General features: G+C 69.8%; 47 protein-coding genes and 1 pseudogene (1 of these 48 running past the window's edge). 24 read left to right on the top strand and 24 right to left on the bottom strand.

Translation table 11 applies throughout. The annotated features are described in order from the left end of the window. Positions 1–243: the 5' portion of an ATP-binding protein gene (locus FGD71_RS21090; protein WP_240436694.1), read on the bottom strand. Its footprint begins 189 nt before the window's first position; the window shows 243 of its 432 coding nt (coding positions 1–243); the start codon lies at positions 241–243; its stop codon lies off the left edge, out of view. A 112-nt stretch (positions 244–355) separates the two neighbouring features. Between FGD71_RS21090 and FGD71_RS21085 the strand changes: the two genes are divergently transcribed. Both FGD71_RS21085 and FGD71_RS21080 read left to right on the top strand, forming a co-directional pair. Beyond that, positions 356–1,180, top strand: coding sequence for a helix-turn-helix domain-containing protein (locus tag FGD71_RS21085; RefSeq protein WP_119102042.1), 825 nt, complete (start codon positions 356–358; stop codon positions 1,178–1,180). Further along, the gene (locus FGD71_RS21080) at positions 1,177–1,416 is read left to right on the top strand and encodes a DUF397 domain-containing protein (protein WP_119102041.1); all 240 of its coding nucleotides are present in this window, start codon (positions 1,177–1,179) and stop codon (positions 1,414–1,416) included. The genes FGD71_RS21085 and FGD71_RS21080 overlap by 4 nt, the downstream gene beginning before the upstream one ends. Here FGD71_RS21080 and FGD71_RS21075 read toward each other — a convergent pair. Next, the gene (locus tag FGD71_RS21075; protein ID WP_119102040.1) at positions 1,318–2,547 is read right to left on the bottom strand and encodes an MFS transporter; all 1,230 of its coding nucleotides are present in this window, start codon (positions 2,545–2,547) and stop codon (positions 1,318–1,320) included. The two genes, FGD71_RS21080 and FGD71_RS21075, sit on opposite strands and share 99 nt — an antisense overlap. A gap of 105 nt (positions 2,548–2,652) precedes the next feature. Here FGD71_RS21075 and FGD71_RS21070 point away from each other — a divergent pair, with 105 nt between their 5' ends. After that, positions 2,653–3,687, top strand: a complete 1,035-nt coding sequence (locus FGD71_RS21070) for an ArsR/SmtB family transcription factor (RefSeq protein WP_119102039.1) — start codon at positions 2,653–2,655, stop codon at positions 3,685–3,687. Here FGD71_RS21070 and FGD71_RS21065 read toward each other — a convergent pair. Continuing rightward, complete coding sequence (locus FGD71_RS21065; RefSeq protein WP_420878328.1) at positions 3,626–4,537, bottom strand: SMP-30/gluconolactonase/LRE family protein; 912 nt, start codon at positions 4,535–4,537, stop codon at positions 3,626–3,628. The two genes, FGD71_RS21070 and FGD71_RS21065, sit on opposite strands and share 62 nt — an antisense overlap. A 36-nt stretch (positions 4,538–4,573) precedes the next feature. Here FGD71_RS21065 and FGD71_RS21060 point away from each other — a divergent pair, with 36 nt between their 5' ends. Continuing rightward, on the top strand, positions 4,574–5,080 hold the full coding sequence (locus FGD71_RS21060; RefSeq protein WP_119102037.1) for a glutathione peroxidase: 507 nt from the start codon (positions 4,574–4,576) through the stop codon (positions 5,078–5,080). Positions 5,081–5,123: 43 nt separating this feature from the next. Here FGD71_RS21060 and FGD71_RS21055 read toward each other — a convergent pair whose 3' ends face one another. Continuing rightward, on the bottom strand, positions 5,124–7,142 hold the full coding sequence (locus FGD71_RS21055) for an MFS transporter (RefSeq protein ID WP_119102036.1): 2,019 nt from the start codon (positions 7,140–7,142) through the stop codon (positions 5,124–5,126). Between the two features lie 197 nt (positions 7,143–7,339). After that, positions 7,340–10,075 carry a D-alanyl-D-alanine carboxypeptidase gene (locus FGD71_RS21050; protein WP_162931184.1) on the bottom strand — a complete coding sequence of 912 codons (2,736 nt, stop codon included), beginning with the start codon at positions 10,073–10,075 and terminating at the stop codon, positions 7,340–7,342. 239 nt (positions 10,076–10,314) lie between these two features. Here FGD71_RS21050 and FGD71_RS21045 point away from each other — a divergent pair, with 239 nt between their 5' ends. From FGD71_RS21045 to FGD71_RS21035, 3 genes are all read left to right on the top strand, one after another. Beyond that, the gene (locus FGD71_RS21045; protein WP_119102034.1) at positions 10,315–11,070 is read left to right on the top strand and encodes a GOLPH3/VPS74 family protein; all 756 of its coding nucleotides are present in this window, start codon (positions 10,315–10,317) and stop codon (positions 11,068–11,070) included. A gap of 411 nt (positions 11,071–11,481) precedes the next feature. Then, positions 11,482–12,339, top strand: a complete 858-nt coding sequence (locus tag FGD71_RS21040; RefSeq protein WP_119102033.1) for a helix-turn-helix domain-containing protein — start codon at positions 11,482–11,484, stop codon at positions 12,337–12,339. A gap of 201 nt (positions 12,340–12,540) precedes the next feature. Then, a complete protein-coding gene (locus FGD71_RS21035; protein ID WP_119102032.1) occupies positions 12,541–12,741 on the top strand; it encodes a DUF397 domain-containing protein in 201 nt (66 codons plus the stop codon). Between the two features lie 197 nt (positions 12,742–12,938). Here the strand turns inward: FGD71_RS21035 and FGD71_RS21030 are convergent, their stop codons facing one another. Beyond that, the gene (locus FGD71_RS21030; protein ID WP_119102031.1) at positions 12,939–13,790 is read right to left on the bottom strand and encodes a hypothetical protein; all 852 of its coding nucleotides are present in this window, start codon (positions 13,788–13,790) and stop codon (positions 12,939–12,941) included. A gap of 180 nt (positions 13,791–13,970) precedes the next feature. Between FGD71_RS21030 and FGD71_RS21025 the strand changes: the two genes are divergently transcribed. From FGD71_RS21025 to FGD71_RS21015, 3 genes are all read left to right on the top strand, one after another. Then, entirely contained in the window at positions 13,971–15,620 is a 1,650-nt protein-coding gene (locus tag FGD71_RS21025) for a recombinase family protein (RefSeq protein WP_119102030.1), read from the top strand. 89 nt (positions 15,621–15,709) lie between these two features. Continuing rightward, positions 15,710–16,495, top strand: coding sequence for an SDR family oxidoreductase (locus FGD71_RS21020; RefSeq protein ID WP_119102029.1), 786 nt, complete (start codon positions 15,710–15,712; stop codon positions 16,493–16,495). A 252-nt stretch (positions 16,496–16,747) separates the two neighbouring features. Then, positions 16,748–18,319, top strand: coding sequence for a sodium:solute symporter family protein (locus FGD71_RS21015; RefSeq protein WP_119102028.1), 1,572 nt, complete (start codon positions 16,748–16,750; stop codon positions 18,317–18,319). A gap of 29 nt (positions 18,320–18,348) precedes the next feature. On the opposite strand, the gene FGD71_RS21010 is transcribed toward FGD71_RS21015, so the two are convergent. Both FGD71_RS21010 and FGD71_RS21005 read right to left on the bottom strand, forming a co-directional pair. Next, entirely contained in the window at positions 18,349–19,464 is a 1,116-nt protein-coding gene (locus FGD71_RS21010; RefSeq protein ID WP_119102027.1) for an ADP-ribosylglycohydrolase family protein, read from the bottom strand. 165 nt (positions 19,465–19,629) lie between these two features. Then, on the bottom strand, positions 19,630–22,581 hold the full coding sequence (locus FGD71_RS21005) for a tetratricopeptide repeat protein (RefSeq protein ID WP_162931183.1): 2,952 nt from the start codon (positions 22,579–22,581) through the stop codon (positions 19,630–19,632). 105 nt (positions 22,582–22,686) lie between these two features. Here FGD71_RS21005 and FGD71_RS21000 point away from each other — a divergent pair, with 105 nt between their 5' ends. Further along, positions 22,687–23,217: a DUF2165 domain-containing protein gene (locus FGD71_RS21000; RefSeq protein ID WP_119102026.1), complete on the top strand. Its 531-nt coding sequence runs from the start codon at positions 22,687–22,689 to the stop codon at positions 23,215–23,217. A 293-nt stretch (positions 23,218–23,510) separates the two neighbouring features. Here FGD71_RS21000 and FGD71_RS20990 read toward each other — a convergent pair whose 3' ends face one another. Together FGD71_RS20990 and FGD71_RS20985 are read right to left on the bottom strand one after the other, a co-directional pair. Further along, positions 23,511–24,329 carry a helix-turn-helix domain-containing protein gene (locus FGD71_RS20990; RefSeq protein WP_119102025.1) on the bottom strand — a complete coding sequence of 273 codons (819 nt, stop codon included), beginning with the start codon at positions 24,327–24,329 and terminating at the stop codon, positions 23,511–23,513. 242 nt (positions 24,330–24,571) lie between these two features. Next, positions 24,572–25,039 (bottom strand): ATP-binding protein, encoded by a 468-nt coding sequence (locus FGD71_RS20985; RefSeq protein WP_119102024.1) that lies wholly within the window; start codon positions 25,037–25,039, stop codon positions 24,572–24,574. A 21-nt stretch (positions 25,040–25,060) separates the two neighbouring features. Between FGD71_RS20985 and FGD71_RS49710 the strand changes: the two genes are divergently transcribed. After that, a complete protein-coding gene (locus FGD71_RS49710; protein WP_276147151.1) occupies positions 25,061–25,189 on the top strand; it encodes a hypothetical protein in 129 nt (42 codons plus the stop codon). A gap of 158 nt (positions 25,190–25,347) precedes the next feature. On the opposite strand, the gene FGD71_RS47455 is transcribed toward FGD71_RS49710, so the two are convergent. The 4 genes from FGD71_RS47455 to FGD71_RS20965 form a co-directional block, all read right to left on the bottom strand. Continuing rightward, positions 25,348–25,929, bottom strand: coding sequence for a hypothetical protein (locus FGD71_RS47455; RefSeq protein ID WP_162931182.1), 582 nt, complete (start codon positions 25,927–25,929; stop codon positions 25,348–25,350). Positions 25,930–26,039: 110 nt separating this feature from the next. Further along, positions 26,040–26,513 carry a carboxymuconolactone decarboxylase family protein gene (locus FGD71_RS20975; RefSeq protein ID WP_119102022.1) on the bottom strand — a complete coding sequence of 158 codons (474 nt, stop codon included), beginning with the start codon at positions 26,511–26,513 and terminating at the stop codon, positions 26,040–26,042. A 123-nt stretch (positions 26,514–26,636) separates the two neighbouring features. Continuing rightward, on the bottom strand, positions 26,637–29,222 hold the full coding sequence (locus tag FGD71_RS20970) for a bifunctional FO biosynthesis protein CofGH (protein WP_119102021.1): 2,586 nt from the start codon (positions 29,220–29,222) through the stop codon (positions 26,637–26,639). A gap of 45 nt (positions 29,223–29,267) precedes the next feature. Further along, the gene (locus FGD71_RS20965; RefSeq protein WP_119102020.1) at positions 29,268–30,113 is read right to left on the bottom strand and encodes an LLM class F420-dependent oxidoreductase; all 846 of its coding nucleotides are present in this window, start codon (positions 30,111–30,113) and stop codon (positions 29,268–29,270) included. A 231-nt stretch (positions 30,114–30,344) separates the two neighbouring features. Between FGD71_RS20965 and FGD71_RS20960 the strand changes: the two genes are divergently transcribed. The 3 genes from FGD71_RS20960 (at position 30,345) to FGD71_RS20945 (ending at position 33,476) form a co-directional block, all read left to right on the top strand. After that, complete coding sequence (locus tag FGD71_RS20960; protein WP_119102019.1) at positions 30,345–31,889, top strand: CehA/McbA family metallohydrolase; 1,545 nt, start codon at positions 30,345–30,347, stop codon at positions 31,887–31,889. Between the two features lie 497 nt (positions 31,890–32,386). Then, positions 32,387–32,782 (top strand): nitroreductase/quinone reductase family protein, encoded by a 396-nt coding sequence (locus tag FGD71_RS20950; RefSeq protein WP_119102017.1) that lies wholly within the window; start codon positions 32,387–32,389, stop codon positions 32,780–32,782. Positions 32,783–32,837: 55 nt separating this feature from the next. After that, entirely contained in the window at positions 32,838–33,476 is a 639-nt protein-coding gene (locus FGD71_RS20945; RefSeq protein WP_119102049.1) for a LysE family translocator, read from the top strand. On the opposite strand, the gene FGD71_RS20940 is transcribed toward FGD71_RS20945, so the two are convergent. Then, the gene (locus tag FGD71_RS20940; RefSeq protein WP_119102016.1) at positions 33,445–34,758 is read right to left on the bottom strand and encodes an MFS transporter; all 1,314 of its coding nucleotides are present in this window, start codon (positions 34,756–34,758) and stop codon (positions 33,445–33,447) included. The two genes, FGD71_RS20945 and FGD71_RS20940, sit on opposite strands and share 32 nt — an antisense overlap. Before the next feature lie 198 nt (positions 34,759–34,956). On the opposite strand from FGD71_RS20940, the gene FGD71_RS20935 reads away from it, so the two are divergent. Beyond that, complete coding sequence (locus FGD71_RS20935) at positions 34,957–35,901, top strand: GlxA family transcriptional regulator (RefSeq protein WP_420878329.1); 945 nt, start codon at positions 34,957–34,959, stop codon at positions 35,899–35,901. Positions 35,902–35,923: 22 nt separating this feature from the next. On the opposite strand, the gene FGD71_RS20930 is transcribed toward FGD71_RS20935, so the two are convergent. The 4 genes and pseudogenes from FGD71_RS20930 to FGD71_RS20915 form a co-directional block, all read right to left on the bottom strand. Then, positions 35,924–37,381 (bottom strand): aldehyde dehydrogenase family protein, encoded by a 1,458-nt coding sequence (locus tag FGD71_RS20930; RefSeq protein WP_119102048.1) that lies wholly within the window; start codon positions 37,379–37,381, stop codon positions 35,924–35,926. 8 nt (positions 37,382–37,389) lie between these two features. Further along, a pseudogene (locus FGD71_RS20925) lies at positions 37,390–39,123 on the bottom strand (N-acyl-D-amino-acid deacylase family protein); the annotation flags it as partial. 122 nt (positions 39,124–39,245) lie between these two features. Continuing rightward, the gene (locus FGD71_RS20920) at positions 39,246–40,364 is read right to left on the bottom strand and encodes an LLM class flavin-dependent oxidoreductase (RefSeq protein WP_119102013.1); all 1,119 of its coding nucleotides are present in this window, start codon (positions 40,362–40,364) and stop codon (positions 39,246–39,248) included. A gap of 113 nt (positions 40,365–40,477) precedes the next feature. After that, positions 40,478–41,233 carry an SDR family NAD(P)-dependent oxidoreductase gene (locus tag FGD71_RS20915; protein ID WP_119102012.1) on the bottom strand — a complete coding sequence of 252 codons (756 nt, stop codon included), beginning with the start codon at positions 41,231–41,233 and terminating at the stop codon, positions 40,478–40,480. Positions 41,234–41,480: 247 nt separating this feature from the next. Here FGD71_RS20915 and FGD71_RS20910 point away from each other — a divergent pair, with 247 nt between their 5' ends. Both FGD71_RS20910 and FGD71_RS20905 read left to right on the top strand, forming a co-directional pair. After that, positions 41,481–42,218, top strand: a complete 738-nt coding sequence (locus FGD71_RS20910) for a hypothetical protein (protein ID WP_119102011.1) — start codon at positions 41,481–41,483, stop codon at positions 42,216–42,218. A gap of 76 nt (positions 42,219–42,294) precedes the next feature. Further along, positions 42,295–43,086 carry a hypothetical protein gene (locus FGD71_RS20905; protein WP_119102010.1) on the top strand — a complete coding sequence of 264 codons (792 nt, stop codon included), beginning with the start codon at positions 42,295–42,297 and terminating at the stop codon, positions 43,084–43,086. Positions 43,087–43,145: 59 nt separating this feature from the next. Here FGD71_RS20905 and FGD71_RS20900 read toward each other — a convergent pair whose 3' ends face one another. The 3 genes from FGD71_RS20900 to FGD71_RS20890 all read right to left on the bottom strand — a co-directional run bounded on the left by FGD71_RS20900 (position 43,146) and on the right by FGD71_RS20890 (position 46,204). Then, the gene (locus FGD71_RS20900; RefSeq protein WP_119102009.1) at positions 43,146–43,904 is read right to left on the bottom strand and encodes a response regulator transcription factor; all 759 of its coding nucleotides are present in this window, start codon (positions 43,902–43,904) and stop codon (positions 43,146–43,148) included. A 135-nt stretch (positions 43,905–44,039) separates the two neighbouring features. Continuing rightward, positions 44,040–44,942 (bottom strand): TIGR03619 family F420-dependent LLM class oxidoreductase, encoded by a 903-nt coding sequence (locus FGD71_RS20895; RefSeq protein WP_119102047.1) that lies wholly within the window; start codon positions 44,940–44,942, stop codon positions 44,040–44,042. A 29-nt stretch (positions 44,943–44,971) separates the two neighbouring features. Further along, positions 44,972–46,204, bottom strand: coding sequence for an amidohydrolase family protein (locus FGD71_RS20890; protein WP_119102046.1), 1,233 nt, complete (start codon positions 46,202–46,204; stop codon positions 44,972–44,974). A gap of 211 nt (positions 46,205–46,415) precedes the next feature. On the opposite strand from FGD71_RS20890, the gene afsR reads away from it, so the two are divergent. Beyond that, entirely contained in the window at positions 46,416–49,394 is a 2,979-nt protein-coding gene (gene afsR / locus FGD71_RS20885) for an SARP-family global regulator AfsR (protein WP_119102008.1), read from the top strand. Between the two features lie 244 nt (positions 49,395–49,638). Then, on the top strand, positions 49,639–49,857 hold the full coding sequence (locus FGD71_RS20880) for a hypothetical protein (protein WP_119102007.1): 219 nt from the start codon (positions 49,639–49,641) through the stop codon (positions 49,855–49,857). Positions 49,858–49,994: 137 nt separating this feature from the next. Here the strand turns inward: FGD71_RS20880 and FGD71_RS20875 are convergent, their stop codons facing one another. Then, positions 49,995–51,611: a FadD3 family acyl-CoA ligase gene (locus tag FGD71_RS20875; RefSeq protein ID WP_119102006.1), complete on the bottom strand. Its 1,617-nt coding sequence runs from the start codon at positions 51,609–51,611 to the stop codon at positions 49,995–49,997. A 140-nt stretch (positions 51,612–51,751) separates the two neighbouring features. Here FGD71_RS20875 and FGD71_RS20870 point away from each other — a divergent pair, with 140 nt between their 5' ends. The 4 genes from FGD71_RS20870 (at position 51,752) to FGD71_RS20855 (ending at position 54,997) form a co-directional block, all read left to right on the top strand. Next, positions 51,752–52,909 (top strand): lipid-transfer protein, encoded by a 1,158-nt coding sequence (locus FGD71_RS20870; protein ID WP_119102005.1) that lies wholly within the window; start codon positions 51,752–51,754, stop codon positions 52,907–52,909. A gap of 9 nt (positions 52,910–52,918) precedes the next feature. Beyond that, positions 52,919–53,419: a Zn-ribbon domain-containing OB-fold protein gene (locus FGD71_RS20865; RefSeq protein WP_119102004.1), complete on the top strand. Its 501-nt coding sequence runs from the start codon at positions 52,919–52,921 to the stop codon at positions 53,417–53,419. Continuing rightward, positions 53,416–54,192 carry an enoyl-CoA hydratase/isomerase family protein gene (locus FGD71_RS20860; RefSeq protein ID WP_119102003.1) on the top strand — a complete coding sequence of 259 codons (777 nt, stop codon included), beginning with the start codon at positions 53,416–53,418 and terminating at the stop codon, positions 54,190–54,192. The genes FGD71_RS20865 and FGD71_RS20860 overlap by 4 nt, the downstream gene beginning before the upstream one ends. A 94-nt stretch (positions 54,193–54,286) precedes the next feature. Then, positions 54,287–54,997 carry a hypothetical protein gene (locus FGD71_RS20855; protein WP_119102002.1) on the top strand — a complete coding sequence of 237 codons (711 nt, stop codon included), beginning with the start codon at positions 54,287–54,289 and terminating at the stop codon, positions 54,995–54,997. 105 nt (positions 54,998–55,102) lie between these two features. Here FGD71_RS20855 and FGD71_RS20850 read toward each other — a convergent pair. Then, a partial coding sequence (locus FGD71_RS20850) for an outer membrane protein assembly factor BamB family protein (protein ID WP_240436693.1) occupies positions 55,103–56,474 on the bottom strand: 1,372 nt, incomplete at its 5' end.

Below are 56,474 nucleotides of genomic sequence, written 5' to 3'. Positions count from 1 at the left end.
CACGCGGAGCGCTCCGTCGCCGTACGGGAACAGGCGCAGGTGAAAGCCCCGGCCCGGGGGTACGCCGTGCAGAAGGGCGTTCGTGGCGAGTTCGCTGACGCACAGCAGGACGTCGTCGCACGTTTCCTTCCGTACGCCCCAGTCCTCCAGCGCCGCCCTCGTGAACTCCCTTGCCGCCGGGATCGACTGGCGTTCCCGCCGGTAGAAGCGTTCGCGGGGAGCGGGTGAGGTTTCGTTGTTCACGGGACCAGCATCACGCTCTGTGGTCATCATGGAGCAGTGAGTGGATCCGTACGGATTTCTTGTACGGGTTCGCTGGCGTGAACCTACGTGCCGTGGCGGGGAGTTGGAGCGCATGAACTCCAGGAAGCGTTCTCGCAAGAACGCGTCAGCGATGAAGATGGTCGGTGCGCAGCTGGGTGTGCTGAGACGGGCAGCTGGTTTCACCCAGCGCACGCTGGCCGAGCGTGCGCTGGTGGATGAGGAGACCATCGCGTCGATCGAGCAGGGTCGACGGCCGCTGAAGGAGGACTTCGCGGAGCTGCTGGATCGAGTCCTCGACAGCAAGGGGGTGTTGTCGGCCGCACTGGATCACATGCCTGAGGTGGATCTGTTTCCTCGGTGGGCTGAGGAGTTCATCGATCTGGAGCGGGAGTCACTTGCGCTGTCCTCGTACGAGAACCAGGTCCTACCTGGGCTGCTTCAGACTGAGGCATACGCCCGCGCGGTCCTCCGCAACAAAGTCCCAACCCTCTGTGAGGATGACATCGAGCAGCGTGTCGCGGCACGCATCGAGCGCAAGGAGATCCTGCACCGCAAGGATCCGCCGACTGCCAGCTTCATCATTTCCGAGTCGGTCCTGATGGACCGACTCGGCGGAGACGAGGTGTACGTCGATCAATTGCGCCGCATCCTCGTATGGGCCGGTCTGCCGGGTGTCACCCTCCAAGTCATGCCGACGGGGCGCGAATTCCATGCCGGGCTCGATGGGCCGTTCGTCCTCATCGAGACCCACGACCACCAGCGCGTCGCCTACGTCGAAGGCCAGCGCCAAGGCTGGCTGATCGTCGAGCCCGACGAGGTGTCCATCCTGGAGCGCAAGTATGCGATGCTGCGGACACAGGCGCTCAATCCGCAGGAGACCAAGTGCCTGTTGGACCGTTTGCTAGGAGAGCGATGAGCACCGGACTGCAGTGGTTCAAGTCCAGCTACAGCGGCAGCGAGGGCGGCAACTGCATCGAAGTAGCCTGCACCTGGCGCAAGTCCAGCTACAGCAGCGAGCAGGGCGGCGCGTGCATCGAAGTAGCCACCCACCCCTCAGCCATCCACATCCGCGACTCCAAGAACCCCGACGGCCCGACCTTCACCGTCGCCCCCGCCACCTGGACGTCGTTCCTCACGCTGACCCGCGACTGACAGCGACAGCGTCACCGCGATCGACGCGGCGGCCATCACCACCATCGCCGCGCCCGGCGACGTCAGTTGGGCCACCGCCCCGGCGAGCCCCGCACTCACCCCCTGCGTCGTGAGCATCCCGGCGGAGTGCAACCCCAGGGCGTGACCGCTGAGTTCAGCGGGAGTCAGTGAGATCAACCGTTCCTGCTGGACCAGGCTCGCGCCGAAGCCGACGGAGGCTACAGCGACGGCGACCGCCGCCACAGGCGTCCCCGGCCGCAGAGCGAACACCAGGTACGGAGCGGCCAGGAGCAGCAGCAACGGGATGCCGAACCGAGGCCGCGCCCGGGGCGGGAGGACGCGGCCGACCGTCACGTCCCCGACGAACATCCCCAGCGCCGCGCAGGCGAAGAGCAGGCCCGCGTGGTCGGGGGCGTACGGGACGTACAGCGACTCGCAGCCGACGATCAGTCCGTTCGGGATCCAGAGGAGCAGGTAGACGTTCCGGCGGGGCGCGTACGACCACAGGCGCGCGTTCGTACGCCAGGTCTCGGCCACGGAGGGGCGACCGGACGCGCGGGGTGCCCGGCGGGTCAGGCCGAGGCGGGCCGCGAACGCCGCCGCGAGGTACAGCGCGGCGGCCGTGAGCAGCGTGCCGCGCGGGGACAGGACCGTCACGAGGACGCCGCCCGTCGCGTATCCGGTGATCTGCGTGAGCCCGTTCGCCATGTTGAAGACCGAACGGCCCAGCAGATAGCCGTCCTTGGGCAGGATCTCGTTCAGCAGGCCCCAGCGGACTCCCCCGCCCAGGGAGGCCACCAGGCCCAGCAGCAGGATCAGGGCGAAGGTCGCCCACAGGGGCACGGGCGTCGCCAGAATCGCCGTACCCGCCGCGAAGGCCAGGGCGATGCCCGTGATCGTCGCCCGGGGCGGCAGCCGGTCGGCCGCCGACAGGAGCGTGGTCGCGCCCAGGACCTGGGCCAGGGACGGTCCGAACATACTCAGCGCCGAGAGCAGGGGCGAGTCGGTGGCCGCGTACACCAAGGTGCCCAAGGCCAGACCGCTCATCGTCTGAGCCGCCACCTGGACCAGGGAGGCCAGGAACAACGGCGTGAACTCCGGTGTGCGGAACAGTGATCGGTAGGAGCGCATGGGCGGAGTCTCGAAGTGTCCTCGCCCCGGCCGTTAATGTTTCGCACGGGGGCGAAACCATGGGACGGCGAGCGACGGACAAGCCAGGCGGGCAGGCGGGCGGACATGGGCTGGTGGCAGGTCAACGCCGACACCCTCGCCGGGAGCCGCTTCGTGCTGTCCCCGCTCGCCGAGACCTTCGCCGGTCTCAAGATGCTGCACGCGGGGACGGCCGCCCACCCGGGCGAGCGTGCCTGGCTCGACGTCCATCTGGGTGACTACAGACGGCGGTTGGCCGCCGATCCGGTCACCGCCGCCCTCGTGGCGGCCGGACTCGGGAAGGAGTGGATCGCCGACTTCCTCACGCCGACCCCGACCGGCCTGCCGGTCGAACCCGAGGACGGCGGCGCCCAGTTCACGACGGAGGTCGCCCGCGTACGGGAGGCGTCTCCCCAAGCCGCCCGCGCTCACCTCACCGTCGCCGTGCGCGGCTCCCTCCCGACGATCCTCCAGGGCCGCGAGGACCTGCCCGCCCGCGCCGCCGACCTGCTGGAGTACGTGTGGACCGAAGCCGTACGCCCCTACTGGGCCCGGCGGCGACGCGTACTCGAAGCCGATGTCGTCGCCCGCACCGTCCAGTTGAGCCAGGGCGGCTGGGCCGCCGCCCTCGACGCCCTGCGGCCGGGCATGCGCTGGCTCGGCGAGAACCGGCTCCAGGTCAACCTGCACGAGTACCCGCCGCGCGAGATCTCCGGCGCCGAACTCTTCTTCGTGCCGGTCACGCCCCAGCGGCACGGCTGGGTCAGCTGGGAGGAGCCGCACCGGTACGCGGTCGTCTACCCGTGCTCGGGCGTGCTGGCCGGGGCGGAACCGACCGCCGCGCCCGAGAGCCTCAACCGGCTGCTCGGGCCCGCTCGGGCGGGCGTACTCGCGCTGCTCGGCTCCCCCTTGAGCACGAGCCAGTTGGTGGCCGTGACCGGGCAGGGGCTCGGTTCCGTCGGCCGTCACTTGAAGGTCCTGCTCGACGCCGGGCTCGTCCAGCGGCGGCGGGCGGGACGGTCAGTGCTCTACTCCCGGACGCCCGCCGGCGAAGTGCTCGTCAAATCCGCGGCGCCCCCGTCACCGACATCACCAACGAGTACAACGACGTCGTGGCCGTGATGAACATCCGGTTGTTCTTCGGGCCGCCGAACGCGATGTTGGACACCGTCTCCGGGATCAGCAGGCGCCCGATGAGGGTGCCGTCGGGCGCGTAGCAGTGCACGCCGTCGTCGAGGGCGGCCACCCACAGACGGCCCTCGTCGTCGAAGCGGATGTTGTCGTAGTGGACGCCTTCCTTGCCCTCGGCGAACACCTTGCCGGACGACAGCGAGCCGTCGTCGCGTACCTCGTGGACGGAGACACGGGCGGCGCGGGAGTCGGAGACGTACAACCGCCGTTCGTCGGGCGAGAAGACGACACCGTTCGGTCCCTCGAAGCCCCCCGCGGCGATGCGGATCTCCCCCGTCACCGGGTCCAGCCGGTACACGTTGCAGGCCCCGATCTCGCTCTCCGCCCGGTGTCCCTCGTAGTCGCTGACGATCCCGAAGTCGGGGTCGGAGAACCAGATGGTGCCGTCGGAGCGTACGACGGCGTCGTTCGGGCTGTTGAGCCGCTTGCCGTCGTAACGGTCGGCCAGCACCGTCACCCGCCCGTCGTGCTCCGTGCGCGTCACCCGCCGGTTGCCCTGCTCGCAGGAGATCAGGCGCCCCTGACGGTCCACGGTGTTGCCGTTGCTGTTGCCGGCCGGTGCGCGGAAGACGCCCACCGTGCCCGTCGCCTCGTCCCAGCGCATGAGCCGGTCGTTGGGGATGTCGCTCCAGATCACCTGGCGCCAGGCGGGGACGTACAGCGGGCCCTCGGCCCAGCGGCAGCCCTCGTACAGGCGCTCCAGGTGCCGGTCCCCGAGGGTGCAGCGCCCGGTGCGGAACCGGTCGTCGAGTGTCTCGTAGATCCCATTCACCGTGGTCACGCCGGTGACTTTACCCAGCGCGGTTAGCATCCGGGCATGACCACTGACGAATCTTCTGTATCCGTGTTCGACGTCGACATCGATGCCCTCCAGGGCGGCTCCGCCGACCTCGGGCAGTACCAGGGCAAGCCCGTGCTCATTGTGAACGTGGCCTCCAAGTGCGGGCTCACGCCGCAGTACGCGGGCCTGGAGCGGCTGCACGAGCGGTACGCCGCGCAGGGCTTCAGCGTGCTCGGAGTGCCGTGCAACCAGTTCCTGGGCCAGGAGCCCGGCACATCCGAGGAGATCGCGGAGTTCTGCTCGGCGACGTACGGCGTGACCTTCCCGATGACCGAGAAGATCGAGGTCAACGGGGAGGGGCGGCACGCGCTGTACGAGCGGCTCGTGCCGGCCGAGGACGCCGAGGGGCACAGCGGCGACATCCGCTGGAACTTCGAGAAGTTCCTGATCGGCCGGGACGGCAAGGTCGCCGCCCGCTTCTCCCCGCAGACCGAGCCGGAGTCCGCCGAGGTCGTCGCCGCGGTGGAGAAGGCCATCGGCTGACTCCGTACCGGCCGTTGAAGTCACTCGGTGGTGCGTGCGTGCGTCACTCGGTGGTGCGTGCGTCACCCGGCGGTGAGCCGGGTGCCTCGCGTGCCTCGCGGAGTTCCTCGGGGCACCCCGTGCCCCGGGGCAGCTGGTAGCGCGCCGCCAGGCGGTAGGTGCCGGCCTTCGGGGCCAGCAGCTCCGTCCACTGGTCACCCTTGGCGTCCTTCTCCGCCTGCATCAGACAGCCGTTGAGGTTCTCGTACGTCTTCGGCAGGTCGTCGTTCTCCCGCCGCTTGGACTCCTCGGTCTCCTGGGGCGGGGTGACGCTCTTGCCCTCGGCGTCGACGAGGCCGAGCCACGGCGAGTACGGGATGCGGATCAGGACCGTGCCCGCCCGCTTCACCTTGATCGTCAGTTCGTCCTGTTCGGCGCTCTTTACGGTGGCGGGCGGGTCGGCGAGCGGAGTGGGGTCGGTGACCTGGAAGAGCTGCCAGTTGGCGTCGCCCCACACCTGCTTGAGGTAGGGCTGGCCACGCTGCACGAGCTCGCGTTCGCGCTCCCCACCGTCCCCGTCGGGATCGTCCTTGGGCAGGACGACGTAGTGGACGGCCCAGCGCTGGAGCCACTCGTGGTAGTTCGCGGAGTTCAGGGTGTCGTCGTAGAAGATCGGGTTGCGCTCCATGTCCGCCTGCCGGTTCCAGCCGCGGGCGAGGTTCACGTACGGCGCGAGCGCGGACGCCTCGCGGTGGGAGCGAGCCGGTACGACCTCCACACGGCCCTTCTCGGCGCCCTGCACCTGGAGCTGGTTGACCAGCGGGGCAAGCTCGCGCGCCCAGGACGCCGCGGGGGTGCCGTGCACGACGTCGTCCACCGCCTTGTAGCCGATCCACGCGACGAATCCGGTGAACGCGACGACGGCCGCGTACCACTTGCGCGAGCGCGGCTCCGTGAACGGCAGCGCGGCGATCAGCGTGACGCCCGCGAAGAGCATCGCCAGACGGGTGATGTTGGAACCGATCTGCGAGCTGACCAGCCAGACGAGGAGGACGGAGATGCCGTACACGACGGCCGTGATGCGGACCGTCTTCCACTCCTTGGGCACGAGGAAGTAGGTGAAGCCCGAGAACAGCAGGGGCAGCACGGTCGAACCGAAGATCATCGGCTGCGTACCGGAGAACGGGAACAGCCACGCGCAGAGACCCACCACGGCAGCGGGCGCGAGGCCCAGCGCATACGCGCCCGGCCGGCGCTTCTGCAGGAACAGCGCCACGGCGATCAGGCCCACGAAGAGCCCGGCGACCGGGGACGCGGCGGTCGCGAGCCCGGCCAGCGGGGCGGCGCACAGGGCTTTGGCCCAGCGCTTGTAACGCCACCGGTATGGCCAGCAGAACACGACCGCGGTCGCGCCCAGCGCGAAGACCGTGCCCAGTCCGAAGGTCACGCGGCCGGAGACGGCGTTGCACAACAGTGCGAACACCCCGGCGAGCACGGTCCATCGGACGTTCCGCACGGCCCGGCTGCGGAGGAGGATCATCGTGAGCAGGCCCGCGGAGACCGTCCCCGAGATCATCATCGTCGTCCGCACGCCGAGCACCGACATCAGGTACGGGGACACGACGCTGTACGACACCGGGTGCATACCGCCGTACCAGGCGAGGTTGTACGCCGAGTCCGGGTGCCGTCCGACGAACTCCGCCCACGCGTCCTGCGCCGCGAGGTCTCCGCCGCTGCTGGCGAACGTGAAGAACCAGATGACGTGCAGGGCACCGGAGAGCGCGGTGGCCAGGGTGATGGGGTGACGAAGGAAACGGGCGAAACGGGCGCCTGGGGCGTCGGGGGTGCCGGAGGTCTCGGGGCTCTCGAGGGTCCCGGTGCTGTCGGGGGTCTCGGGGCTCTCGGGGGTCTCGGGGCTCTCGAGGGTCTCGGGGGTCTCAGGCGTGGTCGTTTCGCGGCTCCCACCACGAGTCTCGTACGTCTCGCGGTCGTCGACCTGTTGACGCGCATGCGTCCCTATTCGCGAGCCGGCTTGTCGGCTCGGCTCGGCGTCGTCGGCATGCGTCGGCTCCGCTGTCGCCACGTGAAGGCACTCCCGATGTCCCGTTGTTCCACGCTCGGCCGGGTCGCTGCCGACGACCTGCCTCGATCCTCGCGACGCTAGCACGCACCCGGCCGGGGGTCGCCCGTATAAGGCTGCCCCTCGCCGGGTGCGGTCTCAGCTCATCCCGGTCGGTTCACCCGGGGTCAGGTCAGTTGACCCGGGTCAGGCCACCCGCGTCAGGTCACCCGGGTCAGCTTGGAGCCGTAGCCCGGTTCCGTGAGGTCCGACTGGAGCGCGACGGGAACCTCGACGGCGCCGCCCGTGCCGTCACCGACACTGAGCGATCCGACCTTCGTACCCGCCTTCGCCTCGTGCGGGATGGTCGTACCGCCCTCGCTCAGCTTCAGCTCGACCGACTGTCCGGCCCAGCCCACCGCGGAAACGTCCTTCGTGGCGACGACCGGGGTGTGACCGCCGAGCCCGTCGTCCACGTACCCGACGACATCGCCCTTCTTCAGGATCTTCCGCGAGGTCAGCGCCTCCTGGGCGGCGACCATCGCGGTCTTGCTGACCGCGTTGACGGTGTCGATGATCGGCGGCTGGTGCTGGCCGAGGATCGCGCCGACGACGGTGACGACCTCGCCGTCGACATCCTGGGTGGCGGCGAACAGCAGGTTTCCGCCCGCCTTCGTGGTGGAGCCGGTCTTGATGCCGATGGCGTTGTTGTACGGGACGAGGCGGTTGTAGTTCTGCCAGGTCTTGCCCGAGGGGTCCTTCCAGGTGGGCAGCTTGGTGATGTCCACCAGCGCCTTCATCCGGACGAGCTCGTTGCCGAGCTTCACCTGGTCCTCGGCGCTGGAGACGGTCGTCTCCTTCAGACCGGACGGATCGGTGTACGTCGTGTTCTTCATCCCGAGATCCTTGGCGGCGTCGTTCATCTTCTTGACGAACGCCTTCTCGGAACCGGCGTCCCAACGGGCCAGCAGTCGCGCGACGTTGTTCGCGGACGGAATCATGATGGCCGCCAGGGCCTGCTTCTCGGTGAGGGTGTCGCCCTCCTTGAGGGTGTTGAGCGTGGACTCGCCGTCCTTGTCGTACCCGCCCTCCGTCTCGGCCTTCGCGTCGACGGGGATGTTCTTGCCCTCATCGCCGGACTTCAGCGGGTGCTCCTTGAGGATCACGTACGCGGTCATGGCCTTGGCGACCGAGCCGATGGCGACGGGCTTCTGCTCGCCGAAGTTGTCGACCGTGCCGATGCCGTTGACGTCCATCCAGCCCTGGCCCTCGTCGGGCCACGGCAGGGAGACCTTGTCGCCCTCGAAGGCGTACGTCTTGTCGGCGGTCAAGGTGAGGGCGGGCGCCGGCAACGGGCGGACGGCCTGTGCGACTGCAAACACCACGGCCAGCAGCAGCACCAACGGCGTCCAGATCTTGACCCGGCGCACGATCGTCCGCACCGGGGTCTCCGGAGGCGGCGGCGTGTTCGTCAGCTCCGCCAGCAGGTCCAGCGGCGGCTTGGGCGGCAACGGCTGCTGGGCCGTCCGCTCGGGGCCGATCTGGGGGATGGCGGTGGTCTTCTCGGCGGACGGCGGGTCGGTGGGCCGCTCGGGGGGCAGAGCGGCCGGCTTCGACTTCGGCGGCGCCGGTTCGTCGAGCGGCTTGAGGGCTACGAATTTGCTGGTGCGCTCGGCTTCCCGCTCGGACGCCGGCTTCTTGGGCTTGTCCTCGGGCTTGTCCTCGGGCTCCCCGTCGGCCTTTTTGTCGGCCTTCTCGTCGGACTTCTCCTCGGCCTTTTTGTCCGCCTTCTCGTCCTGCTTGGCGTCGCCGCCCACCTTGAGCATGGTCGTCGGCTGGTCCACGGCGGGCGGGCGAGCCCGGAAGGTGGTGGTGGGCTGATCCACCGAGTCCTTGGAGTCCTCCTTGGAGTCCTCCTCCTCGGGCTCGCTCTCGGACTTGGGTCCGGTCTCGGACTCGGACTCGGGTTCGGTCTCGGGTTCGGTCTCGGGTTCGGTCTCGGACTCGGGTTCGGTCTCGGACTCGGTCTCGGTGTCCGAGGCATCTCCGCCGTCGGAGGCGAGCGCGGCTTCGCCGTCAGAGTCGGCGTCCGCCTTCGGCTCGTCCGTCTTCGACTCGACCGCATCCGACTCGACCGCATCCGTGTCGGCGCCACGGCCATCGGACGCGGGACTTTCACCCGAGGACTCGTCGCTGGGCTCCGCATCGGCAACGTCGGCCGGCTCGGCATCGGCAGTGGCCGGCGCCTGGTCTTCGTCGTCGGCGACACCGGCGTCGCCGGAGGCGTCGTCTGCGATGTCGTCCGCCGTGATGTCCTCCGCCGTGCCGTCGGCGGGACCGTCATCCTCCGCGTCGGCGTCGGAGTCGGCGTCATCCTCGGCGTCGGCCGAAGACGATACGTCGGACGTCTCCGCGTCCTCCTCACCATCAGTGGCAGCGTCGCCCTCGGCATCGGCGTCGACCTCGCCCCGCGACTCACCGTCACCGTCGAGGTCGTCGTCACCGTCCGAGCCGGCGTCACCCGACGAGCCGTCAGCCACCGCACCCGAGTCCGCGCCCTCGGACTCCTCGGACTCCTCGGACTTATCGGACTTCTCGGACTCCTCGGTGTCCGCCACCGCGACCCAAGCCGCCACAGCCTCCCTGAGCCGTGCATCACCCGCCTGAGCCTCGGTCACCCCGGACTCCGAAGCGCCCTCGCCCTCGGCCCCCGAAGGAGGCGTGTCCGAGGCATCCGAATCCGAAGCCCCGACCCGCTCCGCGACTCCTCGCGTGGAGAACACCGCCGTAGCCGTGTCCACCCGCACGACCGCCACGGCCTCCTGGGCGACCGCGAGGCGCGGATCGGCACCCGTCACGGAACGGGAACCGGCACCCGGAACCGGAGCCGGGCTCCCCGACGTCGGTTCTACCGACGACTCGTGCTGCTTCGACCTGTCGGGGGACTCGCCCGCCACCGATGCCTCCTCAATGCGCCACTCACCGTGCGCCCAACCGAACCATGAACCCTTGAAGAGCCGCCAGCAGCGCCGGGACGCACTGTCCGAACCATGTACCAGTGTCCTGTGTGCGGGCTTACCCTCCGGCGTAGACGAGAACGACATACCTACTGGTTCCACTACGAACCGGTCACGCACTCTCGACAGACCATTGTGAGAGGGGTCACCCTGTCATTCATCCACGCGGGGAGGCATGGATGGGCAGGAGCCGCAGAACAATTCCGGAGGAGCTTCTGCTGCTGGCGCTGGACCCGGCCACGGGTACCACCGCACAGCCGCAGTCGCTCGACCTCGGTCTGGCCGGAGCACAGCTAGTGGAGCTGGCGCTGGCCGGACGGATAGCCCCAGACGGGGATCGTATCGCCGTGGTCGTACCACGGCCGACTGGAGATCCGACTTTGGACTGCGCGTTGGAGTTGCTGCGAAGGCGTGGCGCTCCCGTGCGTGCGGTTCACTGGATCGGCGGGCCCCGATTGGGGCTGCGCCAGACGTATCTCTCGCATTTGGAGCGCTGCGGCATGGTTCACGCCGTCGCGGGCCAGATGTGCGGGGTGCTGCCGACGACTCGCTATCAGGCGACGGAAACGGCCATCAGCCGGGAAATCAGGTCCCGGCTGGACTCCGCTATCAGGACCGGTGTGCCACCGGACCCGCGGACGGCCGCTCTCGCCGCACTGGCGCACGCCGTGGGCCTGGGCAAGCACCTCTACCCGGGGAACGAGGGGCGCTCCTCGCGCTCCCGCCTCCGGGACCTGATCCGGCACGACCCCATGGGCGGCCTCGTGGCGCACGCCGTGATGGACGTCCAGAACGGTGTGGCTGCCCAGCCGCGCCGCAGCCCGGCACCGGCCGGCCGCCAGGCCGCTCCCGGAGCCAGGCCCGCACCGGAACCCGCTCGGGGTGTTCCGCTGCACCAGCACCACGGTTCCATGGCGCGCGCCGTGGCCCACTGAGCCGCTGAGCCGCTGGTCCTCGGACCACTGGCCCTCGGCACACACAGGCACGGCACGACCGCACCCAGCACGACACCCGCAACACCACCGCTCGGCACCAGGCACACGACCAGGCACTGGGTACCAGCACCACAACGCATCACGCACCACGCACATCCGTCAGCGCCGCACCGCAAGTCCCCAAGACCCGGTTCGGGAGCCGCTGGACCGCGCGGGGCAGCGGGCCGTACGTCCGGACGACGACACGGCCCGCCGCCCCGCGCGGCCGTATGTAGACCCCCACATCCCGAACTCGGCGCGAGTACCCGCGCATATCCGCCGTTTCCCAGCGGTAGCAAGCATCTTGGTGGCAATCTGCTCAACAGCAGATACGCAAAGTACAGGCAGCGCGCAGCCGGAGGTGCACGTCTCGTGGCGTCCAATGTCAATCCCACCGTCAGGCGACGCCGGCTGGGCCAGGAGCTGCGTCGGCTCCGAGAGCTCAAGGGCATGACGGCCGAAGAGGTCGCCGAGCGCCTGCTGGTCTCGCAGTCGAAGATCAGCCGCCTCGAGAACGGCCGTCGCAGCATCAGCCAGCGCGACGTACGCGATCTGTGCGGCGTCTACGAGGTCGAGGACCACCGCATCGTCGAGTCACTGATGCAGATGGCGAAGGACTCCCGCCAGCAGGGCTGGTGGCACTCCTTCGGCGACATCCCGTACAGCGTCTACATCGGCCTGGAGACGGACGCGGCGAGCTTGCGCGTGTACGACCCGCTCGTCGTCCCGGGACTGCTGCAGACCCGTTCGTACGCGGAGGCTCTGATCACGGGCGCACTGCCCGAGGCGGCCCCCGGCGACATCGACAAGCGCGTCCAGGTACGGCTGCGCCGACAGGAACGTATCTCCGACCAGGAGGCTCCTCTGCGCCTGTGGGCCGTCCTGGACGAGGCCGCGCTGCGTCGGGCAGTCGGCAACGAGCAGGTGATGATCCAGCAGTTGGAGCATCTCACCGAGATGTCCCAGTTGCCGCATGTGACGGTGCAGGTGATCCCCTTCACGATGGGGGCCCATCCGGGAGTGAGCGGGCAGTACGCGATCCTCGAGTTCCCGGATGCCGCCGATTCGAGCGTGGTCTACATCGAAGGCGTCACCAGCGATCTGTATCTGGAGAAAGCAAACGACGTTCAGAAATACAGCGTCATGTACGAACATCTCCGGGCACAGGCACTGAATGCTGATCAATCCCGTGAATTCATCGCAAATATCGCGAAGGACTATGCGCGGTGAAGTAGCCGGCGCGGGAAGGTGGCGCACAGTACACCTTCAGCGCGTCACAGCGGAAGACCCTTCCGGTATATGCCACCCGGTCGAGTGAATAGTTGCTTCGTTCAGCGATGTTGGCGAGTAGCGTCGATCACGCCAAGCAGCAACAACCTTGGCGGAAACCGCACGAGCAACTCAGCACAGCAACTGGCTACCGGAGCGAACATGGCAATCAAGCAGGGCGCTACGACTGCGTGGACGAAGTCCTCGTACTCCCAAGGAAACGGCGCATGTGTCGAGGTCAAGTCCCCCCTTCTGTCCGCACTGGCCGTCCGGGACTCCAAGGATCCTGAGGGTCCCACCCTGGCATTCCCCGCGGACGCCTGGAACGCCTTCGTGGCAGAGGTGCGCCAAGAGGCCGTCTGATCTTGGCCCATGCCTCGATCAACAACTTCACAAGCACCTTGGCAGTACTTTGGCAGCACCTTGGAATGAGCCCTCTCGACTGGCCCGCCGTCCCGGCCGAGGGGGCTCGGCCTTGAAGTCCCTCTCCAGAGCGCCTCTCCAGACCCTCTCCCAGAACCCCTCTCAGAACCCCCGCCCCGGGCCCGGTATCGCGTCGGTCAGCGGAGACGGTCGACGTAGCGGTCCGTTCCCGGCACCGTCGGGATGAACGGGGCCACCAACTCGACCCTCCCCCAGCCTCCTTCCGCCACCTGCTCGTCCAGCCCCGAGAAGTACTCCTCCCAGCACTCCCGCGGATCCGTCTCCAGGAACCACAGCAACGTCAGCCGCGTATCGACTCCTTCGACCTGCTTCACGTACGACATGCGGTCGCTGGGAAGCGGTGTCGGGCGGAAGATCGTGACCATCGCGGAAGGGGAGCCCGCGAGCCGCTTCGGGAGATGGCGGAAGCGGAGCCACTCCAGCAACTCGGCTCGCTTTTCAGGGGTTTCCGCGTCGATCACCTGCAGGACGAGACCCGAATACGGGTGATCCAGGGCATGGAAGTCCCGCGGCCCTGACGCGCCGTCCCGGTACACGGTGGCCTCGTGGTCCTGGAAAGCTGTGAAGACATGGGTGCGTTCCTGGAAGACGCGTCCGTCACGGTTGAGCCGCTTGTTGATCCCGACGGTCCACCTCATGTGCTCGTCGTAGCGACCGGAGGTCAGCCAGTAGACCGTGATGTAACAGCCGTCCGTGACCGGCTGGGCAATCGCCGACTCGCCCGGGTAGCGCAGAAGTTGGAGGTCTCGCGTGGCCACCCAGCGGCGCCCCGCGTACATCCAGGGCATGGCCATCGCGCCCGCGATGAAGTGATCGTCCTCATACCATCTGTGGTAGGCGCGTTCATACCCCCGGTGAGGTTCGACCATCGTGATCAGCGCATGACCGACCTCTACTCCGTAGGGTCCGACCGACGCCAGTTTGCCGTACAGATCCGTATAGGTCTCTTCGCGTCCGGCGTCTCGCATGCGCGCTCTCCACCTCTCCCGGGTTTCCCTCAAAGTTGTTTCTGACGCTACGTCAGATACGCCGTGACGGGAATGGGCGTGCGACGAGTCGCCCGAGTGGGCGATCTGCACTCAATGCACCGAAATACCCACTGGAAGTAACTACGTTCAGGGGTGCATCGCACCACTTCGGGAGGGCACATGACCACGTTCGGCGCCACAGCAGCGGAAGGGGTCGATGCGGTGTCCTGGGACGGAGTGACGATCCCGGAGCGCGTACGCAACTCGACTTCGGTCGCGCTTGCGGTTGGCGGCTCCCTGCGCGCCTACGTTCCCCAGCGGCCCGGCTGTTACCTGCGCACCTCTCGTGACCGCCAAGGCGACGAGAAAAGCATCGGCCTTCAACTCGACGACGCCGGGGCGAAGCTCACCGCTCTGGGCTGGGCACCATTCGCCGAGGTCTACCGGGAGAACGACACCAGTGCCTTCAGGAAGAAGCGGACGGTACGGGCAGACGGCTCAGCCGACTGGGTCGTCGTCCGCCCCGAGTTCAGGCGCATGCTCGGCGACCTCCTCTCGGGGCGAATCGACGGGGTCGTCTTCTACGACACCGATCGGCTGGCCCGCCAGCCAAGGGATCTCGAAGACCTGATCGATGTCATCGAGTACACCAAGCGCCCCGCGGTGGGCGTCACCGGCGACCTCAATCTCATCTCCGACGCGGACAGGCACATGGCACGAATCCTGTGCATCATGGCGCTCAAGTCGTCGCAGGACACATCGCGACGCGTCGCGCGAAACCATCTGGCGGACGCGGCGGCAGGTGAACTCACCGGCAGGACACCCTACGCATGGAACCCGGACGGTACCCTCCGGCCCGACCGTGCACGTGTGGCCCGGCACATCTTCGAGCAGTTCACGGAAGGCGTCTCCATCACGGGTATCGCCCGTGAACTCAACCGCGACAAGATTCCCTCACCGCGAGGCGGGAAGTGGGCTCAACCGACCGTTAAGGCGATCCTGACCAACCCTCGCTATTGCGGATTCGTCTCTTACCAAGGGAAGCACCGCACCGAGAACCAGCGTCAGCGTGACGGCTGGGGGCGCGTGCTCATCGGCCAGGACGGCCTGCCCGTGGTCGGCAAGTGGGATCCGGTCATCCCCCGGAAGCTGTGGGCGGACACACAGCTCGAACTGGACCACCGCAGGGTGCTCAGCACAGAGAAGGGAATCCTCCGCAATCCTGACGGCGTCAACCACCGCAAGTACCTGTTCACGGGATACTTGCGGTGCGGGATCTGCAGAGCCCCGATGAGCGCCAAGCGGGTCGCGCAACGGGGGCACGTCATCTACTACTGCCCGGGCCGAGCCCGCAACGCCTGCGGCAAAGTCAGCCGGCGCGCGGAGCCGGTGGATGAGCATCTGGAGAAACTGGTCGCCGAGTGGGTGCGCGGGCGGGCGGCACCGAACCTCAGCGACGGCACCACAGCCCCCGAGGAGCTGCAGGACACGCAAGCCCGGATCTCGGCGATCCGCACCCGCAAGGGCAACCTTGTCACCGCATGGGCCACAGGGGGCGAATCCGTCTCCGATCTGCGTCCGGGCGACTACTACCAGATGATCTCCACCATGAACGCCGAACTCGACCTTCTGGAGCGGAAAGCCGCTGAGCACGCGGTAGCCGCAAACGCCACTCGGTATCGCGACTACGCAGCCGAGTGGAGCAATGGCGGCTTCGAGCAGCGCCGCGCGCTGATCGGCGAGATCTTCACGGCCATCCACGTCATGCCGTCCGGCAAGGGGCGGGCTCCGTTCAACCCGGCTCACATCTGCCCCGTCTACGCGAACTGAGTCACACAGGTGCGTCACTGGCCTTCTCCGCCGGGCACCCATACTCTGACGCCTCGTCAGATATAACGCCTGAGCCCAGGAGGTCTCCGATGTCACTGCTCGTGGGCAAGACCGTCGTCGTCTCCGGTGTCGGTGCCGGGCTCGGTCACCAGGTCGCGGCGGCGGTCGTGCGCGACGGGGGCGAGGCCGTGCTCGGTGCGCGCACGGAGGCGAATCTCGCCAAGGCCGCGGCCGAACTCGACCCCGACGGCGCGCACACGGCGTACCGGGCCACGGACATCACCGACGAGGGACAGTGCGAGGCACTCGCCGCGCTGGCCCGGGAGCGGTTCGGGCGGATCGACGCCGTCGTCCATGTCGCCGCATGGGACAGCTACTTCGGCGGCCTGGAGGATGCGGATTTCGCCACCTGGCAGTCCGTCATCGAGGTCAATCTGCTCGGCACGCTGCGGATGACGCGTGCCTGCCTGCCCGCACTGAAGGAGCGCGGCGGGTCGGTCGTCATCATCGGTACACAGTCGTCGGTGGCCGCTCCCACGCAGGTGCGGCAGGCGGCGTACGCGGCCTCGAAGGGCGCGCTGACGAGCGCGATGTACTCACTGGCAAGGGAGTTGGGGCCGCACCGGATACGGGTCAACTCCGTTCTGCCGGGCTGGATGTGGGGCCCGCCCGTGGAGGCCTTTGTCCAATTCTCGGCGCATACGGAGGGCGTACCGGAGGCAGAGATTCTGGAGAGGCTCACCAGCCGGATGGCCCTGCCCGAGCTGGCCACCGACGGGGACGTGGCGGACGCCGCCGTGTTCCTGGCGTCCGATCGGGCGCGGGCGATCACCGGGCAGTCATTGCTGGTGAACGCGGGTGAGTTGATGCGCTAGGGCACATCTCGAGACCGCTCGAGCCGTCTCGAGCAACCACGCCGATCGGTCATGGATGTGAACAGAGGTCATCGAGGCGAACATTTTTACTTCCCCTTGACCGTACCAGCTGTTGTCGCCGCCATCCCGTCGAACCCACGATGAGCGGGCACTTCGCGGCTGCATCGGCCTGCTCTGGGCCGCTCTTGCCTGCGCTGGCGAAGTGTCGTGCACGTCAGCGCAGTTCACAAGGCGGACTCCGGGAGGGCGCATATGAACGGTCTGGACTGGGCCGTGCTCATCGGCTACTTCGGCGTGATGGTCGCGATCGGTATCTGGTCCCACAAACGTGTGGACAACGTTTCCGACTTCTTCACCGCGGGCGGAAAGATGCCGTGGTGGCTCTCCGGCATCTCGCACCACATGTCCGGCTACAGCGCGGTGATGTTCACCGGATACGCGGGCATCGCCTACACCTACGGCGTGACGTCCTTCGTGACCTGGTCCTTCCCGATCGCGCTGGGCATCGCCATCGGGTCGAAACTGTTCGCGCCGCGCATCAACCGGCTGCGCTCACGGCTGCATGTGGCGTCCCCGCTCGAGTATCTGAAGAGCCGTTACAACCTGCAGACCCAACAGGCCCTCGCCTGGTCCGGCATGCTGCTGAAGATCGTGGACGTGGGAGCGAAGTGGGCCGCGATCGCCACGCTGCTCTCCGTCTTCACCGGTGTCTCGCTCAACCAGGGCATCCTCATCACCGGTGGCATCACGGCCGTCTACTGCACCATCGGCGGTCTGTGGGCGGACGCGCTGACCGAACTGGGCCAGTTCGTCATCCAGTTGCTGGCCGGTGTCGCGATGTTCGTCGCCGTCGTGATGAAGCTCGGCGACTACGGCGGCTTCTTCGGCGTATGGGACCGGCCCGAACTCCAGGGGCACGGCGAGCCGTTGGTCGGTCCGTACGGAACGATCTTCCTGCTCGCCTTCCTGTTCATCAAGCTCTTCGAGTACAACGGCGGCATGCTCAACCAGGCCCAGCGCTACATGGCCACCGCCACCCCCTACGAGGCGGAGCGCTCGGCCCGGCTCTCGGCGATCCTCTGGCTGGTGTGGCCGGTGGTCCTGTTCTTCCCCATGTGGATGTCACCGCTGCTGGTGGAATCGCAGAAGCCCGACGGCTCGGACTCCTACGGCCTGATGACCGAACAGCTGCTGCCGCACGGTCTGCTGGGCCTGGTCATCGTCGGCTTCTTCTCCCACACCATGGCCATGTGCTCCTCCGACGCCAACGCGATCGCAGCCGTGTTCACCCGGGACTGCGCGCCCGTGATCTGGCGCAGGGCGCGGGCGTGGAGCGAGGGGCAGGGTCTGCGCGTCGCCCGCATCACGACCGTCGTCTTCCTCGGCCTGTCCATGGCGGCGGCCACGCAGGTCAACTCCCCCGCCTTCAAGGACATCATCACCGTCGTGATCAAGTGGGTCGCCGGTCTCATGGGTCCGATGGCCATCCCGATGATGCTCGGCCTGCTGCGCCCGTTCCGCCGGTCCGGACCGACCGCCGCGCTCACCAGCTGGGCCTCGGGCCTGTTCGCCTTCTGGCTGGTCAACTATCCGATCCACTGGAGCATCGACGGCGGCGTCCCGCTCGAGTACCAGGTGTCGATCCCGCTGGCCGTCTCTCTGGTCCTGTACATCCTCATCGGCTTCCTGAAGCCGGAGGACACCCCGGAGCGGCTCGCGATCATCGAACAGATCAACACGGACGGGGACGGAGCGGCCGCGGCGGCGATTCCGACTCCTGCGGGTCCGGTGGAGGACGCGGTGGGCTCCCGGGTCAAGGACTGACCGCTCCTCAAGCCCGCGGGTAGTGCTCCTCAAGCCCGCGGGTACCGTGTCAGCCACCCCGGTGAGGAGCCGCCCGGGCCGTGCAGGGCGGGGCCCTGGGTCATCTCCATCGCGAAGTCGTCGGCTAGGACGAGCATCGTGGGACGGCCCTCCAGTTCGGCCAGCCAGGCCGGCGGGAGGGCCGTCTCGCCGTGCAGGGCACCGAGCAGGGCACCGGTGAGCGCGCCGGCGGCGCCCGACGGGCCGCCGTGGTTCACCGCCAGGCACAGTCCCTGACGGACGTCCTCACCGACCAGCGCGCAGTACACGGCGACCGACAGCAGCCCGTCCGCCGTCCCGGCCCCGGCCAGCTCCTCGACCCGGGACGGCGTCGGCATCCCGCGTCGTACGGCCCCCAGTGCGTACTGCAGCGCGTCCGCCACGGGCTGCTGCCCCGGCCGCGCGGCAAGCAGTTGGAGCGAGCGCTGCACGGCGGCGTCGAGGCTCTCCCCGCGGGCGAGCCCGTGCACGATCACGGCGTACGCACCCGCCGCCAGGTAGGCCGTGGGGTGGCCGTGGGTCTGCGCCGCGCACTCGACGGCGAGCTGCATCACCAGCTGTGGCTCCCAGCCCACGAGCAGCCCGAAGGGCGCGGAGCGGGCCGCGGCCTCGACGCCCCGCTCGTCCGGGTTCTTGGGCGCGTCCAGCGTGCCCATCGTCTCGTCGGCGAGGCCGATCAGGCAGGCGCGGGCGGGGTCGCGGCGCGCGTACATCCACTCCTCGAGGGCCAGCCACCCGTCTTCCTTGCGGCGCTCGTCCGGCCCCCAGTCGTGCTGTGTGGCGGACCACCGCCGATACGCGCGGTGCAGATCGGTCGGCGGATGCCAGGCGCCCGTGTCCCGGCGCACCTGGGCGCGTATGAGCCCGTCGAACGTGAAGAGCGTGAGCTGGGTCAGATGCGAGATGGCGCCGCGTCTGCCGTGCCCGAAGGTCATGTCGATGAGCCCCTCGGCGCCGTGCGTCTCGCGGATCTCGTCCATGGAGAGGCCGCCGACCGGCGAGCCCAGCGCGTCCCCGACGGCCGCACCGAGCAGCGTGCCCCGCACCCGGCTACGGAAGTCCTGTTGTTCGGCACGGCCCCAGACGGCACCGGACGTCGCACCCACTGAGGCCTCCTCCGATCCCGATCCGGATCCCGATCCCGTCTCCCACACCGCCGTCAGTCCAGCACTGTAATCGACCGGGAACAGCCGGTTGACTGCCGGAACGGTGTGCGAAAAGTGGGGCCACTGATCATTTTTTGTGTGGGCGGGGTGTTCCGGCGCCGAACCTCACGCCGTGGCCGGGGGCCGTGCGGTGTCACGTGCCGCGGTGATCCGGGCCAGGAGCGGGGCAAGGCTCCCCTGGGCGGTGCCGGGGGCGCGGAGGAGTGTGTCGAGCACGGCGGCGGCCCGGTCGAGGCCGGCTCCGTCCCAGGACGTGGACGCGGACGCGGGCGTGGGCGTGGACGTGGATTGGGACTCGGGCTCGGACCCGTACCCGGGCCCGGAGTCGGGCTCGGGCTCGGGCTCGGACTCCACGAGTGCGAGGCAGCGGTTGAGATCCTCCGACGCCTCTTCGTAGAGCCCCATGCGCAGCAGCAGCGTGCCCCGGAAGCCGCGCGCCAACGCGAAGTCGGGGTTCAGTTCGAGCGCCCGGTCCAGCTCGGCCCGAGCCTCGTCGAACCGGTCCAGGGCGTCCAGCGCTCTGCCGCGCCAGGTGAGGATCAACGCGTCGTCGGACCGCAGGCTCCTGGCCCAGTCAGTGTCGGCCAACGCCTTTTCCGGGGCGCCCAGTTCGAGGTGGACGACGGCCCGTTGGCACAGCGCCCAGGGATACGCCCGGTTGAGCGCCACGGCACGGTCCAGGTCTTCCAGTGCCGCTCCGTGACGGCCCATTGCGCGCCGGCAGACACCTCGGCTCGCGTAGGCCGAAGCGTACTCACTGTTGAGCTCGATGGCCCGGTCGTAGTCGGCCAGGGCCAGCTCGTAGCGGCCCGCGACGCGGAGGACGTCCCCACGCTCGCAGGCACCCCATGCCCAGTCGGGCTGAAGGGTGAGGGCCCGGTCGAGGTCGGCCATCTGCCGTGCCGGCTGTCTGAGCGCACGCCACACCCGGGCCCGCCGGGCGAGCGCCCACACGTAGTCCGGATTGAGCTCCAGCGCACGGTCCAGGTCGGCGACCGCCGCGTCGAGTTCACCCCGGCTGAGGCGGGTCGCGCCCCGGGAGGCCCAGGCGAAGTCACGCGTCGGGTCCAGGCGGATGGCACGGTCCAGGTCCTCGATCGCCTCCTCGTAGCGCTGCTGGATGCGTCGGTACTCGCCCCGCATGGCGTAGCCACGGGCGTCGTCCGGAGCCAGGGCGAGGGCCCGGTCCAGGTCCTCGACGGCCGCGTCGTTGTCGCCCATCCCGCCTCGGGCCAAGGCACGGCTGCGGTACGCCCGCGCCAGCCCGGGGTCCAGCGCGACGGCGCGGTCGTACTCGGCCAGCGCCTCCTCGTACGCACCGCCGTGCCGCAGCGCGCTGCCTCGTACCGCGTGGGCGAGCGCCTGGGCCGGCTCGTCGAACCCCGCCCGGCGCAGCAGCAGCCCGAGCGCGTCGGCCGACCCGCCGTCGGCGAGCGCCTGAGACAGCTCGCTCCCCCAGCGGGCCGCGTCCTGTGCGTCGGCGTCCCGCCCCGCGTCCACCAGGGCCTGTGCCCACCGCGCGGCGGCGGCATCACCCACGTTGCCGACGGCGTCGACGAAGTCGCGCAGCATCGCGGGCAACGCGGTCCGCGCCCCCGCACACAGCAGGTGGTACGACTCCGCCAGCCGCAGCTCCCGCCACCTTTCGTCCGCCCACAGCTCCTCGGCGTCCCGGCCGCCCTCGGTGTCCCGGGCATCCTCGGTGTCCCGGGCGCCCTCGGCCTCCGTCCGCCACTGTGCGAAGACCTCGGCCAACCGCCGGTGCCGCTCCTCCCACCCCCGGGGCGACCGCAGCCGCTGCAGGCGCAGCATCGGCGCCCGTACGACATCGTGGTACTGCAGCCGATCCCCACGATCGCTGACGAACGGCAACGCCCGGAGCCAGGTGAACAGCCCTTCGGCCTCCTCCTCCGCGCACTCCACGGCCGCCCGGAACACATCGGCGTCCAGCCGCCGGGGCAACGCACAGGCCAGGGCCGCGGCACGGCGTACCGGATCCTGCTCCCACTTCAGAAAGCGCTCGACGGCGGTCGCGCTCGGGTCGCCCACGCCATCGGGATCGGTCGGCCGTGCCTGCGCCAGGGTCGACACCAGCACCGGCAGCCCGCCGGTCAGCCGCAGCACCTCCTCGACGACCGGCTCCGCCACCACCCCCTTGTCCGCGAGCAGGCCCCGCGCCTCGGACTCCGTGAAGGGCGACAGCGGTACGTCCGTCACGAAGTCGGCGAGGCCGCCCCAGCGGGCCGTGTCGAAGGGGGGCCGGCCGGCCGTGACGACCACCACGTTCGCCGGGAGGTCACCGTGCCGGTCCGTGGTCATCACGTCGTGCAGCCAGCCGTCGAGGAAGGGGCCGGTCCGCTCGTACGTGTCGAAGAACAGAACGATCCAGGGGACCTCGGCACAGACCTCGGTCAGCTCTTTGAGCAGCACCGGCGTCAGCACCCGCTCGGGCGCCAGGACGAGCTGCACGTCCTCCGCGTTGCCCAGGCGCGCGCTGATCAACGCCCGCAACCGGTCGGCGCCCTGGGCGAGTTGAGCCGGGTCGATCGCTCCGGCGAACGCGCCGACGCCGGGCACCAGACCGAGACCCACCAGGCCCGCCCGCGCCACGGTCATGCTTCCGGCGGACGGCGTGGGTGACGCGGACTGCGCCTCGGGCCCCGGCTCGGGGTCCAGCATCGCCACGGCCGCGGACTCCGCCGCGTGCCGCCGCTCGCGATGCGCGGCCAGCATCCGGTCGAGTTCCTTGAACCGGTGGCCCTGACGGGCGAACTGGGTGCTCAGCGCCGCCATCGCCTCCGGCACGCTCCCGACGGCCTCGTCGACGTACACGGTGAGCGCTCCGCGTTCCTGGGCGATCTGTTCCAACTGCCGTACGAGGAAGGTCTTTCCGACTCCGGCGTTGCCGTGCACGTGGAACAGGAACCGGTGCCGTTCGTCCTCCGGCGCCAGATCGAAGTTCGCCCGGAACGCCGCGCGCTCGGCAACCCGGCCGACGAAACCTTGCCGCCTGCGCTCCCTGATCAGCTGCTGCATCGACGGCCGCGCGCGCCCCATCCGTCCGTCCCCTCCATCACTTCTCGGCCACACCGAGGCCAAGTCTCGCCGAACTCGCGTGAAAACGCCTGGGGTTCACCGGCCTGTCGGGGCAATAGTCGAACCATGGCAGCCACACGCACCACACACTCCACAGGCCTCACGCTCACCGCGACCCTCCTCACCGCTACGGTCGCCCTCTACATCACCCTTGTCGCCTTCGGGAACATCACGGATTTCGGCACCAACCAGCAGTTCGTACGGCACGTATTGGCCATGGACACGACCTTCAAGGACGACGACCTGATGTGGCGGGCCATCGAGTCCAAGGGCCTCCAGGACGCGGCGTACATCGCGATCATCGTGTGGGAGACGATCGCCGCACTCATCCTGATCGCGGGCACTTGGTCATGGGTCCGCCGCAGGCACGCCCGCGCCCGGCAGCTCTCCACGCTCGGCCTGTTGATGCTCATGCTCCTCTTCGGCGCCGGCTTCATCGGCATAGGCGGCGAGTGGTTCGCCATGTGGCAGTCGGACGACTGGAACGGACTCGACGCGGCGATGCGGGTGTTCACGCTGAGCGGGATCGTCCTGCTGATCATCCATCTCCCCTTCGGCCGCCCGACGCCCGGCTCCGCCTCAGGGACCACGGACTAGCACTCCTGACGGATCTCTCCCCCTGGCTCTCAACGCGCCACGCGGGTCTTCGGCGATGTAGTCGGCACTCGGGTTGTAGTCCCAGGGACCAGTTCGTCACAGCCCCACCTCGGCCTCGGCCGCCGTCCGGATCGCGCGGATCTCGGCGACGGCCTCGGTCGACTCCTGTTCGCCCGCGTCCACGATGCGCTCCAATGCACGAAGGCCCGCAGCGGCGCGAGGCTCTGGGTCTGCTGCGCGTTCGTCGTGGCCTCGAAGCGGTGCTGGGTGAGCGACTTCACTTCCGGCATGTCCTATGCTGCCGCTCGGTCCGGGCAGGCCGTGCGGCAGTCCCGGCAGCGGCCCTGATATGGGGCCCGGAACGCCCGGTCGCAGCCCTCGCAGTTTTGGAGCGGGGCCGGGCGCTCGGCCTCCGGCTTCGGCGGGAGCGGTGGGGGCAGGAGGGCGGTGAGGCGATGGGCCAGAAATCCCGCCGGGTGGCGTACGCCCTCTCGTGGCATCCCTGCTGAGAGCGTCCGCTGTACGTCGTCCGGGGCGACGCCTCGTTCCAGCCAGGCCGCCACTGCAGGGGCGAGGCGGCGTACGTCGCACTCGGCGAGGTGGAGACGGGGATCGACGGTGCGGAGGCCTGCCAGGACGTCGCGGGCGATGCGGTGGGTGGGGAGGTCATGGGTCTGCGTCGGGGTGGGCCTGGGTGTCGGCATGGCGGGGGCCTGGGGCGACTCTGAGTGAGGCTTCGGCGGCGGAGGGGCCGTACGCGTCCGGGGCTTGTTGTACGAGATCGTGCGCGTCACGATTCGCCCTGATGGAAGGCGCTCCTTGATGCGGGCCAGGTAGCCGTGCGCCTCCAGCTCCCTCAGGGCCGAGGCGATCCGCGTCTCCCCCTCGGGGAATTTCGCGGCCAGTGCCTTGATGCTGACAAGCGTTCCGCTGCGGAGCGACTGGATGTGAACCGCCAGACCGATGGCCGTCAGGGACAGCTCGGGGTGCTGGGCGAGGTGGTTTCCGACCACGGTGAACTGCTCGTCGTGGCGTTCGTCGACGTGACCGACTCCTTGGTGGGAATGGCCGGTCCGGGCGCGCCCGTGCGCGCTAAAGTGCTGCTCAGTCATCGGGAAGGTGTTGGCTTCCTAGGTGGTGAGGCCCTCGCTCGGGATTGCAGTCCCGGCGAGGGCCGTTTCACGTGTGCGGTTGTCTGTCGGGGCAGACGCTGCCCCACCAATTGGCCGACTCGCCAGCTGAATTGGCCGCGATCACCCGACCGAGTGACCAGGGGTGCGGTGGATGACGGGCTGGGTGGGGTGGGTTGGTTCTTTCCCCGGTTCTTTCTTCTTTGGCATCGGGCCCGACCGGGTCACGTCGATCCACGCTCCGGATCCACCTCGGCCCAGACCGTCTTGCAACCGGGCCCAGGGCCGTCGACAACGCCCCACCGGTCCGCGAACGCCGTCACGAGCAGCAGACCGCGCCCCGACTCCGCACGGTCACCCACCGGTTCGCCGATATGGGGGTGCCGGTCGCCCCCGGCGTCGGTCACCTCGACACGCAGCGTGTCCGGACGCCCGTGCCCGAGGACGAGCGTCAGCCGGAAGTCCCGGCCCGGGACGCAGCCGTGGAGCACGGCGTTGGCGGCGAGTTCGGCGACGATGTGCAGCGCGGGCTCGGATTCGGCGCCCCGTTCGACGAGTTGGCGCTCCGCAAGGAGGCGGGCCAGGCGGGCGCCGCGACGGGTCGAGGAGAGCAGGACCGTGAAGTCGCGGGCGGCGACGATGGGTTCGGCTGTGGCGTGGATTGCGTTGTTCACGTCACTCAGCGTGGCCATGTGTGTCTATCCTGAACAGCCGTGAAGCCGGTACGCAGCGTGACTGTCCGGATGCGGTCCGGATGCGGCTCCAAGAACGCGCAGGCCGCGCAGCTCACCTTCGCGAAGGTCTCGTGGGCGCAGTTCGTGTCGTACGCGACTGGCCGCTGAGCTGGGCGGCGCGGGTCATGGCCACGCTTGACAACCAGTCGGGGTACTGGAACTCCACAGGAGCGGCGAAGACCTTCGGTCACCCGGTCGAGCCGTCATGGCTCTCGGGGTTCCTGCCGCCGTCCGAGTCCCTCGGCACGCAAGCCCTCCCAGGCTCCCTACGGCTGTACCTTCAGCGACCAGGGAAACATCGACCCCCACTTCAGCGTCTCCCCCTCAACCGCCAGTACCCCGGCCGCGTCCGGCACCACAACGACATCCCGGAATCGATTGCTGCGCCCGCAGAGCACCCGCACGCAACGGCCCTCCTCGTTGTAGATCGCGAGCCGCCCACCTTTGTCGCCGAACTCCACGGCTAGCCGGGTCCCCGGCTCGGGGCGCTGGAACACCCGTGAGACGCCGCCTTTGGCCTCCCTGGGCAGCTCCCCGACGGACATCGCATCCAGAAACCTGATCTTCCACCGTCCGCGCATCTTCCAGCCGCGCTGGATCCGCACGGACTCGCACTCGCCGGGCGCGAGCAGGATGTGCCCTCTCTCCCGCCCGATCCCCGAGGAACCGAGGCCTCGTTCCGTATACCGCCCGCGCGGTTCCGTGACTCCGATGACCTCGAATCCCAGGCTCGCGATCCAGCCCCATGTCTCGATCACCACCGGACGTCGGCGGAGTTCCTTCGGCAAGGGGATGACGCGTTCGCCGTATCCCGAGAAGTAAGCCTTCGCACCTGTCCCGTTGGACATTCCACCTCCATCAATCGTTGAAGGAGTATCGGGGGCCCTGGCGCGGTTGTGCCAGGCCCCCGATCCGTTTCGTGCGCAGCCGGCCAGCTGGTTCAGCGTGCCGATGCCGGTTACCCGAACTGGCCGGGCTGGTAGTCGCCGGCGGGCTGCTGGATGATGACGTTCATGCGGTTGTAGGCGTTGATGAGGGCGATGAGGGACACCAGGGCGGTGAGCTGGTCCTCGTCATAGTGCTTGGCGGCGTTCGCCCAGGCCTCGTCGGTGACACCGCCTGCGGCGTCGGCGATACGGGTGCCCTGTTCCGTCAGTTCCAGGGCGGCCCGCTCGGCTTCGGTGAAGACCTTCGCCTCCCGCCAGGCCGCGATCAGATTCAGGCGCACCGACGTTTCCCCGGCGTGCGCGGCGTCTTTGGTGTGCATGTCGGTGCAGAAGCCGCAGCCGTTGATCTGGCTGGCGCGGATCTTCACCAGTTCCTGTGTCGTGGCCGGCAGGGTCGAGTCGGTCACGACCTTGCCCGCCGAGTTGATGTACCTCGCGAACTTGGCCGCGACGGGGTTGCCGAAGTAGTTGAGACGAGCGTCCATGGTGATCTCCTTGCCGTTCCGACGGTTACACAGCACCGACGGAACGGCCCTGAGAGATGTGACAGCCCAGCGAATGTGATCTGGACCACTTCGCCACCCAACGGCAGTGATCGCGGACTCCCGTCACTCCAGCACGGGCAACAGCTCCGGCAGGTGCCCGTCGGAAACGGCGGCCGCCCGCTGCCGCTCCTGCGCCACCTCCCCGTACAACGTCGTCCGGGGCTTCGCCGGACGTCCCGCCGCCTCCGCCACCGCGATCAGGTCCTTGACGGACTTGTAGGAGCCGTAACTGGAGCCCGCCATACGGGAGATGGTCTCCTCCATCAGGGTGCCGCCGAGGTCGTTGGCTCCCGAGCGGAGCATGTCGGCGGCGCCCTCCGTGCCCAGCTTCACCCAGCTGGTCTGGATGTTGGGGATGTGGGGGTGCAGGAGGAGCCGGGCCATGGCCGTCACCGCGCGGTTGTCACGCATCGTCGGGCCGGGGCGTGCGATGCCCGCCAGGTACACGGGCGCGTTGGTGTGGATGAACGGGAGGGTCACGAACTCCGTGAAGCCGCCCGTCTGTTGCTGGATCCCGGCGAGCGTGCGGAAGTGGCCCAGCCAGTGGCGGGGCTGGTCCACATGCCCGTACATCATCGTCGAGGACGACCGGATGCCCAGCTCGTGCGCGGTGGTCACCACCTCGATCCAGGTCGCCGTGGGCAGCTTGCCCTTCGTCAGCACCCAGCGGACCTCGTCGTCGAGGATCTCGGCCGCCGTGCCGGGTATGGAGCCGAGGCCCGCCTCCTTCGCGGCGGTCAGCCACTCGCGGATCGACATCCCGGTGCGCGTCGCGCCGTTCACGACCTCCATCGGCGAGAAGGCGTGCACATGCATTCCCGGCACCCGCTCCTTCACCGCGCGCGCGATGTCGAAGTAGGCGGTGCCGGGCAGGTCGGGGTGGATCCCGCCCTGCATGCAGACCTCCACCGCGCCCACGTCCCACGCCTGTTGGGCACGGTCGGCGACCTGGTCCAGGGAGAGCGTGTACGCGTCGGCGTCGCTACGGCGCTGCGCGAAGGCGCAGAAACGGCAGCCGGTGTAGCAGACGTTGGTGAAGTTGATGTTCCGGGTGACGATGTACGTGACGTCGTCGCCGACCACCGACTTGCGGACGTCGTCCGCGATACGGCAGAGCGCGTCCAGTGCCGACCCGTCCGCGTGCAGCAGGGCCAGCGCTTCGTCGTCGGTCAGCCGGGTCGGGTCGTCGGCCGCCGTCGCGAGCGCCGTGCGTACGTCCGTGTCGATCCGCTCGGGCACCATCCCGGGCGCAGCGGCCTCCCGCAGCGCCTCCCAGTCGCCGTAGACGGCGTCGAAGTCGTCGCGGCGGTCGGACGTACGGCCGTCGGTGTCGATGGTGTGGTGCAGATCGGTACGGCCGGACGCCGTGAACGCCTCCTCCGGCTCCTGCCAGGGACGGCCCTGGACGACGGAATCGGGGTTCGCCAGACCTGTCCCGGAATCCGCCAGCGCCCGTACGTGCGGCAGCAGCCTCGGGTCCAGCCACGGCTCGCCCCGCTGTACGAACTCCGGGTACACGCACAGCCGTTCACGCAGTTCGAAGCCCGCGGTGGCCGACTGTTCGGCGAGCTGCTCGATCTGCGGCCAGGGCCGCTCGGGGTTCACATGGTCGATGGTCAGCGGCGAGACCCCGCCCCAGTCGTCGATCCCGGCGCCGATGAGCCGCCCGTACTCGCTGTCGACGAGATTCGGCGGAGCCTGGAGGCAGGCGCTCGGCCCCATGATGTGCCGGGCGACGGCGACCGTCGCGACCAGGTCGTCCAGCTCCGCGTCCGGCATCCCGCGCATCGCCGTGTCCGGCTTGGCGCGGAAGTTCTGGATGATCAGCTCCTGGATGCCGTGGTAGGCACGGGCGACGCGGCGCAGCGCGAACAGCGACTCCGCCCGCTCCTCGTACGTCTCCCCGATCCCGATCAGCAGCCCGCTGGTGAAGGGGACGGAGGACCGCCCCGCGTCCTCCAGCACGCGCAGCCGCACCGCCGGCTCCTTGTCGGGAGACCCGTAGTGCGGGCCTCCCGGCTCGGACCACAGCCGCGTCGCGGTCGTCTCCAGCATCATCCCCATGCTGGGCGCGACGGGCTTGAGCCGCTGGAAGTCGGTCCACGACATGACACCCGGGTTGAGGTGGGGCAGCAGCCCCGTCTCCTCCAGGATGCGGATCGAGATGGCCCGTACGTACGCGATGGTGTCGTCGTACCCCTCCGCGTCCAGCCACTCGCGCGCCTCAGGCCAGCGGTCCTCGGGCTTGTCGCCGAGGGTGATCAGGGCTTCCTTGCAGCCGAGTTCGGCACCGCGCCGGGCGATGTCGAGCACCTCGTCCGGGGACATGAACATCCCGTGGCCGGCCCGGCGCAGCTTGCCGGGCACGGTGACGAAGGTGCAGTAGTGGCATTTGTCGCGGCACAGCCTGGTGAGCGGGATGAAGACGCTCTTCGAGTACGTGATGATCCCCGGCCGGCCCGCCGCCGCCAGGCCCACGTCCCGCACCCGGCCGGCGGACGCGGCGAGGTCGTCCAGATCCTCCCCGCGCGCCTGGAGCAGCACGGCCGCCTCGGCGGCATCGAGCGCGACGCCGTCGCGGGCGCGTTTGAGGGCCCGCCGCATGGCGTTCGCGGTGGGCCCGGTTCCGGAGCTCGCGGAAGTCGTCATCCTTCGAGCATACGATCGCATTGATCAGGTCCTGCGGGGGCCGCGTCACACGTACTTCGCGTAGTCGTCCAGCACACGCAGTACGTCCGCCTCCCCCGCGGGCGGCAGCTGCAGCACGACCTCCTCGATGCCGAGGTCCGCGTAGTGCGCGAGCTTGCCGGGGCTGGGCAGCACGGCGTAGGGCACGACCTCGAGCGCCTCGGGGTCGCGGCCCGCCTCGGCCCAGGCGGACCGCAGGGCCGGCACCGACTCGGTCAGTCCGCGGCCGCCGATCGGCAGCCAGCCGTCCGCGTACTCACTGATGTGGGAGAAGAGTTTCGGCCCGGCCGCGCCCCCGACGAGGGTCCGCGGCCCGACGACCGGCCCGCGCGGCTCCTGTGCGGGTTTGGGGTGCGCGTGACTGGCTCGTACGGACCCGAACTCCCCTTCGTACGCCGTCGGCCGCGCCGACCACAGCGCCCGCATCAGCGCCATCCGGTCCCGGGTCAGCTCCCGCCGCGTACGCCAGTCGACGCCGTGGTCGGCGGCCTCCTCCACGTTCCAGCCGAATCCGACACCGAGCGTGAAGCGGCCGCCGGAGAGGTGGTCGAGCGTCGCGATCTGCTTGGCGAGATCGATGGGGTCGTGCTGGGCGACGAGGGTGATGCCGGTGCCAAGACCGAGCGCCGTGGTGACCGCCGCCGCCTGACCGAGCGCGACGAAGGGGTCGAGCGTGCGGCCGTACTCGGGCGGCAGCTCGCCGCCCGCGGGATACGGCGTCGTCCGCTCGACCGGGATGTGCGTGTGCTCGGGCAGATACAGCCCTGCGAAGCCGCGCTGCTCCAATGCGCGGGCCAGCCGGGTGGGGCTGATCGTCTCGTCGGTGAGGAAGATCGTGGTCGAGATCCGCATCGGCGACCTCTCTGTGAACGGCTTGGACGGCTTGGAAGGCTTGGACGGCTGCTGCGCAGGCGGGCCGTCGTCCGGCCGCGGCTCCGATTGAACGAAAGCTGTCGATTCCCTTTTCTTGCACCGCAGTTCACGGCTGAATACCAGGGTTGACCGTGCCACCCCTGCACCACCCTGCACCACCCTGCACCACCCTGCACCACCCATGTCACCCGACACCCTGGGAGCAGCAGCATGTGCGAGGACGACCACGGATACGCAGTGGGCAGACGTGCCCTGTTCGTGACGGGAGCCGCCGCCGCGCTTACGTTGGGAAGCGTGAGCTTCTCGAGAGACGCCGACGCCCATGCCGCCGCCGGTGCGGCGGGCGACCAGGAGACGAGAACGGTGCGCGGCACCCTGCCGACCGGCTCGCCGGACTTCGTGTATCTGCCGGTCGCGGTCCCGGACGGCGTACGGGAGATCAAGGTCGCGTACACCTACGACAAGCCCTCCGTCCCGGCCGGCACCGCGGGCAACGCGCTGGACATCGGCATGTTCGACCAGCGCGGCACGGAACTGGGCGGCAAGGGCTTCAGGGGCTGGTCCGGCGGGGCGCGCACGGAGTTCTTCATCCGCGCCGACGACGCGACGCCGGGCTATATCCCCGGGCCCGTACGCGAGGGCACCTGGTACATCGCGCTGGGCCCCTACACGGTGGCCCCGCAGGGACTCTCGTACGAGATCACCATCACGCTCACGTACGGCGAGCCGGGCACGGTCGTGAAGCCGACGTACCCGCCCTCGCGGGCCAAGGGCCGCGGCCGCGCCTGGTACCGCGGCGACTGCCACCTGCACTCCTGGTACTCGGACGGCCGTCGCACCCCGGCCGAGATCGCGGCTCTCGCACGTGCCGCGGGCCTGGACTTCATCAACTCCTCCGAGCACAACACCCATTCGGCACACGCCCATTGGGCCGACCAGGCGGGTCCTCATCCCGACGGCGAACTGCTGATCATGCTGGGCGAGGAGGTGACGACGAGGAACGGTCACGTCGTCGCGCTGGGCACGGAGCCCGGCACGTTCGTGGACTGGCGCTACCGGGCCCGCGACAACCGTTTCGGCAAGTACGCGCGGCAGATCCGCCAGGCGGGAGGTCTGGTCGTCCCGGCCCACCCGCACGCCACCTGCGTCGGCTGCAACTGGAAGTTCGGGTTCGGCGAGGCGGACGTGGTGGAGGTGTGGAACGGCCCGTACACGCCGGACGACGAGGTGTCGCTGGCGGACTGGGACAGCATGCTCGTGGCGTCGGTCCAAGGCGGCCGCGACTGGATCCCGGCGATGGGCAACAGCGACGCCCACCGCGCCCCCGACCCCGTCGGCTCCCCGCAGACGGTCGTCCTCGCCGACGACCTGACCCGCGAGGCCATCCAGGAGGGCCTGCGCGCCGGCCGCTCGTACATCGCCGAGTCCAAGGCGGTCTCGCTCAGCTTCACCGCGTCCGGCCCGAAGGGCGAACACGCGGGTATCGGCGGCCGGTTGAGGGTGGACCGCGACGACCCCGTCACGGTCCGCCTGGAAGTGACGGGCGCACCCCGATGCACCGCCCGTTTCGTCACGGACCAGGGCGTCCTGCACACGAGCCCCGTCCTCCCGGTCTCCGGCGCGGGGACGGTCGAGTGGCGGACGACGGCCCAGTACGCGGCGTACGTACGCGCGGAACTCCGCCACGAGGCGGCGATCACGTCCCTGCCGGGCCCGTTGGCGGCGTTCACGAACCCGATCTTCCTGGGGCGTTAGGGCCTGTCCGGCGGACCCGGCCCTGATCCGCCGGACAAGCCCCAGGGGGTCACGGCGCGCGAAGCGGGGCCTCGTCGGCGACGGCGAGTCCCCGCCGCTTCACATCCCGCATGCAGGAACGTCGGGCAGCTTGTCGGCCGGGTGGTCGATCCACCTGTTGGTCGACGTCAGTCGGCCATGCCGCCGGCGAACGGCATCGTCTGCCATTGGTCGACGGCCGGCTTCAAGTACTCCATCAGCGCGGGCAGTTGCGGCACGAGCGCTGCGGGCCACCGAGGCGGCGGTGGTGCCGGCCACGCACGACCGGCAGTTGCGGCGTGACGTCAGCTCCTGGCCGCGCTTCGAGTTGGAGGTTGCCCTGAGGCAGTAGACGGTGCGCGCGTGGTACACGAGCCGCTGCCGCCCCTGCTGCACGTTTTCGATCGTGTGCTACACCCTGATGAGCCGGGCACGACAACACGACCGCAGCCGACGCACCCAGAGGGAGCGCACAGCCGATGCCGCGTTACCACGACCTCAAGTACCGAGCCGTCACCACGCTTCAACGCCACGTCGTCAACCCGATCACGCGCCACGTACCGCTCCACACGCTCCTGGAGACCACCGGCCGCACCTCCGGCCTCCCCCGCCGCACCCCCGTGGGCGGCCGCCGCGTCGGCGACTCCTTCTGGCTGGTCTCCGAGTACGGCGAGAAGTCCCAGTACATCCGCAACATCCAGGCGAATCCGAGAGTGCGGGTGCGCATCGGCAGGCGCTGGCACATCGGGACGGCCCACGTCCTCCCCGACGACGACCCGATCGCCCGCCTGCGCAAGCTGCCCCGCCTGAACAGCGCGGCGGTCCGGCTGGCGGGAACGAATCTGCTGACGGTGCGAGTGGATCTCGAGGACTGACGCGCTCCAAAAAAGGGGCTGCGGTGGCGGGACCTCCCCGTGTTGCATGGGCTTCATGGTGTCCACCGACCGACTGCTCGCCTTCGCGGCCATGTCCTTCCTGCTGATCGTGGTCCCCGGACCCAGCGTGCTGTTCGTGATCGGGCGGGCCCTGGCGCAGGGACGCCGTGCCGCGCTGACCACCGTCGTGGGGAACACGATCGGCGCGTACGTACTCGTCGTGGCCGTGGCCCTGGGCATCGGGTCCGTCGTGGAGCGCTCGGTCGTCGTCTTCACGGCACTGAAACTGGCCGGTGCCGCCTACCTGGTGTACCTGGGGGTCAAGGCGTGGCGGCAACGGGGCGCGCTGCAGGCCGCGTTCAGCGGTGACACCTCCACGTCCGGCGGTCTGCGCACGCTGTGGGAGGGTTTCGCGGTCGGCATCGCCAATCCCAAGACCATCGTCTTCTTCGCCGCCGTACTCCCGCAGTTCGTCGACCGCGCCCAAGGGCACGTCGTGGCGCAGATGCTGCTGCTCGGTCTGCTCTTCAACGTCATCGCGCTGGCGTCCGACAGTGTGTGGGGACTGGTCGCGGCCACGGCACGGGGCTGGTTCGCCCGGTCACCGCGCCGGCTCTCCCTGATCGGCGGAGTCGGCGGACTCACCATGGTGGGCCTCGGCGTCACCGTCGCCGCGACCGGACGGAAGGACTAGCGTCACCCCCACCCACAGGTCCTCGCGTCCGCGCCCGGCTCCGGCTCACCGTCCTGCCGGGAGCCGACGGCCGGATCAGGAGGGTCAGGGCCGCGGCGGCCGCGGTGGCTAGGAACGCCGCGCGCAGGCCGTACGCGTCGCTGAAGAGGCCCAGTACGGCAGGGCCGGTGACCGTGCCCACGCCGAGGCAGAGGACCGTGACGCTGAAGCCGGTCGAGGGCTGGTCGGGGAAGACCCGGTAGCTCCACACCGCGAGCAGGCCCGACCCCGCCATGAAGCACGGTCCGTAGAGCACCGCCGAGAGCGTGACGGCCGCGAGGGTGCCCGGCGCGGCGCCGAGCAGGGCGACCGCGGCGGCGATGCCCGCGAAGATCAGAGCGTGGACGCGTCGCAGGCCGTACCGCGCGATCGCGCTCCCCGTCAGCGCACCAGCCGTGCCCGTCAGGCCCATCAAGGTCCAGAACAGCGGGGCCGTGGGAGCGTTCCTACCGGCCTCACTGGAGATCACCTCGACCGCGAAGGCCCAGTAGACGGCACCGACCAGCCCGTACGAGAGCGCGGTCAGGAAGAGCGGGACGGCAGGGCGGCGGGCGAACCACCGGGCTTCGAGCCGTACGCCTCGCGCGCCTGCGGCGACCGACCGGTGCGCTCCGCCGGGCAGGACGCGCGCGTTGTAGAGGGTCGTGACCAGGGCGGCCGCCGCGAAGGCCAGCCACGCATACCGCCAGCGCGCGCCGTGAGCGACCAACGCCAGGGGCCCGGCGACGACGACCGCGAAGGCCGTGCCACTCGCGATCACGCCCATGACGCGTTCGCGCCGGCCCGGCGGCACCATCCGGTCCACCGCGTCCGAGTACGGCGCCCAGGCCCATCCGGAGCTCGTACCGGCCAGGATCAGGCCGGCGGTCAGTGTCACCGGTGTGCGGGCGAAGGCCACGAGGCCCATCCCGGTGGTGGCGGACAGCCCGCCGAGGACCACCAGCGGGCGCGGGCCGACCCGTGAGACCAGCGCGCCGACCATCACGAGTGCCGCCACATATCCCAGGTACGTGGCGCTGCCGATCAACCCCATCAGCGATACCGACAGCCCGAACTCGCGCCGGAACTCCGGCAGGAAGAGTCCGTATCCGTAGCGCGCGAAGCCGAAGGTGACGCCGATAGCCGCCACCCCCGCGAGGCCCATCCGCCACTGCGGTGGCAGCGACCGCTCCCGCCTCCCGTGTTCGTGTGTCTGCTCGCGTGCCTGTTCATGTGTCTGCACGTGTGTCTGTTCGTGTGGCATGGCTGCGCCTTCCGCCTTCCGGGGCTCGTCCCTGGGTGTCGGTATGCGTGAGCGATCCGATCTCGGTCTGCCTCAGCATCCGGCCCGGGAAGTCGGCCAACCAGTGACGGAAACGTCAGGGTCCCCTATATTTACGCCATGCCTCGCAACCGGGAAACACAGTGGCCGAAGGATCCCGTCCCGCCGGCTCCGATCCGGGTGGCCGTCGCGCTCCTCGAAGAGTCCTCGCTCTTCGAACTGGCCGTGCCCTGCGCGGTGTTCGGGCAGCCGAACGACAGTGACGCGCCCCCGTGGTACGACCTCGCGCTCTGCGGGACCGCACCCGGGGTCCAGCACGCTCCGGGCGGCCTGCGGCTGGAGAGCGAGCACGGCCTCGACACGCTCGCCGCCGCGGACCTCGTGATCGTCCCGGCCTGCCTCATGAACGGCTACGAGCCCCCGGCCGCCCTCCTCGACGCGCTGCGCGCGGCCCATGCCCGCGGCGCCCGCGTCGCCTCCCTGTGCTCCGGCGCGTTCGTCCTGGCGGCCGCCGGTCTGCTGGACGGCCGCGAGGCCGCCACACACTGGATGTACGCCGACGAGCTGCGCCGTCGTCACCCGCGCGTCCGCGTCAACGAACGTGCCCTGTACGTCGACGACGGCGACATCCTCACCAGCGCCGGCACCGCGGCCGCCATCGACCTGTGCCTGCACATCGTCCGCCGTGACTACGGCACGGCGGCGGCTGCCGAGGTCGGCCGCCGCATGGTCGTGGCCCCGCACCGCGAGGGCGACCAGGCCCAGTACTCCCGGCCGAAGACCGCTGCCACGCCACCCGCCAAGGGACTCGCTCCCGTACTGGACTGGGCGATAGCCCGGCTGGATCTGCCGCTCACCATCGCCGAGTTGGCGGACCGGGCCGAAATGAGCGTGCGCACCTTCGAACGGCACTTCGCCCGTGAGGTGGGCACCACCCCACTGAAGTGGCTCAACCAGCAGCGCGTCGCCCGGGCTCGCGGACTCCTCGAAACCACGGACCTGTTGGTCGACACCATCGCCGAACGCAGTGGCCTGGGCACGGGGGACGGTCTGCGCCTGCACTTCCGCCGCACCCTGGGCACCACTCCGGCCGCGTACCGCCGCACCTACCGCGGCGCCCCATGACCCCCCGACCGCACGGCCGCCCTCACCCCGGCCACACGATCGCCTGCACCTCGCTGTACGCATGCAGCGCGTAGGAGCCGACGTCCCGTCCCACCCCGCTCCTCTTGAAGCCGCCGAACGGCGCCTCCATGTTGCGTCCGACGGTGTTGACGCCCACACCGCCGGCCCTGAGTTGCCGCGCGACGCGGAACGCCCTCGCCACGTCCCCGGACCAGACGTAGTCGATCAGGCCGTAGTCGGAGTCGTTGGCGAGGGTGACGCCCTCGTCCTCCTCGTCGAAGGGGATGACGACCACGACCGGGCCGAAGATCTCCTCACGGGCGACCCGCATGTCGTTCGTGCACTCCGCGAGGAGGGTGGGGGCGACGTAGAAGCCCGTGTCGTGCGGCGGTCGTTCGCCGCCCGCGACCACGCGTGCCCCCTCCTTGCGCCCCAGTTCCACATAGGACTCGATCCGCTCCCGGTGCGCCGCCGAGATCACCGGGCCGACGACCGTGCCCTCGGCTCGCGGGTCCCCCACCTTCAAGTAGCCGGTGTAGGCGGCGAGTTGGTCGACCAGCCGGTCGTACACGCCCCGCTGCGCCAGGACCCTCGTCGGCGCCGTGCAGATCTGGCCGCTGTAGAACGAGAACGTCGTCCCGATCCCCCGCACCGCCGACGCCAGGTCCGCGTCGTCGAAGACGACCGCCGCGCCCTTGCCGCCCAGTTCCATCAGCTGGCGTTTCATGCCGCGCCCGCACACCTCGGCGATGCGCTGCCCGACGGCCGTCGAACCGGTGAAGCTCACCATGTCCACATCGGGCGAGTCGACCGCGGCCTCGCCGACCTCCGGACGCGAGCCCGACACGACGTTCACCACGCCCGGCGGGGCGCCCGCCGCCTCCAGGGCCTCCGCCATCCGGTAGACCGACAGGGGGTCCTGGGGGGCGGGTTTGACCACCACCGTGTTGCCCATCGCGAGGGCCGGGGCGATCTTGCCGGCCGGGTTCGCCCAGGGGTTGTTGTACGAGGTGACGCAGGTGACGACGCCCACCGGCTGACGTACGGCGAGGGCGCCCATCACCGTCGCCGCGCCGAACGGGCCCGCCTCGTTGATCTGCGGGGGCAGGGGCTGTTCGACGGGTTCCAGCGCGCCCTTCGCGTACCGCTTGAGGCGGGACGCAGCGACCGCCACCTGCATCCCGCGCGCCGTACCGGTCGTGGCCCCGCTCTCGGCCTGGGCGAGGTCGGCGTACGGGACCAGGTGGCGCTGGATGTGCTCCGCCGTGCGGGCCAGGATCGCCGCCCGTTCCTCAGCGGGTGTGCGCGACCACGGGCCGAAGGCCTCGCGGGCCGCGGCGGCGGCCGCGTGCACCTGGTCCCGCGAGGCCTCCGGCGCCCACCCGACGACACCCTCGCTCGCCGGGTCGATCACCTCGTAGCGCCCGCCGTCCGGCTCGACCCACGAGCCGCCGATGAAGAGCCCCTGACGAGCGGGCACCTTCGGCGTCACCTCGTGCTCACCGTCCTCGTGTCCCGCCCGGAGCGGAGCACCCTGCCCGGTACGGCGCCCGTCACCACGTCGTCCCGGATCGCCTCCACCCCGTTGACCCAGACCGCCCGCACCCCGAGCGCCTTGGAGTCCAGCCGCGGGCTGTCTCCCGGCAGGTCGTGCACCAGGGTGGCCTTGCCGGCGTCGATCCGTTCCGGGTCGAAGAGGACCAGGTCCGCATGGAAGCCCTCCTGGACGCGTCCCCGGTCGCGGAGGCCGAAGAGCTGTGCCGGGTCGTCCGTCAGCATCTTCACCGCCTGCTCCAGCGACACCAGCTTCCGGCCGCGCAGACAGTCCCCGAGGAAGCGGGTGGTGTACGGGGCACCGCACATCCGGTCCAGGTGCGCGCCCGCGTCGGACCCGCCGAGCAGGACGTCCTCGTGCCGCCAGGTCTCGGCGCGCAGGGCCCAGGAGTCGGGGTCGTTGTCGGTGGGCATCGGCCACAGGACCGTACGGAGATCGTCCGCCGCGCAGATCTCGACCAGGCACTCGAAGGGCTCCTGGCCGCGTTCGGCCGCGATGTCCCGTACGACGCGGCCGGTCAGGCCCTCGTTCGCGGCGCTGTAGGTGTCGCCGATGACGTACCGGCCGAAGTTGGTCAGGCGCCGGAAGACGCCCGCCTCCTTGGAGCTCCCGCGCCGGAGCATCTCGGCCCGGACCTCCGGGTCGCGCAGCTTCGCGATCCTCTCCGGGACGGGCAGGCCCAGGATCGGCCCCCACCCGGGGATCAGGTTCAGCGCGCAGAACGTCCCCAGCGACATGTTCATCGGTGTGAGGATCGGCATGGTCAGCGCGACGATCCGGCCGCCGGACTTGCGGGCGCGCTCGCTCGCCTCCAGTTGCCTCGGTACGCGTTCGGGGACCGACGCGTCGATCGTGAGCACGTTCCAGTTCAGAGGGCGGCCCGCGGACGCGGTCATCTCCACGAAGAGGTCGATCTCGTCGTCGCTGAACTGGTCGAGGCAGCCCGCCACGATGGCCTCGATCTGCGTGCCCTCGTGCTCGCCGACGGCCCGCGAGAGTGCCAGCAGTTCGGCGGGTTTCGCATGTCGGGACGCGACCGGCTTTCCGTCGCCGTCGGAGTGCGAGGTCGACTGGGTGGTGGACAGTCCCCAGGCACCCGCGTCCATCGCCTCCCTCAACAGCCGCACCATCGCGTCGAGTTGCTCCGTCGACGGCTGCCCGCCCACCGCGTCCGGCCCCATGACGTGACGCCGCAGCGCGCAATGCCCCACCATGAAGCCGGCGTTGACGGCGATCCGCCCCTCCAGAGCGTCGAGGTACTCCCCGAAGGTGTGCCAGCTCCAGGGCGCGCCCTCCTCCAGCGCGACCAGCGACATGCCCTCGACCTTGGACATCATCCGCCGGGTGTAGTCGGCGTCCGCGGGGCGCTCCGGGTTCAGGGGCGCCAGCGTGAAACCGCAGTTGCCGCCCGCGACCGTCGTCACCCCATGGTTCAGGGACGGCGTCGCGTACGGGTCCCAGAAAAGCTGGGCGTCGTAGTGCGTGTGAGGGTCGACGAAGCCGGGAGCGAGGACGAGCCCGCCGGCGTCCTCGGTGGTGCGGGACTCCTCGGTGACGGTACCGATGGCCGCGATCCGCCCGTCGCGTATCCCCACATCGGCGGTGCAGGCGGGCGCGCCCGTCCCGTCGACGACGGTCGCGCCTTTGATGACGTGATCGAGCATGGAGCGTGCCTCCTTGGCTTCCGGTGCGTTGAACGCGCCCCATAGGGGCGCGGGGCTGTGTCAATTTGCGGCTCCGCCGCGCGAGCGCGAGCAACCACAACAGACCCGCAGCCGCCGACCGAACCTCAGGCAGCCCCTCGGAACCGCGAAGTCCGATGGACGGGATCCGTGTCGATCTTCGGAATCACATGCTCACCGACCAGCCTGATCGTCTGGAGCGTGTCCTCGCGCGAGATCCCGATCGGCATCCCGAAGGACAACTGGTCGGCGCCCGCCTGCTCCCACCGCTTGCACTGCGTCAGCACCTCGTCCGGGTCCCCGCAGATCAACAGCTCCTCGGCGATGAGGACTTCGATGATCTCCTCGGTGAACTCCGGCAGCGTCTCCGGCCACACCGGGACGCCCTCGGGACGCGGGAAGGTGTCGTGGTAGCGGAAGAGGAGCGACTGGAGGTAGTGCAGACCGCCGCCGGCCGCGATCCGGACCGCCTCCTGGTGCGTCGGCGCGCAGATCGCCGTCGACGTCACCATCACGTTGTCGTTGACGAAGTCCCCGACCGGCTGGGCCTCGACGATCGCCGTCTTGTACTGCTCCAGCACCCACTCCATGTCGGAGACCTTCTGCACGCTGAAGCCGAGCACCCCGAGGCCCTTGCGGGCGGCCATCGCGTACGAGGGCGGTGAGCCGGCGGCGTACCACATGGCCGGGTGGGACTTCCCGTACGGCTTGGGCAGGACCTTGCGCGGCGGCAGCGACCAGTGCTTGCCCTGGAACCCGGTGTACTCGTCCTGGAGCCACATCTTCGGGAACTCGGCGATGGTCTCTTCCCAGATCTCCTTGGTGTGGTTCATGTCGGTGATGCCGGGCAGGAAGCCGAGGATCTCGTGCGAGCCCGCGCCGCGCCCGGACCCGAACTCGAAGCGCCCCTCACTGAGATGGTCGAGCATGGCGACCTTCTCGGCGACCTTCACGGGGTGGTTGACCTGGGCCAGCGGGTTGAAGATGCCCGAGCCGAGGTGGATGCGGTCGGTCGCGTGGGCCAGATAGCCCAGGAAGACGTCGTTGGCGGAGAGGTGCGAGTACTCCTCCAGGAAGTGGTGCTCGGACGCCCAGGCGTACTTGAAGCCGGACTTGTCCGCCTGGATGACGTACTCGGTCTCCTCCATCAGCGCCTTGTGCTCGGCGAGCGGGTCGCTCTCGGCTCGCTTGCCCACGTATCCCTGTACAAAGAGCCCGAATTCCAAGGAGGTTCACCGTCCCACGGTCAGGTCCGTACAACTGTTTCTGACAGTGCGTCAGATCTCGGTACGGCCGACTGTTCCACCGACCCCGTGGAGCGTCAATAGCTGACGTGCCGTCAGATGAGGCTCACTCCGGCCAGCCAGCCTCCGTCGATCACGAACGGCTGCCCGGTGATGTACGAGGAGTCCTCGCAGGACAGGAAGAGCGCGAGCCGGGCCACCTCCTCGGGCGCACCGATGCGGCCGAGCGGGACGCGCTTGCGGTAGAGCTTGTCGACGGCCTCGGCGGACGCGTCGTCGCCCGGATCGGTCATCGCGGTGTCGATGGCGCCGGGGCAGACCGCGTTGACGCGGATGCCCTTGCGGGCCAGCTCCAGCGCGGCCACGCGGGTGAGGCCGACGATCGCGTGCTTGCTGGCGGCGTACGCGCCGACGTACGCCATGCCCGTCATCCCCGTGTACGAGGCGGTGTTGACGACGGTCCCGCCGCCGGCCGCCTCGATCTCGGGGGCCAGGGTCTTGATGCCGAGGAAGACGCCGACCTGATTGACGCGTACGACCTGCATGAACTCGTCGAGGGGGGTGTCGACGAGGGAGTTGAAGCGCAGGACGCCGGCGTTGTTGACGAGCCCGTCGACCCGGCCGTACGCATCCTTGGCGGCGGCCACCGCGGCCGCCCAGTCCTCCTCACGGCTCACGTCCAGGTGGACGTAGAGCGCACCCAACTCCTTGGCCAGCTTCTCCCCTTGATCGTCGAGCACGTCCGCGACGACAACCTGAGCGCCCTCCGCGACGAAGAGCCGCGCCTCCTGCTCGCCCTGGCCACGCGCGGCGCCGGTGACGAGGACGACACGCCCGTCGAGCTTGCCCATGGATCTCTCCTTCAGAGGTGTGGACGCGTGGTGGACGCCCTTGCTGACGCGTCGTCACGCACCTGATGAGGACACCCATGGTCGTAGCTGACGGATCGTCAGACAAGGGGTGCCACACCCCGTGTGTGTCGCACTGCACACGTCAACCAACCGGCCAGTAGGGACATTTGACTCTGTTGCCGCTTCCCGCCCCGACCAATAATCCATTCCCCGCAAGGCAAAGAAGCCGCCAAGGACGGAGCAAGACATGGCCAAGAGGGCCCTGAAGAACAAGAAGGTCCGACTCGTCGCCATCGGGTCCGCCCTCGCCACCGGTGCAGCGGTCATCACCCTGCTGCCGTCGGCGAACGCCGCCGAGGAGAAGAAGACGCCCGAGCAGATCATCTCGATGTGCGAAAGGTCCGCAGTGCTCAACGGTAAGAAGCAGTCGGTGAGTGATTTCGGGGGCGCCTTCGCGGACGGTTTCGCGGCCGACAACTGCGATTACGTAGAGACGAATTTCGAGACCTTCGACGGCCCCAAGGAGAAGGCCTCGATCGACTTCCCGAACTGCGAGCCGAACGCCACCGAGCCGTCCAAGGTCGAGATCACCTGGAAGGCGACCGTGGGTCAGGGCCAGGGCAAGTACACCGCGACACAACAGGGGGCCGGTGGAGGCCTCTTCGGCGCTCTGAGCGGGTCCTGGCTCAAGCACAAGGGAACGACCGACCTGACCCTCAGGACGGTGACCGCCGGCGACACGGAAACGAGGGAAGTTCCGCCCGGCAAGATCCTCCACATGGAGTTCACGCCGAAGATGCAGCGCATGACGGGCGAATGGCGGGTGAGGATCGATGCCGACCCGGGAGGCTTCGCCACCAACCCCAGCCCCGAGAAGAACTTCGTGGCGTCGGAAGTCGTCGAGGGACCCGCCGTTCTGCCAGGAGCCGCCGGCGCACCCGGAATCGCGGACGGGACGGCCAAGCCCGTACTGACCGACTGCTGACGGCCCCCGGTCACCCCACTCCCCCGCATCTCTCCACCACCCAACTCCCCACACTCCCCCCTCAAGGAGACGCACCATGACACGCACCGGCCGCAAGGGAAATCACCGGAGCAGGAAGAAGCGCATCACCCTCGTGCTGGCCCCGGTGGTGGCCGCCGCGGTGGCCGTTCCGCTGATGAACCAAGCGGGTGCCGCCACCCCCTCCGAGGTGACCAAGGACTGCGCCGAGAACTCCGCCAAGCTGGACAACTGTGAATTCGTCGACGTCCAGAACAAGAGGAACAGCCTGGGGCCCAACAAGCGCGTTTCCACCGTGACCGACAACTGCGGTTCCACGACCGCCGCCACGAAGAACTTCAGCGTGTCCGCGTCGGTGGTGAGGTCCGTCACGCTCGAAGACGGATTCGTCGCCGCCGCCGATTCAAAGCTGGGGAACTCGTTCTTCGAAGTCGGCGCCAAGTTCAACACGTCGGAATTCAACCTCGAGCGTGATGACACGGGGACCGGATTCGATTTCTCCAGGACCGACACCGTGAAGGCCGACCACCTCGGGTTCTTCATGTGGTCGGAGAAGCGCACGGACGTGAGCGGATTCCTCAGGGCCACGTACAAAGAGGAGCAGAACGGCCAGAAGGTGTTCTTCTCCCCCGAGGAAGGCGGCACGAGCGTGCATGTCTTCTATCCGCAGCTCCTGAAGAACGGCACCCCTGACGGCCGGCTCTGGCTGCGCAACGTGAAGTGCGGAACTCCCGAGGCCGGCGGTATCCAGAACTCCTCGCGCAGCCTCAGGGCCGAACCCGGATTCGAAGAGGGCGGCGAGAACGTCTCCGACGTCGAGATCCCGCTGTCCGAGATCCCGGCACCGTAGCCGGACCGGCCCCCGCGCCGCACGCGGGGGCTTCTTCCGTGCACGCCACGTCAACAACGTCAGCGTGCGGTCGATCCCAGGGAGTCGTCGTGCGCGGCTCCCAGCCACCGCAGCACCGCGTCCGTGCTGCCCCTGGCGTCCAGCTTGGCGTAGATGTTGCTGAGGTTGTTGCGGACCGTCTTCTCGGACAGCCGTAACCGCATCCCGATCTCCTGGGCGCCCAGGCCGGTCGAGAGCAACTCCATGATCTGCCGCTCGCGCGGCGAGAGCATGGACCGCAGCCGTTCCAGGGCGTCGGCGGGCGGTTCGGCCATGCGCTGGGCCCCCTCTCTGAGGGCCGCGCACGCCGCCGGTGAGAGATAGGTGTGGCCGATCACGGCGCCCGTGACCGCCGCGGAGAGCATGCAGGTGCAGTAGTCGCCCTCGACCAGATAGCCGGCTCCGCCGCGGAAGACCTCGAGGATGGTGTCGGTGTCCCGTCGGGGGCTGATCACGATTACTGACGAGTTCATGTCACCCATGCGGCTGAGTAACTCCGGGAATGCATCCGCGGGGTCCTCGCAGTGCAGCACCACGACGTCCACGGCGGCGGCTTCGGCGCCCTCGTCCGCAGCACGGGCAAGGTCACGCAGCGCCTGGTGAGGAGGGGGCGTGAACAGCGCACGGCCCACGTACGGATCGTCCGCGCTCGGCCAGTCGCGGTGCGGCCAGTCGCCCTCGGCACACGCGAGGGCGACGGTCAGTCTGCGGGACGCGTCATCCGGAGCGGTGAGAACGGGAGAGCGGTTCGCTGTGCCGGCGCGCCTGGAGGATCGCATGCCGCGTGTCCTTCCTCAGAGACCATGACGTCAGTACATACGTGACCCACCTCGCACCCTGTTCAAAGTTTCAACGAGATCTCGTCAGCCCTGTCTGACAGGTTTCCCAAAGGCCCAGTTGGAGCCGGTCCGACCCTAAAGATGCGGGGCCACTTCGGCGCCGAACGCGGCCATCTGGTCCGTGAGTTCGCTCCGGCTCCGGGACCGGAACCGGACCTGGATCTGATGGACCCCCATCGCCCGGTACGCGCGCAGTGACTCGGCGAGCGCTTCGGGTCGGCCGGCGAGGGTACGGCGGCCCACGTCCCACCCCGGATCCCCCACGTACAGCGGCTCGGTGATGGCGCCGACGACGGCGGGCTCGGCGATGCCCGCCTCCTCCCGCAGCCGCTTGAGCCGGGCGATCTGCTCCGGCAGCCGATCGCGCGGGTCCCCCTGCGGCAGCCAGCCGTCCCCTTTCACCGCGGCCCGGCGCACCGCGGCGGGCGAGGAGCCGCCGACCCAGACGGGAACCCGCACCTGCGCGGGCCGGGGCCGCTGCCCGAGCCCTTCGAAGTCGTACAACTTCCCGTGGTGCTCCGGGAATTCATCACGCCCCAGGGCGGAACGCAGCGCGTCGATGGTCTCGTCGAGCACGAACCCGCGCCGCTCGAAGTCGGCTCCGAGCACCTCGAACTCCTCCGGTACGTGTCCGGCGCCGACCCCGAGGATCAGGCGGCCGCTCGACAGGTGGTCGAGGGTCGCGTACTGCTTGGCGGTGACGAGCGGGTGGCGGAGCCCGACGACGGCGACGTGACTGAGCAGCCGGACGCGCTCGGTGGCCGCGGCGAGGAAGGCGAGCGTGGCCACGGGGTCGTACCAGACGGTGCTCATGGCGGCCGCGAGGCGGCGCGGGATGGCGACGTGGTCGCAGCTCGCGAGGTACGCGAAGCCGGAGCGGTCGGCGGTGCGCGCGATCTCGATCAGGTCGTCCGGACCGGCGGCCGCCTCCCACCCCTCGGCGTAGAGGGTGCTCTGCGACTGGACCGGGAGCTGCATCCCGTACAGCAGTGACCTGTCGCCCGGGCTCACCGGGCACCGCCCGGTCCGGCCCACCGACCGTCCTTCGTCAGCCCCAGCAGCTCGATGGCGTTGCGCCGTACGATCCGGTCGACCACGTCGGCGTCCAGGTGCCCCATCTGGGCCTCGCCGACCTCGCGGGACTTCGGCCAGGTGGAGTCGGAGTGGGGGTAGTCGGTCTCGTACAGCACGTTCCCGACCCCGATGGAGTCGAGGTTGCGCAGGCCGAAGGCATCGTCGAAGAAGCAGCCGTACACATGGTCGGCGAAGAGTTCGGACGGCGGGCGGTGCACCTTGTCGGCGACGCCGCCCCATCCGCGGTTCTCCTCCCACACCACGTCCGCCCGCTCGAGGATGTAGGGGATCCAGCCGATCTGCCCTTCCGCGTACATGACCTTCAGGTTCGGGAAGCGCTCGAACTTGCCGCTCATCAGCCAGTCCACCATCGAGAAACAGCAGTTGGCGAAGGTGATGGTGGAGCCGACGGCGGGCGGCGCGTCCGCGGAGGTGGAGGGCATCCGGCTGCTCGACCCGATGTGCATGGCGATGACCGTTCCGGTCTCGTCGCAGGCGGCGAGGAACGGATCCCAGTCGTCCGTGTGGACGGAGGGCAGTCCGAGATGCGGAGGTATCTCGGAGAAGGCGACCGCCCGTACTCCGCGGGCGGCGTTGCGCCGCACCTCGGCCGCCGCCAGTTCGGCGTCCCACAGCGGGATGAGGGTCAGGGGTATGAGGCGGCCTTGGGCCTGCGGGCCGCACCAGTCCTCCACCATCCAGTCGTTGTAGGCGCGTACGGCCAGCAGCGCCAGTTCGCGGTCCTTCGCCTCGGTGAAGGTCTGGCCGCAGAAGCGGGGGAAGGTGGGGAAGCAGACGGCGGACTGGACGTGGTTGACGTCCATGTCGGCGAGGCGCTGCGGGACGTCGTACGAGCCCGGCCGCATCTGCTCGTACGTGATCACTTCGAGCTTGATCTCGTCCCTGTCGTAGCCGACGGCGGTGTCGAGGCGGGTGAGGGGACGGTGCAGATCCTCGTAGACCCACCAGTCGCCGATGGGGCCGTCGTCTCCGGGGTTGCCCATCACAGGAGCGAACTTGCCTCCCAGGAAAGACATTTCCCTGAGCGGCGCGCGGACGATCCTCGGCCCTCGGTCCTGGTATTTCGACGGGAGCCGGTCCCGCCAGACGTTGGGCGGCTCCACCGTGTGGTCGTCCACCGAGATGATCTTCGGGAAGGTCTCCATGGTCTCCATGCGGCTTACGGTAGCGCTGATCTGACGGTCCGTCAGCTACCTGAGTGACGGTCTCCGGGTTGCGCCGACCGTGTGTGGACCTTGTGAGGCGTTCCGGAACATGGCGTGGCGGCCTGTGATCACCATTACCCACGGCTGACGCATCCGCCGTGAACAAGGCAAACTGGCCTGGTTGTCATGACAGTCGGGCAGGGGGGCAGCGATGGACGGCGTACCGCGCGTACCAGACCCGCGCGTACCGGACCCGGGGGAACCGGAGCAGTGGGGTTCCGAGAGATCGGCACCGCTCCGCTTCAGCGTGCTCGGACCGGTGCGCGCCTGGCGCGGGGCGGAGAGCCTGCCCACCGGCTCTCCCCAGCAGCGTGCTCTGCTCGCGGCCCTGCTCCTGCGCGAGGGCCGTACGGCCACCGCCTCGGAACTGATCGACGCGCTCTGGGGCGACGAGCCACCGTCGCAGGCACTGGCCGCCGTCCGTACGTACGCCTCGCGCCTGCGGAAGGTCCTCGGCTCCGGTGTTCTGGTCAGCGAATCGGGCGGCTACGCGATCCGGTCGCTCGAAGACGGTGCCCTCGATCTCGCCCTGGCCCAGGAACTGGCTGCGGACGCCGAGAAGGCGCGCAACGCCGGGGATCTCTGTCATGCGCGGGCGCTCATCAACAAGGTGCTGAGCCTGTGGGACGGGGAGGTGCTGGCGAGCGTCCCCGGGCCGTACGCGGACACCCAGCGGACCCGGCTGGACGAGTGGCGGCTTCAACTCGTCGAGTCCCGGCTCGACATGGACCTGGAACAGGGCTGCCACGCGGAGGCGATCTCGGAACTCACCGCCCTGACGGCGGCTCATCCGCTGCGCGAGCGGTTGCGGGAGCTGCTGATGCTCGCGCTGTACCGCAGCGGGCGGCAGGCGGAGGCGCTGGCCGTGTACGCGGACACGCGGCGCCTGCTGGCGGACGAGCTGGGGGTCGACCCGCGGCCCGGCCTGACGGAGCTCCAGCAGCGGATCCTGCAGGCGGACCCGGGGCTCGCGGAACCGTCGGCGCCGGTCGCGGAGCCCGCGGCCGCCCCCGTGAAGCCGGCGCAACTTCCCGCGACCGTCCCGGACTTCACCGGGCGGGCGTCTTTCGTGGCCGAGCTGAGTGAGGTGCTGTCGGCGACGTCCATGGCCGGGGGCCGGGTGATGGCGGTGTCGGCGCTGGCCGGCATAGGAGGCGTGGGAAAGACGACGCTGGCGGTGCACGTGGCGCACCAGGCGCGGGGCTCGTTCCCCGACGGTCAGCTGTACGTGGACCTCCAGGGGGCGGGCGCGCGGGCGGCCGAGCCGGAGACGGTCCTGGGCTCCTTCCTCCGAGCCCTGGGCACGGCGGACTCGGCGATCCCCGACTCGCTCGAGGAGCGGGCGGCGCTGTACCGCTCGACCCTGGACGGGCTGCAGGTGCTGGTGCTGCTGGACAACGCGCGCGACGCGGCCCAGGTACGGCCGCTGCTGCCCGGCACCGAGGGATGCGCGGCACTGGTGACGTCGCGCGTACGGATGGTGGACCTGGAGGGGGCACAACTGGTCGACCTGGACGTGATGTCCCCCGAGGAGGCGCTCCAGCTCTTCACGAAGATCGTGGGCAAGGAACGGGTGGCCTCCGAGCGGAAGGCCGCGCTGGACGTGGTCGCGGCGTGCGGTTTCCTGCCGCTCGCCATCCGCATCGCGGCATCCCGCCTCGCGTCCCGGCGGACGTGGACGGTCTCGGTGCTCGCGGCCAAGCTGGCGGACGAGCGGCGCAGGCTCGACGAGCTGCAGGCGGGCGATCTGGCGGTCAAGGCGACGTTCGAGCTCGGCTACGGGCAGTTGGAGCCCGCGCAGGCCCGGGCCTTCCGGTTGCTGGGGCTGGCCGACGGACCGGACATCTCGCTCGCCGCGGCCGCGGCCGTACTGGACCTTCCGCCGGACGACACGGAGGACTTGCTGGAGTCGCTGGTCGACACCTCGCTGCTGGAGTCCGCGGCTCCGGGTCGCTATCGCTACCACGACCTGGTCCGACTCTACGCGCGTGCGTGTGCGGAGAGGGATGAGCAGCCGCCCGGCGAGCGGGACGCGGCGATGTCCCGGTTGCTGGACTTCTACCTGGCCACGGCCGCGAGGGTCTACGCGATGGAGCGGCCGGGAGACCGGCTGGTGGATCATCTGGAGCCGACGGAGCACGCGGGTCTGCGATTCACCGAGGGAGCCGCCGCCCTGGACTGGCTGTACACCGAGGCGGCTCCCCTGCTGGCCTGCGTACGGCAGTCCACCGGCACGGACAGGCTGCGCCGGGCGGTGGACCTGCTCTGGGCGTCGAAGGACCTGACCGAGTCGGGGGCCAACTCGTACCAGTACGAGACGACGGCCAGGGCGATGTGCGACGCCACGCGGGCCGCGGGCGACGTCCGGGCGGAAGGCAGGGCGCGGACGGTCCTCACCGATGTCCTCCTGGTCTCCGGCCGGATCGAACAGGCCGAGGAGCAGGCGCGGTCGGCCATGGAACTCGCGGGCTCCGCGCAGGATGCCACCGCCATCAGCTGGGTGGCCAACAACCGGGGGCTCATCTGCCTGCACCAGGGCCGGTACGCGGACGGCAAGGTCTTCTTCGACCAAGCCATAGAGGGCTTGCGGGCGGCCGGCAACCGGCCCTTCGAAGCGACCAGCCTGTGCAACCTCTCCCGTGCCCACCTGGGCATGGGCAACGTCACGAAGGCGGTCGAGATCGCGCGGCGCGGCGTCGCGGCACACGCCGAGTTCGGCCGGACGGTGCGCCTCGCCAACAGCCACTACGCCGTGGGGGTCGCGCTGACCAGGGCCGGCCGTCACGCCGAGGCTCTCAGTCATTTCTCCGACGCCCTGTGCATTCTCAGTGACCACCGGCAGCGGCTCTGGGAGGGAACCACCCACTTCCGGATCGCCGAAGTCCATCTGGCCGCCCGCCGCCCCGCACAAGCGGCCCAGCACACCGAACAGGCCCTCGCACTGGGGTGCATCGGCGGTGACCGGATGCGGGGCAGTGTCCTGACGCTCCTGGGACGCGCGCTCTCGGAACTGGGACAGGTGGACCGGGCCAGGGCCTGCTGGCGCGAGGCGCTCAACCTGTACGAGGAGAACGGCGCCCCGGAGGCCGACGAGGTACGCGCTCTGCTCACGCCTGCCGCCGCGGCATGAACGACGGGCGTGGGGCCTCGGGGGCCTCGGGCCTCGGGCTTCTCAGCAGGCGTTTGCGGACGTTCAGCATTCGTTTATCGCCGTCCGACACTCTCTTACCTGTCACACCGTCGCGTCGGGGGGCAGACGGTCTGACCAGGAGCCAGCCGGTTAGTGTGCGGCTCCAGACGTCCGTCCGGCGGCCCTCGGGGGAGTCTCCGGGCGGACGTTCCTGACTCGTCACCACAGCGGAGGAACTGAAGGTATGAGCGAGAAGAACACGGACGTCGACGCCACACCGCAGGACAATCCCATGCCCGAGGGGGCCAAGGACACCATCAAGGCGATGGACAACCCGATGCCCACCCCGCCCGCGGAGGGCTCGGACGTCAGCACGCTGGACAACCCGATGCCCACGCCGCCCGCTGACGACACCATCAGGACGATGGACAACCCGATGCCCACGCCGCCCGCGAAGGGCTAGGACGCCAAGTAAAGACCTTCATCCCGACGGGGATCGGCCGCGGCGGCGCGGAGGGGGAGCCGCCGCGGCCGAGGCTTGTCACGCCCCGATCGAGATCGGACGAACGAAACGCACGTCATCGGCGCGCCGGCGTGCGCTCAAACCCGCCCCCGCAGCACTCCCTTGACCACCTTCCCGCTCGCGTTGCGCGGCAGTTCGCCCACGAACTCCACCGCCCTCGGCACCTTGTAGTTCGCCATCTCGCGGCGGGACCAGGCGATCAGGTCGTCGGCGGTCGTCACCGCCCCGGGACGCCGCACCACGAACGCCTTCCCGACCTCGCCCAGCCGGGGATCGGGCACCCCGATCACCGCCGCGTCGGCCACCCCCGGGTGCAGGAGCAGTAGTTGCTCTATCTCCGCCGGGTACGCGTTGAAGCCGCCGACGATGAACATGTCCTTGATCCGGTCGGTGATACGGAGGTTGCCCGCGGCGTCCAGGACGCCGACGTCGCCCGTGCGCAGCCAGCCGTCCGGGGTCAGGACCCGCGCGGTCTCGGTGGGGTCTTCGAAGTACTCCCGCATGACGTTGAAGCCGCGGACCAGGACCTCTCCCGGCGATCCGAAGGGGGCCGTGCCCCCGGACGCGGAAACCACCTTCACCTCCGTGCCCGAAATCGCCCGGCCGGACGTCGACGCGATCACCGACGCGTCGTCCCCGCGTCGGCACATCGTCACGATGCCGCTGGCCTCCGAGAGGCCGTACGCGGTCAGTACCGTCCCCACGCCGAGTTCCGTCCGTAGCCGCTCCACCAGTTGGAGCGGGACGACGGCCGCGCCCGTCACCACCAGCCGCAGCGCCGAGAGGTCGTACGCGTCACGGGACGGGTGGTCCAGGAGGGCCTGGTGGAGCGTCGGTGGGCCGGGCAGGACCGAGATGCGCTCCGAGGCTATGTTCGCCAGCGCCGTGTCCACGTTGAACACCGGCTGCGGGATCATCGTCGCGCCCCGCATCAGGCAGGCCACCACGCCCGCCTTGTAGCCGAAGGTGTGGAAGAAGGGGTTCACGATCAGGTAGCGGTCGCCCTCGCGCAGTCCCGCCAGGTCGGACCAGACGGCGTACGCGCGCAGGCTCTGCGCGTGCGTGATCACCGCGCCCTTGGGGCGGCCGGTCGTGCCCGAGGTGAAGATGATGTCCGAGGGGGAGCCCGGCGACAGGGCCGCCCAGCGGTTGCGCACCACCGCGTCCGCGACGGCGTCTCCGTCGGCCAGGAAGTCCTTCCAGGTGCGGAAGTCCGGCGGCGCGTCGTCGGACAGCACCACCACCTGATCCAGATGGGGAAGGCCCGGCAGAGGCCCGGCGCCCGGCCCCTCCGCGGCGGCCCGCCGCAAGGACGCCACGTACGACGTCCCCAGGAACGTACCGGTCACGAAGAGCAGCCGCGCTCGGCTGCGCGACAGGACGTACGCCGCCTCCGTCCCCTTGAAACGCGTGTTCAGCGGCACGAGCACCGCCCCGGCGGACACGGCGCCCAGCGCCGAGACGATCCAGTCCAGCGAGTTCGGCGCCCAGATCGCGACCCGGTCGCCGGCCTGGACACCGTTCGCGATGCAGGCCGCCGCGGCTCGCTCCACGCGCGCGCCCAGATCCGCGTACGAGACGCGTGTACGCCCGTCCACGACCGCCTCGGTATCGCCGTACCGCTCGGCCGCCGACCGGACCAGCCCCGGGATGCTCCCCCACTCCAAGTCCCCGCGCACCAAGTCCTCGCGCATCGCGCGCCTCCCTTCCGATGGGCTCACATACCGCTGCCGCCACCACCGTCACTACCCGCCACTAGCTGACTGACCGTCAGATTAGCTGTAGCCTGACGCACTGTCAGCAGTGCGGACTCCAGCAGCGGAGGTGCGTGCCCATGGCAGGACTCGCGGGACTCAAGGACGCGACGGCCGTCGTCGGGATCGGTCAGACCGCCTTCGCCAAACAACTCCCGGAGTCCGAGAAGACGTTGGCCTGCCGTGCCGTTCTCGCCGCGCTCGACGACGCCGGGATCGCCCCGAGCGAAGTCGACGCTCTCGCCTCCTACACCATGGAGGAGACGGACGAGGTCGAGCTGGCCAAGTCCATCGGCGCCGGCGATCTCACCTTCTTCAGCAAAGTGGGGTACGGCGGCGGCGGTTCCTGCGCCACCGTCGCCCATCTCGCCACCGCCATCGCCACCGGGCAGGCCACGGTCGGTGTCGCCTGGCGGTCGCGGAAACGGGGCTCCGGCCCACGGCCGTGGAAGAACACCACCGTCCAACTGCCCACCCCGGCCCAGTGGACCCGCCCCTTCGGGCTCCTCCGCCCCGCCGACGAGATCGCCATGCTCACCCGCCGCTACATGCACGAGTACGGCGCCACCCGGGATCACTTGTTCAACGTCGCCCTCGCCTGCCGGAACCGGGCCAACCAGAACCCCGCCGCGATCATGTACGAGCGCCCGCTCACCCGCGAGATGTACATGACCTCCCGCTGGATCAGCGAACCCCTCTGCCTCTTCGACAACTGCCTGGAGACGGACGGGGCGTTGGCCTGCGTGATCGTGTCGAAGGAACGGGCCCGCGACTGCCGACGCCGACCCGTGTACGTCCACTCCGCCGGCCAGGGCCTGCCCGCCCAGCACCACGGCATGGTCAACTACTGGAACGACGACCCGCTCACCGGCCCGGCCTGGACCGCCGCCCGCCACCTGTGGAAACACGCCGACTTCGCGCCGGGCGACGTGGACGTCGCCCAGATATACGACGCCTTCACCGCACTCATCCCGCTCTCCCTGGAGGGGTACGGCTTCTGCGGGAGGGGCGAGGGCGGGGCCTTCACCGAAGGCGGCGCCCTCGAAATCGGCGGACGGCTCCCGGTCAACACCAGCGGAGGCGGGCTCTCCGAGGCGTACGTCCATGGCTTCAACCTCATCAACGAGGGCGTGAAGCAGTTGCGCGGAACCAGCACCGCGCAGGTCCCTGACGCCGCGACCTGCCTGGTCACGGCGGGCGAGGGCGTGCCGACATCCGCCCTACTCCTGAGGAGCTGAGGAGCCGACATGCTGACACCGGTCGTGGACGACGACGGCGCCCCCTTCTGGGAGTACGCCGCCCGGGGCGAACTGCGCATCCAGGCCTGCGCCCGGCAGGACTGCGGCGAGCTCCGCTTCCCGCCCCGCCCCTGCTGCCCCCACTGCCAGTCCTTCGAGAGCGAGTGGCGGAGGATGAGCGGAAAGGGACGTATCTGGTCGTACGTCGTCCCGCATCCGCCGCTCCTGCCCGACTACGCCGAACAGGCCCCGTACGGCGTCATCGTGGTCGAGCTGGCGGAGGCCCCCCGGATTCGGCTGGTCGGGAATCTCGTCAGCGGTCCCGGCGCTCCGCTGAACTCCGTTCCGGCGGAGCGCATTCGGATCGGCGCCAAAGTGCAGGTGGTCTTCGGACACGGCGGACAGGGCGGAAAGGGCGGACACGGCAGGGACGGCAAAGACGGAGGAGACGGCGCAGACGACGGAGGCGGCGCAGGGCCGCTGCCGCAGTGGGTACTGGAGCGGCCATGACCTCCTCCCTGCGTATCACCACCGACAAGGACACCGGCGTCGCCGTGCTCACCCTCGACCGGCCCGCGAAGCTCAACGCGATCGACCTCGACATGGCCTGTGAACTGACCGCCGCCTGGCGGGAGTTCAGGTACGACGACGCCATCCGCGCGGTCGTCCTCACGGGCGCCGGCGAGCGGGCTTTCTGCACGGGGCTCGACCGGAGCGTCGAGGTGCGGCAGCCCAACTCGCCGTACATGGTGGACGATCCGCTCGACACGATCGGGCCCAAGGCGAACGACCTGTGGAAGCCCGTCATCGCCGCCGTGCACGGGATGGCCTGTGGCGGGGCCTTCTATCTGCTGGGCGAGAGCGAGTTCGTCGTCGCCGACGAAACGGCCGCCTTCTTCGATCCGCATACGACGTACGGCATGGTCAGCGCGTACGAATCGGTCTACATGGCGCAGCGGATGCCGTTCGGGGAGGTCGCGCGGATGGCCTTGATGGGATCGGCCGAACGGATCTCGGCGCGACGGGCGTACGAGATCGGGCTCGTGTCCGAGCTCACCGCGCCCGGCGGGGCGCTGGACGCTGCCCGGGAAGCGGCCGCCGTCATCGCGTCCCATCCGCCCGAGGCCGTCCAGGGCACGGTACGAGCCCTCTGGGCGGCGAAGGAGGCGGCGCGCGCCCATGCGCTCACGTACGCGCCGCAGCTCGTCTCGCTCGGCAATCTGCCGGGCGAGCGGCAAGCGGAACTCTTCCGTACGCGCCGTTCCGACTTCCGGGTCCGGTGAGCCCGTGAGTCACGGACAGTAACCGTCGCATGGCGGGGGCCGTCCGCCCGGCGTAGCGTCTGGAGCGGGAGCCGGGAAAAACGGAGGTCCGCGTATGGTCCGCAACGTACTCGGGCAGGTACTCGCTCTCATCGGAGCGGCGGCCGCCGTATGGAGCCCCTTCCAGGCCTGGTACAACGGCCGGGACGGTCAGTACTACCGCCTCGAGGATCTGTTCACCGGGACCGGAATCACGACCGTCAGCGCCGAGCTGTTCGCTTCCCTCTTCCTGCCGTTCGTGGTGGCGGCGCTGATCACGCTGATCGGGCTGGTGCTGCGGTTGCGGGTGCTGGTGGTCCTGGCGGGCCTGATCGTCCTCGGCTTCACCATTTTGTGGATGGTCCGGATCGGGCTGGTCGAGGGCAGCTTCACCATCTCGGGAGAGCAGGCGAACGGACTGGGCGTGGGAACGGCGCTCGCCTTCGGAGGCGGGGTGCTGCTGCTGCTCGGGGCCGTGTTCATGCGCGGGCGCGGCGGGCGCGGCAAACACGTCAAGGGACGCAGGGGGTATCTCACTCCTGTGGAGCACCCTGAGTCCTATGAGCCCTATGAGTCCTCTGAGCTCCATGAGCCGGAGGAGCCCCGAGAGCCCCGAGAGGCCGGGGAGCCGACGGCTCCGACGACCGACGACGAAGGTCCGACCGGCCCGCCTGGCCCGCCTGGCCCTCCCGGCCTGCCGCGCCGGGAGCCCGACGGCCCGACCGGCGGCCCGGACGAGGACGCTCCGACGCAGACGTGGCCGCGACCGCCGCCGGACCGCGGCTGAGGCCCGGCCGCCCACCCCGTGGTGCCCCAGTAGCCCGTGCGCCGTGCCCAGTGCGCCGTAGCCCGTGGCCCGTGGCCCGTGGCCCTGGCGCCGTGCCGGGTGCGGTTACGTGCGCGCCGTCCCCGTCCCCTTCTCCGCGTCCAGCGCGTACACGCACCGGTCCTTGCTACAGGCGTACACGACCCCGTCCTTGACGACCGGCGCCCCGGTGATCTCGCCCCCGGTGGCGAGCTTCCAGCGCAGGCGGCCGTCGTCGGCCTTCAGGGTGTAGAGGAGGTGGTCCGAGGAGCCGAAGTGGATGCGGCCGTCGGCGACCGCGGGCGCGCCCACGATCTCGCCGCCCGCCTGGAAGCGCCACTTCGGGGTGCCGGTGACCGCGTCCAGTGTGTAGAGGCCCTTGCCGCTGCCCACGTGGACGTGCCCGGCCGAGACGAGGACCGGGTCGATCGAGGCGCGGGACTCCGTGGCGATGCGCCAGCGGTCGCGGCCGTCGGTGGCGTCGAGGGCGTACACCGTGCCGAGGTAGTCGGCGAGGTAGACCCCGCCGCCCGTGACCGCCGGGCCGGGCGCGAACGTGGGCGGGCTGAGGAACACCGCGGGCGCCTCGAAGTGCCAGCGGACGTGCCCGCCGGCGATGTCGATGGCGAGGACACGGGTGCCGGCGGACACGTACACATATCCGTCGTCGGCCTGGGTGAGGCGGACCGGGACGCCGCCGCAGGAGGCCGCGTCGCCGATGGGGTACGACCAACGCTCCTCGCCCGTGCGCGCTTCGAGGGCGCGCAGGCGGGCGTCCTGCCACACGTACACCGTGCCGTCCTGGACGACCGGTCCGGCCTCGGGCGACTCGAAGTCGGTCTGGGCTCCGGTGATCTCCCACAGCTTCTGACCGCCCGAGGCCTCCCAGGCCTGTACGCCGCCGCCGCGGGTGCCGGTGACGACGGTGCCGTGGTCGGCCTTGAGCGAGTACACCCAGGCGTCGGTCGCCAGCCGCCACAGGTCAGTGCCCTCGCGGGCGTCCAGGGCGAAGAGGGTGGGTCCGTCGGAGGCGTGGATACGGCCGTCCGCGACGGCCATCGACCAGGCGACGTCCCGCGTCTTGAAGCGGCGCCGGCCGGTGGCCACGTCCAGGGCGTGGACCTCGAAGGAGGTGACGTAGACGAGGTCGCCGGCGACGGCGGGCGTGCCCCACACATCGTTCGACATGCGGAAGCGCCACGGCCGCCAGGACGCGCCGGCATCGGGTTCGGGAGCGGCCACGGGCGCGGGCGCGGACACGGCGGGGTCGGCGCCGTTGACACCGGGACGTGGCCGGGACCAGGAGGCGGCGAGCCCCGCCTCGGGAGGAGGTGCCTTCACGGCGGCGGCCCGGGCGTCGGCGACGCGCGGGCCGGGCCCGATGGGCACCTGGACACCGGCCAGCCGCACCGGCCCGGTGTCGGGCGCACCGCTGTGCCGGCCGGTGCCCGCGACGGCG

Origin of the sequence: Streptomyces sporangiiformans (genome assembly GCF_005768555.2) — a bacterium.
GTDB lineage: Bacteria > Actinomycetota > Actinomycetes > Streptomycetales > Streptomycetaceae > Streptomyces > Streptomyces sporangiiformans.
The sequence above is the reverse complement of the archived record's forward strand: the minus strand, read 5'-3'. Positions and strand labels throughout refer to the sequence as shown.

What these genes read in the sequence shown, in the direction of transcription:
- FGD71_RS21085 (WP_119102042.1), top strand. Translation starts at nt 356, where the DNA reads ATGAACTCCAGGAAGCGTTCTCGCAAGAACGCGTCAGCGATGAAGATG.
- FGD71_RS21080 (WP_119102041.1), top strand. Translation starts at nt 1,177, where the DNA reads ATGAGCACCGGACTGCAGTGGTTCAAGTCCAGCTACAGCGGCAGCGAG.
- FGD71_RS21075 (WP_119102040.1), bottom strand. Translation starts at nt 2,547, where the DNA reads ATGCGCTCCTACCGATCACTGTTCCGCACACCGGAGTTCACGCCGTTG.
- FGD71_RS21070 (WP_119102039.1), top strand. Translation starts at nt 2,653, where the DNA reads ATGGGCTGGTGGCAGGTCAACGCCGACACCCTCGCCGGGAGCCGCTTC.
- FGD71_RS21060 (WP_119102037.1), top strand. Translation starts at nt 4,574, where the DNA reads ATGACCACTGACGAATCTTCTGTATCCGTGTTCGACGTCGACATCGAT.
- FGD71_RS21045 (WP_119102034.1), top strand. Translation starts at nt 10,315, where the DNA reads ATGGGCAGGAGCCGCAGAACAATTCCGGAGGAGCTTCTGCTGCTGGCG.
- FGD71_RS21035 (WP_119102032.1), top strand. Translation starts at nt 12,541, where the DNA reads ATGGCAATCAAGCAGGGCGCTACGACTGCGTGGACGAAGTCCTCGTAC.
- FGD71_RS21030 (WP_119102031.1), bottom strand. Translation starts at nt 13,790, where the DNA reads ATGCGAGACGCCGGACGCGAAGAGACCTATACGGATCTGTACGGCAAA.
- FGD71_RS21025 (WP_119102030.1), top strand. Translation starts at nt 13,971, where the DNA reads ATGACCACGTTCGGCGCCACAGCAGCGGAAGGGGTCGATGCGGTGTCC.
- FGD71_RS21020 (WP_119102029.1), top strand. Translation starts at nt 15,710, where the DNA reads ATGTCACTGCTCGTGGGCAAGACCGTCGTCGTCTCCGGTGTCGGTGCC.
- FGD71_RS21015 (WP_119102028.1), top strand. Translation starts at nt 16,748, where the DNA reads ATGAACGGTCTGGACTGGGCCGTGCTCATCGGCTACTTCGGCGTGATG.
- FGD71_RS21005 (WP_162931183.1), bottom strand. Translation starts at nt 22,581, where the DNA reads ATGGGGCGCGCGCGGCCGTCGATGCAGCAGCTGATCAGGGAGCGCAGG.
- FGD71_RS21000 (WP_119102026.1), top strand. Translation starts at nt 22,687, where the DNA reads ATGGCAGCCACACGCACCACACACTCCACAGGCCTCACGCTCACCGCG.
- FGD71_RS20990 (WP_119102025.1), bottom strand. Translation starts at nt 24,329, where the DNA reads ATGACTGAGCAGCACTTTAGCGCGCACGGGCGCGCCCGGACCGGCCAT.
- FGD71_RS20985 (WP_119102024.1), bottom strand. Translation starts at nt 25,039, where the DNA reads ATGGCCACGCTGAGTGACGTGAACAACGCAATCCACGCCACAGCCGAA.
- FGD71_RS47455 (WP_162931182.1), bottom strand. Translation starts at nt 25,929, where the DNA reads ATGTCCAACGGGACAGGTGCGAAGGCTTACTTCTCGGGATACGGCGAA.
- FGD71_RS20975 (WP_119102022.1), bottom strand. Translation starts at nt 26,513, where the DNA reads ATGGACGCTCGTCTCAACTACTTCGGCAACCCCGTCGCGGCCAAGTTC.
- FGD71_RS20970 (WP_119102021.1), bottom strand. Translation starts at nt 29,222, where the DNA reads ATGACGACTTCCGCGAGCTCCGGAACCGGGCCCACCGCGAACGCCATG.
- FGD71_RS20965 (WP_119102020.1), bottom strand. Translation starts at nt 30,113, where the DNA reads ATGCGGATCTCGACCACGATCTTCCTCACCGACGAGACGATCAGCCCC.
- FGD71_RS20960 (WP_119102019.1), top strand. Translation starts at nt 30,345, where the DNA reads ATGTGCGAGGACGACCACGGATACGCAGTGGGCAGACGTGCCCTGTTC.
- FGD71_RS20950 (WP_119102017.1), top strand. Translation starts at nt 32,387, where the DNA reads ATGCCGCGTTACCACGACCTCAAGTACCGAGCCGTCACCACGCTTCAA.
- FGD71_RS20945 (WP_119102049.1), top strand. Translation starts at nt 32,838, where the DNA reads ATGGTGTCCACCGACCGACTGCTCGCCTTCGCGGCCATGTCCTTCCTG.
- FGD71_RS20940 (WP_119102016.1), bottom strand. Translation starts at nt 34,758, where the DNA reads ATGCCACACGAACAGACACACGTGCAGACACATGAACAGGCACGCGAG.
- FGD71_RS20915 (WP_119102012.1), bottom strand. Translation starts at nt 41,233, where the DNA reads ATGGGCAAGCTCGACGGGCGTGTCGTCCTCGTCACCGGCGCCGCGCGT.
- FGD71_RS20910 (WP_119102011.1), top strand. Translation starts at nt 41,481, where the DNA reads ATGGCCAAGAGGGCCCTGAAGAACAAGAAGGTCCGACTCGTCGCCATC.
- FGD71_RS20905 (WP_119102010.1), top strand. Translation starts at nt 42,295, where the DNA reads ATGACACGCACCGGCCGCAAGGGAAATCACCGGAGCAGGAAGAAGCGC.
- FGD71_RS20900 (WP_119102009.1), bottom strand. Translation starts at nt 43,904, where the DNA reads ATGCGATCCTCCAGGCGCGCCGGCACAGCGAACCGCTCTCCCGTTCTC.
- FGD71_RS20895 (WP_119102047.1), bottom strand. Translation starts at nt 44,942, where the DNA reads ATGCAGCTCCCGGTCCAGTCGCAGAGCACCCTCTACGCCGAGGGGTGG.
- FGD71_RS20890 (WP_119102046.1), bottom strand. Translation starts at nt 46,204, where the DNA reads ATGGAGACCTTCCCGAAGATCATCTCGGTGGACGACCACACGGTGGAG.
- afsR (WP_119102008.1), top strand. Translation starts at nt 46,416, where the DNA reads ATGGACGGCGTACCGCGCGTACCAGACCCGCGCGTACCGGACCCGGGG.
- FGD71_RS20880 (WP_119102007.1), top strand. Translation starts at nt 49,639, where the DNA reads ATGAGCGAGAAGAACACGGACGTCGACGCCACACCGCAGGACAATCCC.
- FGD71_RS20875 (WP_119102006.1), bottom strand. Translation starts at nt 51,611, where the DNA reads ATGCGCGAGGACTTGGTGCGCGGGGACTTGGAGTGGGGGAGCATCCCG.
- FGD71_RS20870 (WP_119102005.1), top strand. Translation starts at nt 51,752, where the DNA reads ATGGCAGGACTCGCGGGACTCAAGGACGCGACGGCCGTCGTCGGGATC.
- FGD71_RS20865 (WP_119102004.1), top strand. Translation starts at nt 52,919, where the DNA reads ATGCTGACACCGGTCGTGGACGACGACGGCGCCCCCTTCTGGGAGTAC.
- FGD71_RS20860 (WP_119102003.1), top strand. Translation starts at nt 53,416, where the DNA reads ATGACCTCCTCCCTGCGTATCACCACCGACAAGGACACCGGCGTCGCC.
- FGD71_RS20855 (WP_119102002.1), top strand. Translation starts at nt 54,287, where the DNA reads ATGGTCCGCAACGTACTCGGGCAGGTACTCGCTCTCATCGGAGCGGCG.